This is a genomic window from Aeromicrobium sp. Leaf245, assembly GCF_942548115.1.
Classification (GTDB): Bacteria; Actinomycetota; Actinomycetes; order Propionibacteriales; family Nocardioidaceae; genus Aeromicrobium.
The window spans coordinates 3,326,186-3,383,856 of record NZ_OW824151.1 but is presented as its reverse complement, the minus strand read 5'-3'; the positions used below and the strand labels follow the sequence as shown (position 1 = coordinate 3,383,856).

The 57,671-nt window shown below is 72.4% G+C and carries 45 protein-coding genes and 1 tRNA gene (2 of these 46 running past the window's edge); 35 read left to right on the top strand and 11 right to left on the bottom strand.

Annotation, left to right across the window (positions count from 1 at the left end):
* The 3 genes in view from NBW76_RS16440 to NBW76_RS16430 are tightly spaced (each overlapping or abutting the next) and all read left to right on the top strand, a layout consistent with a single transcriptional unit that may run on beyond the window.
* Positions 1–652 carry the 3' end of a class I adenylate-forming enzyme family protein gene (locus NBW76_RS16440; protein WP_056552815.1) on the top strand. 728 nt of this gene lie to the left of the window's left edge, so the window shows 652 of its 1,380 coding nt (coding positions 729–1,380); its start codon lies beyond the left edge, outside the window; the stop codon is at positions 650–652.
* On the top strand, positions 649–1,419 hold the full coding sequence (locus NBW76_RS16435; RefSeq protein WP_055969671.1) for an SDR family NAD(P)-dependent oxidoreductase: 771 nt from the start codon (positions 649–651) through the stop codon (positions 1,417–1,419). The genes NBW76_RS16440 and NBW76_RS16435 overlap by 4 nt, the downstream gene beginning before the upstream one ends.
* Positions 1,416–2,249 carry an SGNH/GDSL hydrolase family protein gene (locus NBW76_RS16430; protein ID WP_056552813.1) on the top strand — a complete coding sequence of 278 codons (834 nt, stop codon included), beginning with the start codon at positions 1,416–1,418 and terminating at the stop codon, positions 2,247–2,249. The genes NBW76_RS16435 and NBW76_RS16430 overlap by 4 nt, the downstream gene beginning before the upstream one ends.
* Positions 2,250–2,264: 15 nt before the next feature.
* Here the strand turns inward: NBW76_RS16430 and NBW76_RS16425 are convergent, their stop codons facing one another.
* On the bottom strand, positions 2,265–3,722 hold the full coding sequence (locus NBW76_RS16425; protein WP_056552810.1) for a GuaB1 family IMP dehydrogenase-related protein: 1,458 nt from the start codon (positions 3,720–3,722) through the stop codon (positions 2,265–2,267).
* Positions 3,723–3,918: 196 nt separating this feature from the next.
* Here NBW76_RS16425 and NBW76_RS16420 point away from each other — a divergent pair, with 196 nt between their 5' ends.
* Complete coding sequence (locus NBW76_RS16420) at positions 3,919–4,929, top strand: class I SAM-dependent methyltransferase (protein ID WP_056552807.1); 1,011 nt, start codon at positions 3,919–3,921, stop codon at positions 4,927–4,929.
* Positions 4,930–4,941: 12 nt separating this feature from the next.
* Here NBW76_RS16420 and NBW76_RS16415 read toward each other — a convergent pair whose 3' ends face one another.
* The 3 genes from NBW76_RS16415 to NBW76_RS16405 all read right to left on the bottom strand — a co-directional run bounded on the left by NBW76_RS16415 (position 4,942) and on the right by NBW76_RS16405 (position 7,774).
* Positions 4,942–6,159 (bottom strand): DUF563 domain-containing protein, encoded by a 1,218-nt coding sequence (locus tag NBW76_RS16415; RefSeq protein WP_156364680.1) that lies wholly within the window; start codon positions 6,157–6,159, stop codon positions 4,942–4,944.
* Positions 6,156–6,947, bottom strand: a complete 792-nt coding sequence (locus tag NBW76_RS16410) for an FkbM family methyltransferase (RefSeq protein WP_055969660.1) — start codon at positions 6,945–6,947, stop codon at positions 6,156–6,158. The genes NBW76_RS16415 and NBW76_RS16410 overlap by 4 nt, the downstream gene beginning before the upstream one ends.
* A 101-nt stretch (positions 6,948–7,048) precedes the next feature.
* Complete coding sequence (locus tag NBW76_RS16405; protein WP_056552800.1) at positions 7,049–7,774, bottom strand: methyltransferase domain-containing protein; 726 nt, start codon at positions 7,772–7,774, stop codon at positions 7,049–7,051.
* Positions 7,775–7,821: 47 nt separating this feature from the next.
* On the opposite strand from NBW76_RS16405, the gene NBW76_RS16400 reads away from it, so the two are divergent.
* Positions 7,822–8,580 carry a hypothetical protein gene (locus NBW76_RS16400; protein WP_055969655.1) on the top strand — a complete coding sequence of 253 codons (759 nt, stop codon included), beginning with the start codon at positions 7,822–7,824 and terminating at the stop codon, positions 8,578–8,580.
* A gap of 107 nt (positions 8,581–8,687) precedes the next feature.
* Here the strand turns inward: NBW76_RS16400 and NBW76_RS16395 are convergent, their stop codons facing one another.
* Positions 8,688–9,653 carry an NAD-dependent epimerase/dehydratase family protein gene (locus NBW76_RS16395; RefSeq protein WP_056552797.1) on the bottom strand — a complete coding sequence of 322 codons (966 nt, stop codon included), beginning with the start codon at positions 9,651–9,653 and terminating at the stop codon, positions 8,688–8,690.
* A gap of 267 nt (positions 9,654–9,920) precedes the next feature.
* On the opposite strand from NBW76_RS16395, the gene NBW76_RS16390 reads away from it, so the two are divergent.
* From NBW76_RS16390 to NBW76_RS16380, 3 genes are read left to right on the top strand one after another with little or no spacing between them, the layout of a single operon-like run.
* Complete coding sequence (locus NBW76_RS16390; RefSeq protein WP_056552793.1) at positions 9,921–11,345, top strand: polysaccharide biosynthesis tyrosine autokinase; 1,425 nt, start codon at positions 9,921–9,923, stop codon at positions 11,343–11,345.
* A 10-nt stretch (positions 11,346–11,355) separates the two neighbouring features.
* Positions 11,356–12,705 (top strand): O-antigen ligase, encoded by a 1,350-nt coding sequence (locus NBW76_RS16385; protein ID WP_056552791.1) that lies wholly within the window; start codon positions 11,356–11,358, stop codon positions 12,703–12,705.
* On the top strand, positions 12,702–13,514 hold the full coding sequence (locus tag NBW76_RS16380; protein ID WP_156364679.1) for an FkbM family methyltransferase: 813 nt from the start codon (positions 12,702–12,704) through the stop codon (positions 13,512–13,514). Before NBW76_RS16385 ends, NBW76_RS16380 begins: the two co-directional genes overlap by 4 nt.
* Positions 13,515–13,853: 339 nt before the next feature.
* Here the strand turns inward: NBW76_RS16380 and NBW76_RS16375 are convergent, their stop codons facing one another.
* A complete protein-coding gene (locus NBW76_RS16375) occupies positions 13,854–14,681 on the bottom strand; it encodes an HAD family phosphatase (RefSeq protein WP_056552788.1) in 828 nt (275 codons plus the stop codon).
* Positions 14,682–14,840: 159 nt separating this feature from the next.
* Here NBW76_RS16375 and ssd point away from each other — a divergent pair, with 159 nt between their 5' ends.
* The 8 genes from ssd to NBW76_RS16335 all read left to right on the top strand — a co-directional run bounded on the left by ssd (position 14,841) and on the right by NBW76_RS16335 (position 20,124).
* Positions 14,841–15,902 carry a septum site-determining protein Ssd gene (ssd, locus tag NBW76_RS16370; RefSeq protein WP_056552785.1) on the top strand — a complete coding sequence of 354 codons (1,062 nt, stop codon included), beginning with the start codon at positions 14,841–14,843 and terminating at the stop codon, positions 15,900–15,902.
* Positions 15,899–17,197, top strand: coding sequence for a TadA family conjugal transfer-associated ATPase (locus NBW76_RS16365; RefSeq protein WP_369814962.1), 1,299 nt, complete (start codon positions 15,899–15,901; stop codon positions 17,195–17,197). Before ssd ends, NBW76_RS16365 begins: the two co-directional genes overlap by 4 nt.
* Positions 17,198–17,240: 43 nt before the next feature.
* On the top strand, positions 17,241–17,939 hold the full coding sequence (locus NBW76_RS16360; RefSeq protein WP_369814961.1) for a type II secretion system F family protein: 699 nt from the start codon (positions 17,241–17,243) through the stop codon (positions 17,937–17,939).
* Positions 17,936–18,649 carry a type II secretion system F family protein gene (locus NBW76_RS16355; protein ID WP_055969631.1) on the top strand — a complete coding sequence of 238 codons (714 nt, stop codon included), beginning with the start codon at positions 17,936–17,938 and terminating at the stop codon, positions 18,647–18,649. The genes NBW76_RS16360 and NBW76_RS16355 overlap by 4 nt, the downstream gene beginning before the upstream one ends.
* Positions 18,650–18,779: 130 nt before the next feature.
* Complete coding sequence (locus tag NBW76_RS16350) at positions 18,780–19,019, top strand: DUF4244 domain-containing protein (protein ID WP_056552781.1); 240 nt, start codon at positions 18,780–18,782, stop codon at positions 19,017–19,019.
* A gap of 108 nt (positions 19,020–19,127) precedes the next feature.
* On the top strand, positions 19,128–19,403 hold the full coding sequence (locus NBW76_RS16345; protein WP_056552778.1) for a DUF4244 domain-containing protein: 276 nt from the start codon (positions 19,128–19,130) through the stop codon (positions 19,401–19,403).
* On the top strand, positions 19,385–19,756 hold the full coding sequence (locus NBW76_RS16340) for a TadE family type IV pilus minor pilin (RefSeq protein WP_156364678.1): 372 nt from the start codon (positions 19,385–19,387) through the stop codon (positions 19,754–19,756). The genes NBW76_RS16345 and NBW76_RS16340 overlap by 19 nt, the downstream gene beginning before the upstream one ends.
* Positions 19,753–20,124, top strand: a complete 372-nt coding sequence (locus NBW76_RS16335) for an Rv3654c family TadE-like protein (RefSeq protein WP_056552772.1) — start codon at positions 19,753–19,755, stop codon at positions 20,122–20,124. The genes NBW76_RS16340 and NBW76_RS16335 overlap by 4 nt, the downstream gene beginning before the upstream one ends.
* 18 nt (positions 20,125–20,142) lie before the next feature.
* Here the strand turns inward: NBW76_RS16335 and NBW76_RS16330 are convergent, their stop codons facing one another.
* Positions 20,143–22,452 (bottom strand): DEAD/DEAH box helicase, encoded by a 2,310-nt coding sequence (locus NBW76_RS16330; protein ID WP_200932647.1) that lies wholly within the window; start codon positions 22,450–22,452, stop codon positions 20,143–20,145.
* A gap of 97 nt (positions 22,453–22,549) precedes the next feature.
* Here NBW76_RS16330 and NBW76_RS16325 point away from each other — a divergent pair, with 97 nt between their 5' ends.
* The 7 genes from NBW76_RS16325 to NBW76_RS16295 all read left to right on the top strand — a co-directional run bounded on the left by NBW76_RS16325 (position 22,550) and on the right by NBW76_RS16295 (position 33,766).
* Positions 22,550–22,906, top strand: a complete 357-nt coding sequence (locus NBW76_RS16325; protein ID WP_055969612.1) for an STAS domain-containing protein — start codon at positions 22,550–22,552, stop codon at positions 22,904–22,906.
* A gap of 110 nt (positions 22,907–23,016) precedes the next feature.
* A complete protein-coding gene (locus tag NBW76_RS16320) occupies positions 23,017–25,434 on the top strand; it encodes a sodium-translocating pyrophosphatase (RefSeq protein WP_055969609.1) in 2,418 nt (805 codons plus the stop codon).
* Positions 25,435–25,648: 214 nt separating this feature from the next.
* On the top strand, positions 25,649–27,094 hold the full coding sequence (locus NBW76_RS16315) for a methyltransferase (RefSeq protein ID WP_056552766.1): 1,446 nt from the start codon (positions 25,649–25,651) through the stop codon (positions 27,092–27,094).
* Positions 27,095–27,227: 133 nt separating this feature from the next.
* Positions 27,228–29,981: a type I DNA topoisomerase gene (gene topA, locus NBW76_RS16310; protein WP_056552763.1), complete on the top strand. Its 2,754-nt coding sequence runs from the start codon at positions 27,228–27,230 to the stop codon at positions 29,979–29,981.
* Positions 29,982–30,429: 448 nt separating this feature from the next.
* Entirely contained in the window at positions 30,430–31,086 is a 657-nt protein-coding gene (gene tmk, locus NBW76_RS16305; protein WP_056552760.1) for a dTMP kinase, read from the top strand.
* Positions 31,083–32,231 carry a DNA polymerase III subunit delta' gene (locus NBW76_RS16300; RefSeq protein ID WP_056552757.1) on the top strand — a complete coding sequence of 383 codons (1,149 nt, stop codon included), beginning with the start codon at positions 31,083–31,085 and terminating at the stop codon, positions 32,229–32,231. The genes tmk and NBW76_RS16300 overlap by 4 nt, the downstream gene beginning before the upstream one ends.
* Complete coding sequence (locus tag NBW76_RS16295; RefSeq protein WP_055969598.1) at positions 32,228–33,766, top strand: alpha/beta hydrolase; 1,539 nt, start codon at positions 32,228–32,230, stop codon at positions 33,764–33,766. The genes NBW76_RS16300 and NBW76_RS16295 overlap by 4 nt, the downstream gene beginning before the upstream one ends.
* Before the next feature lie 201 nt (positions 33,767–33,967).
* Here the strand turns inward: NBW76_RS16295 and NBW76_RS16290 are convergent, their stop codons facing one another.
* Positions 33,968–34,264, bottom strand: a complete 297-nt coding sequence (locus NBW76_RS16290) for a chorismate mutase (protein ID WP_055969595.1) — start codon at positions 34,262–34,264, stop codon at positions 33,968–33,970.
* Between the two features lie 87 nt (positions 34,265–34,351).
* Here NBW76_RS16290 and NBW76_RS16285 point away from each other — a divergent pair.
* Positions 34,352–34,427 (top strand) — tRNA-Thr (locus tag NBW76_RS16285).
* Between the two features lie 1,042 nt (positions 34,428–35,469).
* Here NBW76_RS16285 and NBW76_RS16280 read toward each other — a convergent pair.
* A complete protein-coding gene (locus NBW76_RS16280; RefSeq protein WP_055969582.1) occupies positions 35,470–35,934 on the bottom strand; it encodes a helix-turn-helix domain-containing protein in 465 nt (154 codons plus the stop codon).
* 57 nt (positions 35,935–35,991) lie between these two features.
* Between NBW76_RS16280 and NBW76_RS16275 the strand changes: the two genes are divergently transcribed.
* From NBW76_RS16275 to NBW76_RS16255, 5 genes are all read left to right on the top strand, one after another.
* On the top strand, positions 35,992–37,398 hold the full coding sequence (locus tag NBW76_RS16275) for an MFS transporter (protein ID WP_056552755.1): 1,407 nt from the start codon (positions 35,992–35,994) through the stop codon (positions 37,396–37,398).
* Complete coding sequence (locus NBW76_RS16270; RefSeq protein ID WP_369814958.1) at positions 37,302–38,186, top strand: thioesterase family protein; 885 nt, start codon at positions 37,302–37,304, stop codon at positions 38,184–38,186. The genes NBW76_RS16275 and NBW76_RS16270 overlap by 97 nt, the downstream gene beginning before the upstream one ends.
* Positions 38,187–38,286: 100 nt before the next feature.
* On the top strand, positions 38,287–39,051 hold the full coding sequence (locus NBW76_RS16265; RefSeq protein ID WP_056552749.1) for a sulfite exporter TauE/SafE family protein: 765 nt from the start codon (positions 38,287–38,289) through the stop codon (positions 39,049–39,051).
* Positions 39,052–39,272: 221 nt separating this feature from the next.
* Positions 39,273–47,591, top strand: coding sequence for an isopeptide-forming domain-containing fimbrial protein (locus NBW76_RS16260; protein ID WP_162239199.1), 8,319 nt, complete (start codon positions 39,273–39,275; stop codon positions 47,589–47,591).
* Positions 47,592–47,808: 217 nt separating this feature from the next.
* On the top strand, positions 47,809–48,525 hold the full coding sequence (locus NBW76_RS16255; RefSeq protein ID WP_055969567.1) for a GAF and ANTAR domain-containing protein: 717 nt from the start codon (positions 47,809–47,811) through the stop codon (positions 48,523–48,525).
* A 19-nt stretch (positions 48,526–48,544) separates the two neighbouring features.
* On the opposite strand, the gene NBW76_RS16250 is transcribed toward NBW76_RS16255, so the two are convergent.
* Positions 48,545–51,004, bottom strand: a complete 2,460-nt coding sequence (locus tag NBW76_RS16250; protein ID WP_082480158.1) for an excinuclease ABC subunit UvrA — start codon at positions 51,002–51,004, stop codon at positions 48,545–48,547.
* A 92-nt stretch (positions 51,005–51,096) separates the two neighbouring features.
* Here NBW76_RS16250 and NBW76_RS16245 point away from each other — a divergent pair, with 92 nt between their 5' ends.
* The 4 genes from NBW76_RS16245 (at position 51,097) to NBW76_RS16230 (ending at position 55,386) form a co-directional block, all read left to right on the top strand.
* Positions 51,097–51,798 (top strand): GAF and ANTAR domain-containing protein, encoded by a 702-nt coding sequence (locus NBW76_RS16245; RefSeq protein ID WP_055969564.1) that lies wholly within the window; start codon positions 51,097–51,099, stop codon positions 51,796–51,798.
* A gap of 129 nt (positions 51,799–51,927) precedes the next feature.
* Positions 51,928–52,986, top strand: coding sequence for a hypothetical protein (locus tag NBW76_RS16240; RefSeq protein WP_056552744.1), 1,059 nt, complete (start codon positions 51,928–51,930; stop codon positions 52,984–52,986).
* An 85-nt stretch (positions 52,987–53,071) separates the two neighbouring features.
* A complete protein-coding gene (locus NBW76_RS16235; protein ID WP_200932646.1) occupies positions 53,072–53,797 on the top strand; it encodes a hemolysin III family protein in 726 nt (241 codons plus the stop codon).
* Between the two features lie 101 nt (positions 53,798–53,898).
* Entirely contained in the window at positions 53,899–55,386 is a 1,488-nt protein-coding gene (locus NBW76_RS16230; RefSeq protein ID WP_162239198.1) for an Ig-like domain repeat protein, read from the top strand.
* On the opposite strand, the gene NBW76_RS16225 is transcribed toward NBW76_RS16230, so the two are convergent.
* Positions 55,387–56,193, bottom strand: a complete 807-nt coding sequence (locus NBW76_RS16225; RefSeq protein WP_056552738.1) for a DUF1295 domain-containing protein — start codon at positions 56,191–56,193, stop codon at positions 55,387–55,389.
* A 176-nt stretch (positions 56,194–56,369) separates the two neighbouring features.
* Between NBW76_RS16225 and NBW76_RS16220 the strand changes: the two genes are divergently transcribed.
* Complete coding sequence (locus NBW76_RS16220) at positions 56,370–56,972, top strand: flavodoxin family protein (protein ID WP_056552735.1); 603 nt, start codon at positions 56,370–56,372, stop codon at positions 56,970–56,972.
* Positions 56,973–57,059: 87 nt separating this feature from the next.
* Positions 57,060–57,671: the 5' end (the start) of an NAD-binding protein gene (locus NBW76_RS16215; RefSeq protein ID WP_056552732.1), read on the top strand. Its footprint extends 1,383 nt past the window's final position; the window shows 612 of its 1,995 coding nt (coding positions 1–612); the start codon lies at positions 57,060–57,062; the stop codon falls past the right edge of the window.

The following is a 57,671-nucleotide window of genomic DNA, read 5'->3' as shown; positions in this document are numbered from 1 at the left end:
CGGTCTCGGTCTCCCGCCGCTCGAGCAGGTCACGATGGGTGGGGAGGCGATCCCCGGTCCGCTGCTCGGCGACGTGCACGCGGCGTTCCCCTCCGCCTCGGTGTCGCAGGTCTACGCCGCCTCCGAGTTCGGTTCCACCGGGTCGCAGCGCGACGACCGCCCGGGCCTCTCGACCGACGTCCTCGACCGCGGCGACGACGCCGACGTCGACCTGCGGATCGTCGACGGCGAGCTGTGGATCCGGTCGCGCACCGGGATGCTCGGCTACCACGGCGACGAGCCGGTCGACCCCGACGCGTGGCGCCCCACCGGGGACCTCGTCGAGGTCGTCGACGACCGCATCCTCTTCCGCGGCCGGTCCTCGGAGGTGATCAACGTCGGCGGGGTCAAGGTCCACCCGCTGCCGATCGAGGAGCGTGTCGGGGCGGTGCCCGGCGTCGACGTCGCCCGGGTGTTCGCCCGCCCCAACCCCATGACGGGGTCGGTCGTGGCGCTCGAGGTCGTGGCCGCCCCCGGGCACGACCACGACGCCCTCAAGGCGAGCCTCAAGGCCGCCTGCGCCGACCTTCCCCCAGCCGCCCGCCCCCGCAGCATCCGCTTCGTCGACGACGTCGCGACCGCCGGCGGGAAGATCGTCAGGAGACAGCAGTGACTAGTACTGAGCAGACCGGGCAGACCGAGCAGACCGGGGGCCGCGTCGTCATCGTCACCGGTGGTAGTCGTGGCCTGGGTGCCGGCATCGTCCGCTCCTACCTCGCCGAGGGCGACCTGGTGGCCACGTGCTCGCGCAGCCGCACCGACGAGGTCGACGCGTGGGAGTCCGACCCGGCCACGGCCGACCGCTTCCTCTTCCAGCCGGCCGACCTGTCGCGCGTGGAGGACGCCGAGGCGTTCGTGAAGGCCGTCGTCGACCGGTGGGGACGGGTCGACGTCCTCATCAACAACGCCGGGGTGGCACGCGACGGGATCCTGGCACTGTTCTCCGACGACGACGTCGACACGGTGGTCGACCTCAACATCAAGGGCACCGTCTACATGACCCGCCTGGTCAGCCGCCGCATGCTCGCGCGGCGCAGCGGCCACATCGTCAACATCTCGTCCATCGTCGGCCTGTCGGGCTACCGGGGACTCGCCGTGTACAGCGCGTCGAAGGCCGCGCTCGACGGCATGACCCGTGCCCTCGCCCGTGAGCTCGGCTCGCGGGGGATCGTGGTCAACGGCATCGCCCCCGGCTACCTGCGCACCGAGATGAGCCACGGGCTCGACGAGGGCCAGCTGGTCCAGATCGAGCGGCGCACCCCGGCCGGTCGCCTCGGCGATCCCGAGGACATCGCCCGCGTGTGCCGGTTCCTCACCGACCCCGCGAACACCTATCTCACCGGGCAGGTCCTCGTCGTCGACGGTGGTCTGACGGCGTGACCGCCCCGGACGCCTCCGGGGCGGACGGCGCGCCGGCGCTGCCGCTGCCGGTCCGCGTGCTCGTCAAGGGTGCGTCGACCGTCAACTGGATCTCGTGGATGGGCGGCCCGCGGACCGACTTCATCCTGCCGCGGGTCATCGAGGAGCGGCTGCTCGCGAGCGGTCGGCCGTGCACCGTCCACACCCACAGCGTCGCGTCGGAGCCCACCCACGGCGTCCTGCAGACGTGGGAGCGCGAGGTCCTGGGTTTCTCGCCCGACGCCATCGTGCTCGTCTACGGCCACTACGAGACCATCCACCTGCTGCTGCCCCGGTGGCTCGAGCGTCATGCCAACAGCCTGCGCGGTCGTCCGCGACGGGTCCGGCTGCTCTACCGGCGCCGCGTGGTCCGGCCGGTCTGGATGTTCCTGGCCCGCGTGCAGGCCGCGGTCGACGTGAGGGTCGGGCACCGTGTCCGCACCCGTCGCCACGAGAAGGTGGTCGCCGACCTCGAGGCGTACGTCCGCCACGTGCGCAAGGTCGGCAGCCCGCTGGTGCACCTGGTGGAGCTGCTGCCCCCGCACGAGAAGTACGTGAGCTGGTTCCCGGGCATGCCGCGGCGCATCCACCGCATGAACGAGGCGCTCGACGACCTCGTGCGCCGGTTCGACGACCCCGAGGTCCGGTTCGTGCGTGTGGCCGACCTCGTCGACAGCGTGGCGGGCGGCGATCTCGCGGTCGCGATCCCCGACGGCTTCCACTACTCCCCGGCCATGCACCGGGCCGTGGGCGAGCGCATCGCGGCGAGCATCACGCAGTGGGCCGAGGGGCAGCCCCACCTCGCTCCGTAGATCGCCGCCGGCCGACTACCAGGACCGGTGCAGCGGGCGTCCCTCGTCGTAGCCCGCAGCACTCTGGAGGCCGACCACGGCATGCTCCGCGAACTCCGGCAGCGAGCGAGCGCCGGCGTAGGTGAAGCTCGAGCGGACCCCTGCGGTGATGGCGTCCACCAGGTCCTCGACGCCCGGCCGCTCCGGGTCGAGGTACATGCGCGAGGAGCTGATGCCCTCCTCGAAGAGGGCCATCCGCGCGCGCTCGAAGCCGGCGGCGTCGCGGGTGCGGTTCGCCACGGCGCGCGAGCTGGCCATGCCGAACGACTCCTTGTAGGCCCGTCCGTCGGCATCGACCTTGAGGTCGCCGGGGCTCTCCAGCGTTCCTGCGAACCACGACCCGATCATCACGTTGGCCGCACCGGCGGCGAGCGCGAGCGCGACGTCGCGCGGGTAGCGGACCCCTCCGTCGGCCCACACGTGAGTGCCGAGCTCGCGCGCGGCGGCCGCGCACTCGAGCACCGCCGAGAACTGGGGGCGCCCGACACCGGTCATCATCCGTGTGGTGCACATGGCGCCCGGTCCGACGCCCACCTTGACGATGTCGGCGCCGGCCGCGACCAGGTCGCGGACGCCGTCGGCCGAGACCACGTTGCCGGCCGCCACCGGGATGCGCCGGCCGGTCCGCGCGGCCACCTCGTCGCGGGCGTCGCGGACGAGCGGCAGGACGTCGAGCATCTTGTGCTGGTGACCGTGCGCGGTGTCGACGACCAGCACGTCGACGCCGGCATCGAGCAGTGCCAGGGCCTTGGCCCGCACGTCGCCGTTGATGCCGACCGCCGCGCCCACCACGAGGCGACCGTCGGGGTCGGTGGCGGGGGTGTAGATGGTGGAGCGCAACGCGCCCGTGCGGGTGACGACGCCGACCAGGCGACCGTCCTCGACGACCGGCGCCACCGCCAGGTGGCTGCCCGCCAGGGCGTCGAAGTAGTCCCGGGGGTCCAGGCCGGCCGCGACGGTCCGCACGTCGGTCGACATCACCTCGTGGACCTGGGTGAAGCGGTCGACCTCCAGACCGTCCCGCTCGGTCACCACGCCCAGCGGCCGGCCGTCCTCGACGACGAGGAGGGCGCCATGAGCGCGCTTGGGGAGGAGGCTGAGCGCCTCGCCGACCGTCGTCGCGGGCGGGACGGTCACCGGGGTGTCGTACACGGTGTGCGCGGACTTGACCTGCTGCACCGTCGCGGCGACCACGTCGAGGGGGATGTCCTGCGGGATGATCGCGATCCCGCCGCGACGAGCGATCGTCTCGGCCATCCGGCGACCCGAGATGGCCGTCATGTTGGCCACGACCAGCGGGATGGTGGTGCCCGTGCCGTCGCCGGTGGACAGGTCGACGTCGAAGCGGGACGTGACGTCGGAGCGCCGCGGCACCATGAAGACGTCGCTGTAGGTCAGGTCGTGCGCGGGCTGCAGGCCGTTGAGGAACTCCACCCGCGGAAGTCTAGGTCGGTGCCGGGTGACCGGTGCCGGGTGACCTGGGCCGCCCTGGCTCGTTGAGACCGGTGGACCGCCACCCGAGCGCGTCCCGGGAGGACCAGACGATGCACACCGGCACCACCGCCACGACGTTGCGCCACCGCGGCGATTCCACCTCCGGCAGCGCCCCGCGCTCCGTACGATCGCTCGCATGACGACGTCGCAGGTCCCCGCGCACCGACCGCCCTCGGCGAAGGAGCGCGCCGCCAAGGTGCTGCCCGGTCCGGTGGTCGCCGGCCTCGACCGCGCCGTGTTCGGGCTGCGCCGCAGCAGGGTCCGCGCAGCTCACGCCGTCCTCGGCAAGGCGGGTCTGAACATCGTCAAGAGGGCCGACTACTACTCCACGCTGCCGGTGCTGTCCGAGATCGAGGACACCCGCGAGCGGTGGGACCGTCCCAGCGCACTGGTAGGCCTCGATCTCGACGTCGACGCCCTCACCGCGACGCTGCGTGGCCTGGCGCAGCGGTGGGAGCCGGAGTTCGCCGCCACCACGGGCGAGTACCTCCAGAACACCGGTCGCGGCTTTGGCCCCGGCTACCCCGAGCTCGATGCCCGCACCCTCTACTACGTGCTGCGCGAGCACAAGCCGCGCCGCTACCTCGAGGTCGGCTCGGGCCTGTCCACCTACTACGCGTCGCTCGCCGCGCAGCAGAACGCCGCCGAGGGATCGCCGCTGAGCCTCACCTGCATCGAGCCCTACCCGTTCGACGCGCTGCGCACCCTGCCCGACTTCGAGCTCGTCGAGGGCTTCGTGCAGGACGTCCCGCTCACCACGTTCGAGAACCTCGAGGACGGCGACGTGCTGTTCATCGACTCCTCGCACGCGCTGAAGATCGACAGCGACGTCGCCTACCTGTTCCTGGAGGTGCTGCCGCGCCTGGCGCCCGGCGTGCACGTGCACATCCACGACGTGCACTTCCCGTACAACACGCCGTTCCCCGCCGACACCTGGTTGTTCGGCGAGCGGTGGCCCGTGTACTGGAACGAGGCGATGGTCGTCCAGACCTTCCTGGCCTTCAACAGCGCCTTCGAGGTCACGCTCTCCACGCCCCTCGTGCGCCACCACGACGAGTCGGCGCTCGTCGACCTCCTCGACGACTACGTCCCGCTGGCTGACGACCCGAACCCGCCGTCGTCGCTCTGGATCCGCCGGGTGCGCTGACCGGGCCGGTCCTCACGTCGGTGCGGCGAGCAGCTCCTCGAGGGCGTCGAGCACGACCGCGACCGGGATGTCGACGTCGGCCTGCACGCGGTTCATGGCGCGTTCGGGCCGGTCGCGCTCGACCGGTTCGGCCACGACGTAGCGGTACGTCGAGGCGGGCACGTTGGAGGTGATCGCCCAGTAGCCGGGGTTGAGGTAGCGGGGGGCGAACAGCTCCAGCACCTTGACACCCTCGGGAGCGAAGTTCAGGTTCACCAGCCCGGCGCCGTGCGGAGCCACCACCACCTCGGCGGCGGCGAAGTGGTCGATCTGCTCCTGCACGCTCACGGAGCCCGGGTCGAACCGGACGAACCCCTGCCGCTCCAGGTGGGGCAGCAGGGCTGCCTCCTGCACGTAGCGGCGGGTCTGCGGCCGGTCGCCGCGGGTGACGTAGAGCCGGCGCGGCTTGTCGGACACGTCGCGGGCGGGGAGGTTCTCGCGCAGCCAGCGGGTGACCCACGGCGGCGCGAGGGTGCTGTGGTTGTCGATCGTGGGCACGAGCAGGCGGTCCGCCCGCAGGTGCAGACGCGACGTCGGCCGCACGAGGGGGTACCGGTCGAGGCCCGTCATGGCCACGAGCTGACGGTCCCAGCGGCTGGTGTGGCCCACGACCACCTGGTCGGGCCGCTCGTCGGGGAAGAGGTCCTGGAACAGGCCCCAGCGCGGAAGGGCGTCCATGAGGGAGTGGTAGTAGTTGCGCCCGGACGCGTGCGAGGCCAGCGACAGGACCGTCCCCGGGACGTGCTCCGGCTCCGGCAGGCGCAGTCGCAGGTGCACCGGGTGCTCGGTGGGACGTCGGATGCCGAAGTACGGGCTCGTCTCGAGGTCGAGCGTGCCGCGCGGCGTGAGTGTGGCGGCGGCCTCGCCGACGAGCCGTCCGCCGCTGACCTCCAGCACCGAGCGGGGTGGACGCTGCAGGACGCGGACGTCGTCCCAGAAGCGCAGACCACCCGGTCGCCCCGCGGGCGCGTCGCGCACGACGCCCAGCGGATCGCCGGTCTCGTGCACGCGGACGTGCTCGGGCTCGGCGGCGGCGGTGGCCCGGGACTCGGTGCTGATGCGCGTGGGGACCGACCGTGGTCCACCGTCGCCGACCGCCCGAGCGGCCACCCCGACCGCCCGGGTCGCCGCGCGGTGGGCCCGCTTGGCCGCGGGCCACAGCGGCATGAGCGCCGGGGGGAGACGGGTCATGCCGCGCGGGCGAACCAGGCGTTGCCCAGGCCGGGCTTGTCCGGCGAGGGCTCGTCGCGGACGAGGTCGAGGCCGACGTCGCGCAGGAACCGGACGAGGTCCAGCAGCTGGTGGCCCTCGACGGGGTGGTACTCCATGACGACCCGCTGGACGTCGCGCCAGAGCGCCGGGTCGCTCGTGAGGATGTAGCCGTACTCGGCGCCCTCGGCGTCGCTCTTGAGCAGGTCGACCCGTCCGCCGGCCGCGGCGTGCACGTCGGCGAAGGTGACGCACGGGACCTCCACCTCGGCGCCGAGCCCCTCCGGCGCCGTGAGGCCGTTGTGGGCGCTCGCCTCGCCGTTGTCGACGAACGTGAGCGTGCCGCGGTGGTCGGCGACGGCCTGGGCGTGCACGTGCAGCCGGTCGACGAAGCCGTTGGCCTCGGCGTTGCGGCGGGTCCACTCGGCGGTGGAGGGCGACGCCTCGTAGGCGTGCACGGTGGCCCCGGGCGCCCGCGAGCAGAGCGTGGCCGAGAAGCTGCCGATGTGGGCGCCGACGTCGACGGCCACGAAGTCGGGGCGCAGGCCCGCCGTGAGCTCGTCGATGCGGTACACGTCGTCGGCCGTGATCTCGTACACCGGGAACCGTGCTCCGGGTGCGTTGGGCGTGTGGATCGTCAGCCCGGAGCGGGTCCGGAACGTCACCTCGCCACCCCGCGCCATGGCCGTCAGGAGCTGCGGTCCGTTCCGGAAGTGGGTGAACGACTGGCGTACCCGCCGGGCCGCGTACCCGAGTCCGCGCAGTGCCATGTCTCTCCTTCGTCGCCGAACCTCGACCATTCAACCGCGCACGTCGGCGAAGGTCACGGGGATGCGGATCTCGTACCCGGGCACGGGACCGAGGAGGTCGTTCACCGAAGGTCGAAGAGCAGCGTCTCGGGCTGCTGCGACCCCGGCGGCGGACTGCTCTTCTGCACACGGGACCGCACGCCGCGCAGCAGGTGGCGCAGCCGCAGGCTCCCGCTCTGGGCGGTGTTCTGGTCGAACAGGTCACGGACCCGCGAGAGCGTGGACTCCTCGACGGGCTGGCGGCCGGTCTCGCGGGCGTACTGCAGCAGCGCCGGGAGGTCCAGCTCCTCCCACGTCGCGGTCTCGGTGGTCTCGGGTGCGGCGAACAGGCCGGAGGCGGCGAGCGTGTCGGTGACGGGGGCTGCAGCGGTGGGTCGACGTCCGACCACCTCCCGCAGGCGCCTCACCCAGGGCAAGGTCTCGTCGTGCGTGCGCGACAGCGTCGACAGCACGCCGCCGGCCCGCAGGACCCGGGCGTACTCGGCCAGCACGGTCTGGTCGTCGTTCAGCTGGGGGGCGACCACGGCGTCGAAGGAGTCGGCCACGAACGGGAGCCGCGGTCCGGCCGAGCGGACGTAGAGGACGTCCTCGGAGCGCACGGTGCGCACGTCGTCTCCCGCGACGACGACCTCGTGGCCCTGGCCCGCGAGCCGGAACGCGAGCGAGGAGTCCTCGAGCAGCAGCACGCACGAGAGCCGGTCGCCCACGAGCCACTTGACGAGTCGATCGTGCGCCTCGTCGGTTCCGGGGGACGAGGCGCGGGCCGACTGGTCGAACAGCTCGCTCACCCCCGCAGGCTACCGGTCGCACCGCGCCCCCTCGGTACGCTTCGGGCGTGTCAACCTCCCCCGATCCGTTCCTGCCCGCGGCGTCCCTCGAGGGTGTGCCGTCGGCCTTCGCGGCAACGCGCGACGGCATCGACGCGCTCCTGCGTGACCGGGGCCTGCGGCGGAGCACCCCCGAGGACACCGCCCGCTCCCTGCTCCTGGGTGCCGTGGCGACCGCTCGGCTCGAGGGCAGCGACCTCCCCGCGGTCGACGACGACGATCCCGCGGTCGAGCTGCTCGCGGCCGGCGGTGGCGACGCCGTCGCGCGTGCCGCGGTCCGGCTCGGCACGGAGCTGCTGGGGCTCGTGCCGGTGTGGAGCCGCTCGCCGCTCCAGGCGTTCGCGCGCCTGCACGCCCTCGCGGCCGCGGGCAGCGTGCCCGACGACGCGCTGGGTCGGCCCGCCGACGCCGCCGGCGCCGCCCGGCTCGGCGAGCTGGCCCGGGTCGTCGCCCTGCCCACGGAGGCGCCCGGCCTGGTGGTGGCGGCCCTCGTGCACGCCGAGATCGCGACGTCAGGAGCGTTCGCGGCCCACGGGGGCATGGTGGCGCGTGCCGCCGAGCGGCTCGTGCTCGTCGTCAAGGGCGTCGACCCGGCGTCGGTCGTGGTGCCGGAGGCGGGCCACGCCGCCGAGCCCGCCGGCTACGGGGCGGCGCTCACGGCCTACGCCCGGGGCGACGCCACCGGCATCCAGCAGTGGCTCCAGTACGCCTCGCAGGCCCAGGCCCGCGCGGCCGAGGCCTCGCCCCTGGCCGTCGGCCGCCGCTGACCGGCCCCGACCGACCGGAGCCGGCCGACCGGAGCGGCCTGGCCGCAGCCGGCGCCCGCACACGACGACGCCCGGCCACCCCACGGGTAGCCGGGCGTCGGCAGGCGTCAGACGCGCGGGGCGAGCTGGTCGTAGATCCAGGCGTAGGTCTTCTCCAGACCGTCGCGCAGCGAGATCGAGGGCTCCCAGCCGTAGATCTCGTGGAACATCGTGTTGTCGCTGTTGCGGCCGCGCACGCCCTGCGGCGCGGTGAGGTCGTGCTCCTTGCTGACCGTGATCCCGGCGATGTCCTCGAGGATCCCGATCATCTGGTTGATCGTCACGAGCTCGGACGAGCCGAGGTTGACCGGCTCGACGTTCTCGCCGGCCAGGATCTCCTGGGTGCCGCGCACGCAGTCGTCGATGTACATGAAGCTGCGGCTCTGCTCGCCGTCGCCCCACACGTCGATGGTGTGCTCACCGGTCAGCTTGGCCCAGGCGATCTTGCGCGAGAGCGCGGCGGGCGCCTTCTCGCGGCCCCCCTCGTACGTGCCGTCGGGGCCGTAGACGTTGTGGTAGCGAGCCACCCGGGTCTGCAGGCCGTAGTCCTCGCGGAAGTGGCGGGCCATGCGCTCGCTGAACAGCTTCTCCCAGCCGTAGCCGTCCTCGGGCTCCGCCGGGTACGCGTCGGACTCCTTGAGCGCGGTCACGTTCGGGTCGGTCTGCTTGGTCCCGTTGTAGACGCAGGCCGAGCTGCTGTAGAAGAACTGCTCGGTGCCGGCGTCGCGCGCGGCGACGAGCATGTTCGTGCTGGTGAGCACCGAGAGCATGCACTCGGCCTTGTTGTTCTCGATGAAGCCCATGCCACCCATGTCGGCGGCCAGGTTGTAGATCGCCTGGGTGCCGACCGACATCTTGTGGGCGTCGCCCATGTCGGAGCAGTCCGCCACGAGGCTCTCGGCGTCGTCGTGCACCTGGTACCACTCGGACGTCGGCTTCTTGTCGACCGCGCGCACCTCGCGTCCCTGCGCCAGCAGGTCCGCCACAAGGTGGCCGCCGATGAAGCCGCCCGCTCCCGTCACCAGTACCGTCATCGCTCTCGTCCTCCGTGGGAAGTTGTGGGGTCCGCGGCGTCTTGCGTCCGCGGTCCGTCGTACCCCTAACAACGACCGAGGTCCGAGAGGTTACGAGTGGATCGTGATGCACCCCACGTCACGGACGGTCTCGATCCGTCGCCTCCAGAGCGTGACAGCGGGCGCCCCGACTCGTTCAGGGTTGTGGTGCGAGGGAGCCTCCCGGCTCCCCCAGGTCACCTACACTCGGGAGACCCGCCGTGCTCGGCGGGAGGAGGAGGCACAGCCGTGGAGCTGCGGCAGTTCTTGGGCGCTCTGCGCGCGCGCTGGGTGTTCAGCACCGTGACGTTCCTCGCCGGGGCGGTCCTGACCGTCGCGGCGGTGTTCCTCATGACCCCGCAGTACGGCTCGAGCGTCAAGCTGTTCGTCTCCACACCGTCCGGCGGGTCCGCCGAGTACGCGGCCTCCTTCATCGTCACCCAGCGCGTCGCGTCCTACGCCGAGCTGGCCACGGACCCCTCGGTGCTCCAACGCGTGGTGGACTCCCTCGATCTGGACATGACGCGCGAGGACCTCGAGGGCCGTGTGTCGGCCTCCGTGATCACGGGGACGCAGACCATCGAGCTCGACGTGACCGCCGAGACGCCCGAGCTGGCCCAGCAGATCGCGAAGGCCGAGGCCGAGGAGGTCGTGGCCCTCGTCGAGCAGCTCGAGCGGCCCGCCGTCGAGGACGAGGAGCCCGCCATCGCGGCCCGGATCGCCGCCGAACCCAGCATCAGCGACACCCCGGTCTCGCCCAACATCCCGCTCAACCTCGGCATCGGGCTGCTCGTCAGCCTCTTCGTCGCGATCGTCGGCGCCCTGCTGCGCGACCTGCTCGACCGTACGGTCAAGTCGCGCCAGGACGTCGAGAAGATCAGCGGCCACTCCGTGCTCGTGACGCTGCCCTACGACCCACAGGTCAAGAAGACCCCGTTGGCCACGGAGGTGGGCGGCAGCCTCGCGGAGGCCTTCCGCGTGCTGCGGACGAACCTGCAGTTCGCCGACCTCGACGCCGAGCGTCAGGCCATCCTGGTCTCGAGCGCCCTGCCCGACGAGGGCAAGACGCTGGTGGCCACCAACCTCGCGCTGACCATGGCCCAGTCCGGCCGCTCGGTGCTCCTCATCGATGCCGACATGCGCAACCCCAACGTCGCGGAGCTGCTCGGCCTCGAGAACTCCGTCGGCATCGTGACGGTGCTGGTGGGGCGCACGTCCATCGAGGACGCCACGCAGCCGCACGTGAGCGGCATCAGCTTCATGGGCACCGGACCCGCCCCGCCGAACCCGGCCGAGGTCCTCGACACCCAGGCCATGCGCGACCTCATCTCGCGGGTGCGCAAGGAGTACGACGCGGTCATCATCGACGCGCCCCCCATGCTCCCGGTGGCCGACGCTTCGATCCTCATGACCGAGGTCGACGGGGCGCTCCTGCTGGTGCGCCACGGCTCCACCACGCGCGAGCAGCTGCGTCTGGCCGTGGCACGCATCCACGCCGTGGGCGGCCGGCTGTTCGGCACGATCCTCAATCGCACGCCGCGACGCTCGGGCGACGCCGACGGCTACGGGTACGGCTACGGGCACGGGTACGGGTACGGCTACGCGCCCACCCCGGCGGCCGAGCCGGCGTCCTCGACCCGCGGTCGGCGCATCGGCCGCCGCGTGAAGCGCTGACGGAGGCCTCATGGCCGTGCTGGAGTCGGTGAAGGAGCGCGTGGGCCCACGGGAGCGTCGGGCGATCAGGGCTGCGGTTCTGCCCGTCCTGGTCGTGGGTGTGCTGCTGGTCGTGCTGGTTCCGTTGTCGTCGCTCGGCGGGGTGGGGGCCGGGCTCGCGCTGACCTTCGCGGTCGGTCTCGTCGTCCTCGCCGCGGTCGGGGTCGAGAGCACGGCGGTCGCGGTCCTCGCGATCGGGATCGCCCTGTCGCCGCTCGACAACTTCCGTCCGATCGGGGCGCTGGCGTTCGCGTCGCTGTCCGACCTGGTGCTGCTGGCGGGTCTGCTTGTCCTCCTGCCCGTGCTGCTGCGCAAGCCCCTGCCGAGCGAGTGGCTGTTCCTCGCCGCCGCCGTAGGGCTCGTCGTCGTCGGGCTGGTGTCGTCCGCCGGTGCCGAGGAGAGCGGTGCGAGCCTCAACAGCCTGCTCCGGCTGCTCGTGGGCGCGCTGCTCCTGCCCGTCGCCTTCATGGTCTGGCGGCCATCGCGAGGCGTGGTCGTCGGCTTCGCGCTCATGTACGTGGTCGGCAACGTGGGCAACCTCGTGGCGGCGTACACGGTCGGCGAGTCCTCCTGGGACGGACGGCGCATCGGCTACTCGACGCACCCCAACGTGATGGGCCTGTGCGCGATGCTCGGCCTCGCACTCGTGCCGTTCCTCCTGCGGGTGCTTCCCCGCCGGTGGTCCTGGCTGGTCCTCCTGCTGGGCGCCGCGTGCGCGTGGAACGTCTGGGTCAGCGGCAGCCGGGCCGCGCTCGTGGTCGCCGTCGCGGTCGCCGTGCTCTTCGTGGCGCTGGAGCGTCGGGTCGAGGTCGCCCTCGCGCTCTTCGGGCTCGCCATCCCCGCCCTGTGGATCGTCGGCAACGCCCTGACCGGCGGCGGCTCGATGCAGAACAACGTGCTGGGCCGGCTCCTCGGCGGTGGCACGGCCGCCGGGTCCGACGCCGAGCGGGAGTACCTCGCCAAGGTGGCGCTCGACGCCTTCACGTCCCACCCCGTGCTCGGCATCGGGCTGGGCGACGTGATGGAGGCCCACAACATCTACCTGCAGGTCGCGGCGGCCGTCGGCATCGTCGGCACCGCGGTCTACCTGGTGCTGCTCGCGTCAGTGGCGCTGAGGGCGATCACCCTCCCCGGCCCGTCCGCGCTCCTGGCCCTGCCCGTCCTCGGCTACGCCATGATCGGCCTGATGACCACGATCCTCTGGGACCGCTACGTCTGGGCCGTGCTCGCGCTGCCCTTCCTCGTCCGTCTCGGTGACGGCGCCCCCGAGGCGGACCCCGCCGACACCGTTCCCTCGACCGACCAGTGGGAGACCGCATGACCGTCCTCGACCGCGCCACCTGGGTGGCGCGCCGCACCCGCCAGACCGTGTCGGTCTTCGACAACGGCTGGAGCGTCCTGCGCCAGCTGGCCGCCCGTGCCGACGAGCTGGCCTTCGAGGTGGACGGCTTGACGATCCACTGCCCGAACGTGCCGGGTGCGCGGGTCCCCGTGTACGAGGTGTTCGCCGAGGACGAGTACTCGCTGGACTGGTTCGGGCACGGACTGCCCGACGACGTGCACGTGGTCGACATCGGGGCGCACATCGGCTGCTTCTCGACCGACCTCCTGCGGCGGTTCCCCGGGGCCACCGTCCACTCCTACGAGCCGACACCGTCCACCGGTGCCTACACCGTGCGCAACGTCGAGTCCAACGGTCTCGCCGACCGGATCACCGTGCACCGCACCGCCGTCGGCTCGCGGGCCGGCACGTTGGTGATGGCCGACAACGGACCGGGCAGCGGCCACAACGGCGTCCTGCACCTCGGCGAGGCCGGGTCCGTCGAGATCGAGGTCGCCTGCGACAGCATCGCCGACGCGTTCGCCGCGGCCGGCGGTCGGGTGGACCTGCTGAAGATGGACGCCGAGGGAGCGGAGTACGGGATCCTGCTCGACTCCGACCCGACCCTCTGGTCGGGCGTGCGGCGGCTCGTCATGGAGTACCACCACTCTGAACAGCACGGCTTCGACGACCTGCGGACGTTCCTCGAGGGCACGGGCATGACGCTGGTGCGGCACGAGACCGGAGGCCCCGGCTTCGGTCTGGCCTGGTTCTCGCGCGACGCGCTGCCGCCCCACGTCGCGGTCTGACGTCGGCCCCCTGGGGACGCCGGCACCGACGGTCGCGCACGAAGAAGGACGGCGCCACCGCTCGGGTGACGCCGTCCATGGGTCCGGCCGCGCTGCAGCTACCAGGCGTGCACTTCGTCATCGTCGCCTCGGGGCCGCTCGTCGCGGATGTCCCGGGAGCGACTGCCCAGTGGGACGGGAGATCGCCGCGTGGGTACTGAGGTGCCGGGCCGTCTGTGGAGTTGTCCTGCCCTCAGTTGTACGCCGCAGCCAGGACGCGCGGTAGCCCTACGGGGCCGTAACCTTGCGTGCCGCGGTTCACAAGCGCACGTGGCTCGTGCGGGGTCGAGGCGGATCGGTTCAGGTGTGGGGGAGGACCCGCTGCAGCAGCGACGGTGACGCGCGACGCGACCGCCGACGGGCGAGCAGGGCGACGCCACCTGCCGCTGCGACCGCCCCGAGGGTCCAGGCGGCGCGACCCGTGGTGCTGTGCAGGCCGAGCCTGCTGCGCAGCGCGACCGGCCGGGCGAAGGCCAGCACCGGCCAGTCCCGCTCGGCGGCGATCTTGCGCAGGGTCTTGTCGGGGTTGACGCAGAACGGGTGACCCACCGTCTCGAGCATGGGCACGTCGGTCTCGGAGTCGGAGTAGGCGAAGCACGCGTCGAGGTCGTAGCCACGTTCCTCGGCCAGTCGCTTCATCGCGGTGGCCTTGTGCGGGCCGTAGGCGTAGAACGCGACCTCGCCGGTGTAGCGGCCGGCGTGCTCGACGAGGCGCGTGGCGATGACGTCGGACACGCCGAGGAGCTCGCCGACGGGCTCCACGACCTCCGACCCGGAGGCCGAGACGATCACGACGTCGCGACCGGCACGCCTGTGGTGCTCGATCAGGTCGACGGCCTCGGCGTAGACGATGGGGTCGATGACGTCGCGCAGCGTGCGGCGAACGGACTCGCGCACGATCTCCACGTCCCACCCGGCGACCATGGCCGTGAGGTAGGTGCGCATCCGCTCGAGCTGGTCGTGGTCGGCGCCGTTGAGCCCGAACAGGAAGTTCGCGTACGCGCTGCGCAGGACCGCACGGCGCGTGAGCAGCCCGCCCTCGAAGAAGGGCTTGCTGAAGGCCAGGGTGCTGGACCGGGCGATGATCGTCTTGTCCAGGTCGAAGAACGCGGCCGAACGGGGGCTCACCCGCCCAGGATAGGCCGACCCGGCCGTCGCGTGGTCCCCCGCGTGGACACCGGGTCGGCGACGGGTCGTCCACAGGCCGTCCGATGGCGTGCGCGGCGTCGTCCACAGGCCGCTCGCGAGGTCTCGTCCGCGGCTCCCGTCCCTGGTTGCGTGAGAGCCATGGACGCCGCACACCTGCTGGTCGCCACGGGCGACGCCGACCTGCTCGACGACGCCCTCCGGTGGTGCGCCGCGGTGGGCGTCACGCCGGAGGTCGCGTCCGACGCGGTCGCCGCTCGGCGCGCCTGGTCCACGGCGTCGGCCGTGCTGCTCTCGGCCGACCTGGCGGGACCGCTCGCCCGCACGGCTCCGCCACGTCGTGACGGCGTGCTCGTGCTGGGTGGGGAGCCCGGCGGCACCGCCGGCGACACGCTCTGGCGCGACGCGGTGCTGCTCGGCGCCACGGCCGTGCTCGACCCCACCGACGAGACCGCCGTGCTCGCGCGACTCGGGGAGCTGCTCGACGGACGCGACGAGGCGGCGTTCCTCGCCGTCGTCGGTGCCGTCGGCGGGGCGGGCGCCTCCACCTTCGCCACCGCGGTGGCCCTGCACGCCGGTCGGCGCGGCCACCGCCCCGTCCTCGTCGACGCCGACACCAGGGGGGCCGGCGTCGACCTCGTCCTCGGCGCGGAGCGCGCCGAGGGGGTGCGGTGGCCCGAGCTCGGTGGCGCCGGCGGGCACGTCGGCGCCACCCGGCTCGCGCGTCTGCTGCCCGTGCACCACGGCGTGGCCGTGCTGGCCTGCCCCCGCGACGGCTCCGCCGTGCCGGTCGACGTCGCCCCCGACGTGCTGACCGCCGCCTCGCGTGCCTTCGACGTGGTCGTCGCCGACGTGCCCCGGCACCTCGACCCGCTCGGGTCGGCGGTGCTCGCGCGGTGCGAGGGAGCGGTGCTGCTGGTGCCCGAGGACGTGCGGTGCGTGGCGGCCGCGCGCATCGTGCTGGCCCAGGTGCGCGAGCACGTCCCACGGGTGGCGCTCGTGACGACTCGGCGCGCCGGAGGCGTCGGCTCGGGCCCGGTGGCCGAGGCGCTGAGGCTCCCGGTGGTCGCGCGGGTCGCCCACGACCGTCGGCTGAGGGCCGACCTCGACCACGGCCGCGGCCCCGGACGGTCGCGCACGCTGCGGCGGGCGTCGGGGCAGGTGCTCGACGTCCTCGGCCTCGCGGCGGCAGGTCCGTCGTGACCACGATCGACGCCGCGCTCGTCGGACGGGTGCGCTCGCGGCTCGCCGCCGAGGTGCGCGAGCCCAGCGCGCAGGCCGTGGCCGAGGCCCTGGGGCTCGAGGCCGGGCTGCACGGCAGCGCCACGGTGCTCGCCGTGGTCGACGCCCTGCAGCGGGAGCGGCGCGGCGCGGGTGTCCTGCAGCCGCTGCTCGACGACGCCGACGTCACCGACGTGGTGGTCAACGGGGCCGGCGCCGTGCACGTGGACCGTGGGCACGGGCTCGAGCGGACCGACCTGCGGTTCCCCGACGACGCGGCGGTGCGACGACTGGCCCAGCGACTGGCCGCCCAGGCCGGCCGACGGCTCGACGACGCGAGCCCCTGGGTCGATGCGCGGCTGCCCGACGGCACCCGTCTGCACGCCGTGCTGGCACCGCTGGTGCGCCCCGGCACGGCCATCAGCCTGCGCGTCCCGGCCCGGCGCTCGTTCACGCTCGAGCAGCTGGTGGCCGCCGGCGGGATCCACGTCGAGGCCGCTCGGCTGCTGCAGCGCGTCGTCGCGACCCGGGTCGCCTTCGTCGTGAGCGGCGGCACCGGCAGCGGCAAGACCACGCTGCTCGGCACGCTGCTGGGGCTCGTGCCGTCCGCCGAACGACTCGTCGTGGTCGAGGACGCGGCCGAGCTGGCTCCAGACCACTCCCACGTCGTGTCGTTGGAGGCCCGACCGGCCAACGCGGAGGGCGCTGGCCTCGTGACCGTGCGCGACCTCGTGCGGCAGGCGCTGCGCATGCGGCCGGACCGGCTCGTCGTCGGCGAGGTTCGCGGGGGAGAGGTCGTCGACCTGCTCGCCGCGCTCAACACCGGGCACGAGGGCGGCTGCGGCACCATCCACGCCACTCCGCGGCCGACGTCCCGGCCCGGTTCGAGGCGCTGGGGGTGGCCGGAGGCCTGGCACGCGACGCCGTGCACAGCCAGCTGGCGGCCGGGGTCGACGTCGTGGTGCACCTGCGTCGCGGTCGCGACGGTCTTCGTCGGGTCGAGGAGGTCGGTGTGCTGCACGCGGCGGGGCCCGACGGGCACGGGACGGTCCGCTCCGTGCGCGCAGCCGGGCTCGTCGACGGTCGCTGGACCGACGGCCCCGGTCGTGACCGGCTCGAGGACCTGCTGGACAGCCACGCATGACGGGGTCCACGGTCCTGGTCGCCGTGGTGGCGGCGGGACTGTCCGGGTGCGCGGTCCTGCTCTGGCTGCCGCCTCCGACGTGGCTGGTCGCCCTGCGCCTCGGGCCCGCGACGTCGCCGCCGCACCAGGGTGAGGGGCCGCCGTCCGCAGCGGCACGCCCGCTCCTGCTGCGGGTGGTGGCGTGGCGCCGCTGGCGGTCGTGGGTGCCCGTCGCGCTCGCAGCCGCTGCGGCCCCGTGGTTCGTCACGTCGCCCGTGTCCGCCCTGCTCCTGGCCACGGTCGCGGCCGTCGCCGTGGTGGCGTCGTCGTTCGTCGAGCGGCACCGCGCCGCGCGCGCCGCGAGCGAGCTGGCGGTGCGGGTCGCGGCCACGGTCGAGCTGCTCGCGGCCGAGCTGCGCACCGGGGTGCTCCCTCCCGTGGCCCTGCGCGGAGCGTGCGACGACCTGCCCGACCTGCGGCCCGTCGCCGAGGTGGCGGCCCGCGGCGGCGACGTGCCGGCCGCGCTCGACGGCGTGTCCCGTCTCCCGGGCGCCGGCGACCTCGCCGACGTCGCTGCCGCCTGGCGTGTGGCCGAACGTGCCGGTGCGCCGGTCGCGGACGTGCTCGACCACGTGGTCGAGGCGTTGCGCGCGGACCACGACCTTGCTCGAGAGGTCCGGGCGGAGTGCTCCTCGGCTCGTGCCACCGCTCGGCTGCTGGCGGTCCTGCCGCTGCTCGGGCTCGGCCTCGGCTCCGGTCTCGGCGGGGACCCGGTGCACGTGCTCACCGGCACCCTGCCGGGCGTCGTGTGCCTCGCGGCCGGGTGCGCGCTGGCGGCCACGGGGCTGGCCTGGGTCGAGCGCATCACCACCCGCGCCGAGGTGGGCGCGCGATGAGCCTGGCAGCGGCGCTGGTCGCGGCCGCCGCGGCCTGGCTGGCCGTGCCCGTCCCGGCCACCGACCGGCTCCGGGCGCTCACCACCGTTCCGACCTCGCGTCGGCGTCCGTCGCCGACCAGCGTGGTGACCGTCCTCACCCCGATCGCCTGCCTCGTGGTGCTCGGACCGGTGATCGGTCTCCTCGTCGCCCTCGCAGCCACCCCGGCGGCGCGGGCGGCGGTCGCGACCATGGCCACGGCGTCCTCGCGGCGGCGTGACGAGCAGCTGCAGCGCCAGCTGCCCGTGGCGCTCGACCTCGTCGTCGCCGTGCTGGCGTCCGGGCGACCGGCCGTCGTCGCGTTCGAGGTGGTCGGCGAGGTGGTCCCTGAGCCGCTCGCGACGGAGCTGCAGAAGGTCGGGCGTCGGCTGCGCTCGGGCACGGACCTGCCCGCGGTGTGGGAGGTGCTCGCCCGGCACCGGGTGCTGGGCGCCGTGGGTCGTGCGTTCCGGCGGGCCGAGCAGTCCGGCTCGCCCGTGGCCGCGGTGCTGGCCGCCGCGGCAGCGGACCTGCGCCGCGACCGGGCGTCCCAGGCGCGTGAACGCGCGCGGGCGGTCGGCGTGCGCACTGCCGCCCCGCTCGGGCTCTGCTTCCTCCCGGCCTTCTTCCTCGTGGGGATCGTCCCGACCCTCATCGGCGTCGCGTCGGGGCTCGACCTGCTGGGCGGATGAAGGTGCCCGCCCGTCCACAGGCCGGACCGCCCTCGGGCCCGCTCGTCCACAGGTCGCCGACGGGGTGGTCGTCCGGGCTCGGGAGCGACCCATCTCCTGGGTGTCAGCACGTTCCACGAAAGGACACCCCATGAAGAACCTCCAGCACTCCACCCTCCAGGACCGGGCGACCCTCGGCCTCTCGCGTCTGCTCGCCCGCGGCGCCCAGCGCCGCGACCAGGGCATGACCACCGCCGAGTACGCCGTCGGCACCCTCGGCGCCTGCACCGTCGGTGGCGTGCTCGTGAAGGTCGGCCAGTCGGAGTGGTTCGGCGAGCTCGTCCGCGACGTCATCGACAACATCCCGAGCCTCCTGCCCAACCTCTTCTGACCGACCTCCGGTGGGGCCGTCGCGGCGTTCACCAGTCCCCGACGGCCCCACCGGATCGAGCCACCGCACCTCGACCACAGCACCGACCCGACTCCCCAGGAGCCCACCGTGCACCAGCGCACCTCCTCCACCTTCGACGTCTCGTCCCTCTGCCGGACCGCCGCCCGCCGCTCCCGCCGCGGCGCTCGACGCGAGCACGGCATGACCACCGCCGAGTACGCCGTCGGCACCCTCGGGGCCGCCACCTGCGCCGCCGTCCTGGTCCACATCGGGGCCGACGGCTGGTTCTTCGACCAGCTGCGCGAGATCTTCGCTCGCGCGCTCGACCCGACCACGCTCGTCGAGCACCTGCGCCGGGGCAGGCCGTGGACCTCGATCCGATGACCGGGCGCGGCGAGAAGGGCACGGCCACCGCCGAGCTGGCCGTCCTCGCCCCGTTCGCGCTCGTGCTCGTGCTGCTGCTCGTGTGGGTGGCGTCGCTCGGGGTGACCCAGGTCCGGCTCGTCGACGCCGCTCGCGAGGGTGCGCGGCTCGTCGCACGGGGCGAGGACGACGGTGGGGCCACGGCGCTCGTCCGCCGACTCGCGCCGGCCGGTGCCCGGGTGCGGGTGCAGGAGCAGGACGGCACGGTCGTGGTCACGGTCAGGGTCCGGTCCCGCGCACCGCTGGGCTTCGGCACCACCGTCGGGTCGCGCGAGCTCAGCGCGACGGCCGTCGCGGCCGCGGAGGCACCGTGAGCCCGACCGCGTCCGGCCGACACCCCGAGGACGGTGCGGTCACGGTGCACGCGCTCTGGGTCGTCGCCGTCCTGGTCGGCGTGGTGGCGCTGGGGCTGCAGGTCATGGCCCTCGTGACGCTGCGCCACCAGGTGGCGTCCGCTGCCGACCTGGCCGCACTCGCGGGCAGCCGCGCCAGCACCGAGGGCGCCGACGGCTGCGCGGCCGCGCACCGGCTGGCCCGGCGCAACGACGTGCGGCTCGTACGCTGCCGGATGGACCTCGACGTCGCCACCGTGACCGCGGTCGGCTCGACCCGTCCGTGGTGGGGCGGGACGTGGACCACGCGCATCGAGGCCCGCGCCGCCCCTTCCTGGTACGAGCGTTGACCCGGCGCAGGTGGTCGCTCAGGCCCCGTCCTCCGGCGCGCCGTCCAGCAGGGCGTCGAGCAGCCGCACCGCGCCGGCCTTGTCGAGCGGCTCGTTGAAGTTGCCGCACTTGGGGGAGACGACGCACGACGGGCACCCGGTCGGGCACTCGCAGCCCGCGATGGTGGCCCGGGTGACGCGGAGCCAGCGCTCCACCACCTCGTAGCCTCGCTCGGCGAAGCCCGCCCCGCCCGGGTGCCCGTCGTGCACGAAGATCGTCAGCGTTCCCGTGTCGGCGTGCACCGCGGTCGACAGTCCTCCGAGGTCCCAGCGGTCGCACGTGGCGAGCAGGGGGAGCAGGCCGATGGCGGCGTGCTCGGCCGCGTGCGCTGCTCCCGGCACGTCCGTGTGCTCCAGGACCTGCGGCACCACGTCGGGGTGCAGCGTCCACCAGGTGGCCACGGTGCGCAGCGTGCGGGCGGGCAGGTCGAGCGGTTCCTCGCCCACCAGGCTGCCGTCGTGCCGCCGGCGCGAGAACGAGACCACCTGGCTGGTCACGTCGACCTCTCCGACGTGGACCGTGGTGGCGCCCCACGTGCGGGTGCGCTGCGTCGACACCACCGAGACCTCCGTCGTGGTCCGGGCCGAGGTGGACCAGCCCGGGTCCTCGGTGTGCACGACCGCCACGCCGTCCTCCACGTCGTACTCGTCGACCACGTGGGCCACGCCCTGGTGCACGTACACGGCGCCCTCGTGCACCTCGCCATCGGCGGACCCCGCGTCGACGGTGCCGATCAGCCGTCCGGTGGGACCGTCGACGATCTGCACCGGTGCACCGCCGCTGCCGCGCAGGTCGGCCAGGGCGGCGGCCCGGTCGCGCCGGGTCCAGAACCAGCCGCCGGGTCGCCGGCGCAGCCACCCCGCCGCCTCCAGCGCGTCGACCCCCTCGCGCGCCCGAGGACCGAACAGCGGCAGGTCGTCCTCCGTGAGCGGTAGCTCCTGTGCCGCGGCCGCCAGGTGAGGCCCGAGCACGTAGGGGTTGTCGGGGTCGAACACGGTGGCCTCGACCGGCGCGCCCAGCCAGGCCTCGGGGTGGTGCACCAGGAACGTGTCGATGGGCTCGTCGCGGGCCACGAGCACCCCGAGCGACGGCTGCCCGTCGCGGCCGGCTCGTCCCACCTGCTGCCAGAAGGCCGCTCGGGTGCCGGGGAACCCCACGCTCACCACGGCGTCGAGACCGCTCACGTCGACCCCGAGCTCGAGCGCGTTCGTGGCGGCCAGGCCCAGCAGGTCACCCGAGCGGAGCCGGTCCTCCAGCTCGCGCCGCTCCTCCGGCAGGTAGCCGCCACGGTAGGTCGCGACCCGGCCGGGCAGCTCGGGCGCGACCTCGCCCAGTCGCTGCTGGGCGCCGCGGGCGATGGACTCGGCCCCGCGGCGCGACCGGGAGAAGACGAGGGTGCGGGTGCGGTCGAGGACGAGGTCGGTGAGCAGCTCGGCCGCCTCGCGCCCGGCCGAGCGACGGGTCGGCGGCTGCGACGGGTGCGCCGCACCCACCAGGGGCGGCTCCCACAGTGCGATCGTCCGCGGTCCGTGGGGCGACGCGTCGTCGGTCACGGCCACCACGTCGAGCCCGGTGAGACGTCGCGCCGACGCCTCGGGCTCGCTGACCGTGGCCGACGACAGGACCACCACGGGGTGCGACCCGTGGTGGGCGCACACCCGCAGCAGGCGACGCAGCACGTGCGCGACGTGGGCGCCGAAGACCCCCCGGTAGTGGTGGCACTCGTCCACGACGACGATGCGCAGGCCGGCGAACAGGCGCGACCAGCGCTCGTGCCCGGGCAGCAGGGTGTGGTGGATCGTGTCGGGGTTCGTGAGCACCAGCTGGGCGTGGTCGCGGGCCCACGCCCGGTCGTCGAGCGAGCTGTCGCCGTCGACCGTGGTCGCGCGCACGAGGGCTGCCCCGTCGGGCCCGAGGGGGAGCCGACGCAGCTGGTCGGCCGCCAGCGCCTTGGTGGGGGCGAGGTAGAGCGCCGTGGGAGCGCGGTGGCCCTGGAGCGCGTCGCCCGACCTGCCGCGGACCAGCGCGTCGAGTGCCGGCACCTGGTAGGTCAGCGACTTGCCCGACGCGGTCCCGGTCGAGACCACCACGTGCCGCCCGGCGTGCACGTGCGCGAGCGCCTCGGCCTGGTGCCCCCACAGGTGGGTCACGCCCTGGGCCGCGAACGCCGTCCGCACGCGAGGCTCGACCCACTCCGGCCACGGCTCCACCACGGCCTCCCGGGCGGGCACGTCGTGCAGGTGGAGGATGCGGTCGCCGTGGCGCGAGAGCAGGCGTCCGATGTCCACCCCCACAGTCTCCCAGGCGGCACGCGACGGCTCCGCCGAGACGGGGGCGGGCTCGGTCCCTTCGTGGTTGACTGGTCACACCTTCGGAAGGACGTTGATGGACCTGCTCCTCACCACGCGCACCGACGACCCGTTCGAGATCATCGAGGTCGGCGGCGAGATCGACGTGTACACCGCGCCACGCCTGCGTGAGGCCATCGTCGAGGCCGTCGAGGCCGGGCACCTGCGCCTCATCGTCGACGTCGAGCGGGTCGAGTTCCTCGACTCCACGGGGCTCGGCGTCCTCGTGGGCGCCCTCAAGAAGGTGCGCGCCGGGGGCGGGTCCCTCGACATCGTGTGCACCCACCCACGGCTGCTCAAGATCTTCGAGATCACCGGCCTCGACAAGGTGTTCGGCCTGCACGACTCCGTGGAGGCGGCGCGCGCCGCCCACGGACCCGCGTCGCTGGCCTGACCGCGCCCACCGTGGACGACACGCGCAGGATTGTTACCCGGGTGTAGCCCGCGTCACATTTTCCTGGTTGGCTGGGGCCGACACCCCTGTCCCACACCACGGAGGAATACATGGTCGACGCGACGTTCGTTGCGGCGGCGAGTGATCTCGAGCTCTCGGGAGGCAACACGACGTTCGTCGCTGTGGTCGCCGGGATCGGAGTCGTCTCGCTCCTCTTCGCTGCACTGTTCCGCTCCCAGGTCCTCGCTGCCGACGACGGCACCGAGAAGATGCAGGAGATCGGACTGGCGGTGCAGGAGGGCGCCTCGGCCTACCTGACCCGCCAGTTCAAGACGCTCGCCGTGTTCGCGGTGGCCGCGTTCGCCTTGCTGTTCGCGCTGCCCGGTGCCACCGACGTCCGCATCGGTCGCTCGGTCGCGTTCCTGGCCGGCGCGCTGTTCTCGGCCCTCATCGGGTACTTCGGCATGTGGCTCGCGGTGCGGGCGAACGTCCGCGTGGCGGCGGCTGCCGAGAACGAGGGGCGCGAGGTGGCCATGCGCATCGCCTTCCGCACCGGTGGCACCGTCGGCATGTCCACGGTGGGCCTCGGCCTCATCGGTGCCTCGGTCGTCGTGCTGATCTACCAGGGTGACGCGCCCACGGTGCTCGAGGGCTTCGGCTTCGGTGCCGCGCTGCTGGCCATGTTCATGCGAGTCGGCGGCGGCATCTTCACGAAGGCCGCCGACGTCGGCGCCGACCTCGTCGGCAAGGTCGAGAACAACATCCCCGAGGACGACCCGCGCAACGCGGCGACCATCGCCGACAACGTGGGCGACAACGTCGGTGACTGCGCCGGCATGGCGGCCGACCTCTTCGAGTCCTACGCCGTCACGCTCGTCGCCGCGCTCATCCTCGGCTCGGTGGCGTTCGGCGAGCAGGGCCTGGTCCTGCCGCTCGTCATCCCGGCCATCGGCGCGCTGACCGCCATCCTCGGCGTCTTCATCACCCGCGCCCAGCCGGGCGTGAGCGGCCTGAGCACGATCAACCGCTCCTTCTACATCTCGGCGTTCCTGGGTGCGGTGGGGTCGTCGGCCTTCTCCTGGTTCTACCTGCCGTCGTCCTTCGCGGACCTGTCGCTCCCGACGGCCGACGAGTCGTCGATCCTGTCGCAGGTGCTGCCCGTGGAGAGCGTGGCCGGCCTGGACGGCGACCCCCGCGTCATCGCCATGGTCGCCGTGATCATCGGCATCGTCCTGGCCGCCGTGATCCTCGCGCTCACCGGCTACTTCACCGGCACGGAGACGCGCCCGGTCAAGGACGTCGGCAAGACGTCGCTCACGGGGCCGGCCACGGTCATCCTGTCCGGCCTCTCGGTCGGCTTCGAGTCGGCGGTCTACACCGCTCTCGTGATCGGCGCGGCGGTGTTCGGCGCCTTCCTGCTCGGCTCGGGCTCGCTCGTCGTGGCTCTGTTCGCCGTGGCCCTGGCGGGCTGTGGCCTGCTCACCACGGTGGGCGTCATCGTGGCCATGGACACCTTCGGTCCGGTGAGCGACAACGCCCAGGGCATCGCGGAGATGTCCGGCGACGTCGGCGAGGAGGGCGCGCAGATCCTCACCGAGCTCGACGCGGTGGGCAACACCACCAAGGCGATCACCAAGGGCATCGCGATCGCCACGGCCGTCCTGGCCGCGACCGCGCTGTTCGGGTCGTTCACCGACGCGATCCGCGACGGCTTCGGCGAGGTGCTCTCCGGCTTCGACGTCCAGGACCCCGAGCCGCTGCAGGCCTTCCTCGGTGGGCTCAGCTCCTCCGACGGGCAGGTCATCTCCGGCATCCTCAACGTGGCCGACCCGAGCAACCTCGTCGGCCTCATCATCGGCGTCTCGGTCGTGTTCCTCTTCTCCGGGCTCGCGATCAGCGCCGTCGGGCGTGCCGCGGGCGCGGTCGTGTACGAGGTGCGCCGCCAGTTCCGCGAGATCCCCGGGATCATGGAGGGCACCGGTCGTCCCGAGTACGGCAAGGTCGTCGACATCTGCACGCGCGACTCGCTGCGCGAGCTGGCGACGCCGGGCATCCTGGCGATCTTCGCGCCGATCGCCGTCGGCTTCGGCCTCGGCGTCGGCCCGCTGGGCGCCTACCTGGCCGGCTCCATCGGTGCCGGCACGCTCATGGCGGTGTTCCTCGCGAACTCCGGCGGCGCGTGGGACAACGCCAAGAAGCTGGTCGAGGACGGCAACCACGGTGGCAAGGGATCGCCCGCCCACGAGGCGACGATCATCGGCGACACGGTCGGTGACCCGTTCAAGGACACCGCCGGCCCGGCGATCAACCCGCTGCTCAAGGTGATGAACCTCGTCGCCCTGCTCATCGTCCCGGTCGTCGTTCAGGTGACCTACGGCGAGGACGCCAAGGACTGGGTCCGGTACACCATCGCCGGTGTCTCGGTGCTCATCATCGTGGTGGCCGTGTACATCTCCAAGCGTCGTCCGATCGCCATCGGCGACGTCCAGGAGGACGGCGCCATGGACGAGGCGACCAGCCCCGCCTGACCGCACCACCCCACGTGACCCCCGCGGCCCCGCTGCGGGGGTCACGTGCGTCTGGCGCATCGCGTCCCTCCGTCCCCACGATTCCCATCAGGTGATGGGAATCGCGAGCCCACCACGGAACTCCGTGACTCACCTGGGGATGTCCGCCCAGGTGAGTGGGGGAGAACCAGGGTGAGTGGGTGGCATCGACGTGGCGGCGTGACACGCTGGCCGCATGGAACAGGTGCGCGCACGGCTGGCCGACGTCGGGTTCACGGTGGACCGGGTCCAGGAGCTCCTCGGCCCCGCCGCCCACGCCGCCCTGCTGCGCAACGAGACGACGCCGGCCGAGCGCGCCACGCGCGACGGCTCCGCGCTCTCCACGCTCGTGCGGCTCTTCTCCCTCCAGCGCGCCGAGCCGGCCCGTGCCGTCGAGGCCGCCCTCCCGGGGCTCGTCGACGACCTGCTCGAGCGGGGGCTGCTCGGACGCGACGGGTCCGACGTGCGTGCGCTCGTCGACGTCCGGCCCTACGGCGACGAGGAGCACGACTGGTGGGTGGTCTGCGACCTCACGCCCGGTCTCGACACCAGCCCGATCGAGGTCGGACCGGAGCACGTGCTCGGCATCAGCGAGGCGTCGTCGTCGCTCGCGCAGCTCACGGTGCCCACGTCGGGTGGACGCGTGCTCGACCTCGGCACGGGCTGCGGGGTGCAGGCGCTGCACCTGGCGCAGCGCCACGACCAGGTGGTCGCCACCGACGTGAACCCGCGCGCGCTGTGGGCGGCACGGCTCACGGCCGAGCTGAACGGTGCCGACGTCGACGTGCGCGACGGCTCGTTCTGGGAGCCGGTGGCCGGCGAGCGGTTCGACGTGATCGCCACGAACCCGCCGTTCGTCGTCTCGCCGCCCACGGGGGAGCGGCTCGTGTACCGCGAGGGGTCGCTCGAGACCGACGGCGTGGTGCGCACCGTCGTCTCGGGCGCCGCGGACCACCTGCGTCCCGGCGGCTGGTGCCAGGTGCTGGGCAGCTGGGTGCACACCGACGAGCCGTGGGAGGAACGTCTGCACAGCTGGATCGCCCCCACCGGGCTCGACGCCTGGGTGGTGCAGCGCGAGGTCGTCGACCTGCCGGCGTACGTGGAGATGTGGCTGGCCGACGCGGGCGCACGCCACCGACCCGACTACGCCGAGCGCTACGACGCGTGGCTGGGCTGGTTCGACGAGCAGGGCGTGGAAGCGATGGCCTTCGGGTGGATCAACCTGCGGGCGGTCCACCGCGACGTCCCGGTGCTGCGGATGGAGCAGTGGCGGCACGAGGTCGTGCCACCGGTCGGCGCCGCCGTGCTCGACTGGGCCGAGCGGGTCGACGCCCTGGCCGACGCCGACGACGTTCTCGACGTCCGCTGGACCCAGGCCACCGGCCTGGCGCAGGAGACGTACGGTCCGGCGGGCGCGGCCGACCCGGAGGCGATCGTGGTGCGGCTGGGGGAGGGGCTGCGTCGCGCGAGGCAGGTCGACACCGTGGAGGCGGGGCTGCTCGGCGCCCTCGACGGCGACCTCACGGCCGGTCAGGTGATCGACGCGCTCGCCCAGCTGCTCGACCGCGACCCGACCGAGCTGCGTGAGTCGTACCGACCCGTCGTGCACGACCTCGTGGCCGACGGGTTCCTGGTGCCCTGAGAGCGTCGGCGCAGGGCGTGGCGCGCGCCACGTCGGCCCCCGGGGCACGATGTTTGTTGACAGGACGCGTTAGCGTTTGCCCCGTCCGGCCCCCGACCAGTGGGGCCGACGCCGTCCAGCAGGGAGTATCACCGTGACCACGCTCGTCATCGTCGAGTCGCCGAACAAGGTGCGCAGCATCCAGTCGTACCTGGGTGACGGGTACGTCGTCGACTCCAGCGTGGGCCACATCCGGGACCTTCCGAAGGGCGCCGACCAGGTGCCGGCCAAGTACAAGGGGCTGCCCTGGGCGCGACTCGGCGTCGACATCGACAACGGCTTCGAGCCGGTCTACGTGGTCGCCGCCGACAAGAAGTCGCAGATCACCAAGCTCAAGAAGCTGCTCAAGGAGTCCGACGAGCTCGTGCTCGCGACCGATGAGGACCGCGAGGGCGAGGCCATCGCGTGGCACCTGTACGACGAGCTGAAGCCGAAGGTGCCGGTCAAGCGGATCGTCTTCAACGAGATCACCAAGGAAGCGATCACCCGCGCGGTCGAGAACCCGCGCGACATCGACATGGACCTCGTCGACGCGCAGGAGACCCGGCGCATCCTCGACCGTCTCTACGGCTACGAGGTCAGCCCCGTCCTGTGGAAGAAGGTCATGTCGGGCCTGTCCGCCGGTCGCGTGCAGTCGGTGGCCACCCGTCTGGTCGTCGAGCGCGAGCGGGAGCGGATGGCGTTCCGGTCCGCGTCGTACTGGGACCTCGACGCCACCTTCGACGCGGGCGAGAAGCACGAGGACGCCCGCCTGTTCCCGGCACGGCTGGTGAGCGTGAGCGGCAAGAGGGTGGCCAACGGCTCGGCCTTCGCCGACGACGGCACCCTCAAGAACGCCGAGGTCGCGCACCTCGACGAGGCCCGGGTGACGGCGCTGGCCGCTGGCCTGCGCGACGAGTCCTTCGCGGTCGCCGCGGTCGACGCCAAGCCCTACACCCGCAAGCCCTACGCCCCGTTCCGCACCACGACGATGCAGCAGGAGGCGTCGCGCAAGTTCGGGTTCGGCGCGGCCCGCACCATGCAGGTGGCGCAGCGTCTGTACGAGGGCGGGCACATCACCTACATGCGCACCGACTCGATCACGCTGTCCCAGACGGCGCTGAACGCGGCCCGGTCGCAGGTCCGCGAGCTCTACGGTGCCGAGTACCTGCCCGAGAAGCCGCGCACCTACACGGGCAAGGTCAAGAACGCGCAGGAGGCGCACGAGGCCATCCGGCCGGCGGGCGAGAAGTTCCGCACGCCACAGGCCACGGGTCTGCGCGGCGACGAGTACAAGCTGTACGAGCTCATCTGGAAGCGCACGCTCGCCTCGCAGATGAAGGACGCCCGGGGCGAGCAGGTCTCGATCAGGCTGGCGGCCACGGCCTCCGACGCCGCGGGTGCCGACGCGGGCGCCCCGGTCGAGTTCACGGCGTCCGGTCGCACCATCACCTTCCACGGCTTCCTCAAGGCCTACGTCGAGTCCCGCGAGGACAACGGCCAGGGCGACGACCAGCAGACCAAGCTGCCGGCCCTGGCGCAGGGCGACACGGTCGCGGCGCACGAGCTGACCCCGGCCGGCCACGAGACCAAGCCGCCGGCCCGCTACACCGAGGCCTCGCTCATCAAGGAGCTGGAGGAGCGCGAGATCGGCCGGCCGTCCACGTATGCGTCGATCATCGGCACCATCCAGAACCGCGGCTACGTGTTCAAGAAGGGCACGGCGCTGGTGCCGGCCTGGATCGCGTTCAGCGTCGTGCGGTTGATGGAGCAGCACTTCCCGCGTCTGGTCGACTACTCGTTCACGGCCGAGCTGGAGGACGTGCTCGACGAGGTCTCGCACGGTCGCGACGCCCGCCAGCGCGTGCTCGAGAGCTTCTGGGCCGGCAGCGGCGAGAAGGACACCGGCCTCAAGTGGCTGATCGAGAACCTGCCCGACATCGACGCGCGCGGACTGGCCACGTTCGAGCTGGGCGACGACATCGCGGTCCGCGTCGGTCGGTACGGCCCGTACGTCGAGGGCCCGCCGATGGTGCCCGGCAAGGACGGTGCCGACGTCCCCACTCGGGCCAACGTGCCCGAGGACCTGCCGCCGGACGAGCTGACCCTCGCGAAGGCCAAGGAGCTGCTGGCCAACCCGGCCGGCGCCGAGAAGATGCTCGGCACGCACCCCGAGACCGGCCTCGACCTGGTGGTCAAGAACGGTCGGTTCGGCCCCTACGTCACCGAGCTGCTGCCCGAGGGCGCCAAGAAGAGCGAGAAGCCGCGCACGGCCAGCCTGTTCCAGTCCATGAGCATGGACTCGATCGGGATCGACGACGCCGTCAAGCTGCTCACGCTGCCGCGCGTGGTCGGCAAGGACGCCGAGGGTGTCGAGATCACCGCGCAGAACGGCCGCTACGGGCCCTACCTGAAGAAGGGCACCGACTCGCGCTCGCTGGAGTCCGAGGAGCAGCTGTTCACCCTCACCGAGGAGCAGGCGCTGGCGATCTACGCCCAGCCGAAGACGTACGGCCGCCGTGGTGCGGCCAAGCCGCCGCTCAAGGAGCTGGGCGACGACCCGGTCAGCGGCAGCCCGATCGTCGTGAAGGAGGGTCGCTTCGGCGTCTACGTCACCGACGGTGAGTACAACGCCACGCTGCGCAAGGACGACTCCCTGGAGACCCTCACCGCCGAGCGTGCGCAGGAGCTGCTCGCCGAGCGCCGGGCCCGCGGCCCGGCCAAGAAGACGGCCAAGAAGGGCGCGAAGAAGGCGACCAAGAAGGCCCCGGCGAAGAAGACGGCGGCCAAGAAGACGGCGGCGAAGAAGACCACCGCGAAGAAGTCCGCGGCCAAGAAGACCACCGCGAAGAAGACGACGGCCACGTAGAGCTGAGTCCTCGGGCGGTCAGGGCTTCTCCCTTCTCGTGGACCGTTCCACGCGAAGGGAGAATCCCTGACGACCGCAGGCGCCGAGCGGTGTGGATTCCACCGTCCGGGCGCTCGTGCGGTGGAGGATCCACCGCGGGCACGCGCGAAGGGAGAATGCTGCGCCGGTCACGCGCAAAGGAAGAATCGTGGGTCCACCCCCGGCACCAGATGAGTCCCGCGCCCCCGGACCAGCGCCCGCCCAGGTCCCCGGTCGAGGCCTTTCGGGGGCCGCCTCCAGCGAAGACCGAGGCAGCGCATCGGTGAGTCGTGACCGCGGGCAGTGCGTCAGTGAGTCGTGACGACCGCAGGCAGCGCAGCAGCACGACGGCACTGCCGCAACCAGCGCAGCAGCAGACGCGACGACACACCACCCCACCCCGTCGCACCCGCCCCCTAGGATCGGCGACATGCAGCCTCGCTACACCGACTCGGGCGTCTTCGTCGCCCTCGAGGGTGGCGAGGGGGGCGGCAAGTCCACCCAGTCCCGCCTGCTGCGCGACTGGCTCACGGCCCAGGGAACGCCCGTGCTGCTCACGCGCGAGCCCGGTGGCACCGAGGTCGGCGCCCGGCTGCGCAGCATCGTGCTCGACCCGGCCACCGGCGACCTGTCGCCGCGCACCGAGGCCCTCGTCTACGCCGCCGACAAGGCCGAGCACGTCGACGCCGTGGTGCTCCCGGCGCTCGAGCGCGGCGAGGTCGTGGTCACCGACCGCTACGTCGACTCCACGCTCGCCTACCAGGGGGCGGGCCGCGCCATCGACGCCGCCGAGCTGGAGCACGTCGCCCGGTGGGCCACGGCCGACCTGCGGCCCCACCTGACCGTGGTGCTCGACCTCGATCCCACGGTCGGACTGTCGCGCGCCGGTGAGCCCGACCGCATAGAGGCCGAGCCGCTCGACTTCCACCAGCGCGTCCGTGAGCACTTCCTGACCCTCGCGGCCGCCGACCCGGCCCACTACCTCGTCCTCGACGCCGACCAGCCGCCCGAGGTCGTGCACGCCGCCATCCGGGCTGCGGTCGAGCCGTGGCTCGGGCAGGCCCGCCACGACGGCGGTGACCTGTGACGAGCGTGTGGGACGAGCTCGTCGGCCAGGGACCGGTCGTCGACACGTTGTCCGCGGCGGTCCGGTCCGCCGGCGGCGACGGTCGCTCCATGACGCACGCGTGGCTGCTCACCGGTCCGCCCGGGTCGGGGCGCTCCAACGCGGCCAAGGCGTTCGCGGCGGCGCTGCAGTGCGAGCTGGGTGGCTGCGGCCAGTGCCACTCGTGCACCACGGCGGCGGCCGGCAGCCATCCCGACATCACCGTCATCCGCACCGACGGGCTGTCCATCGGCACCGACGTCGCGCGCGAGTACGTGCGCAAGTCGGCCCTGCGGCCGGCGCTCGGGCGCTGGCAGGTGCTCATCGTCGAGGACGCCGACCGACTCACCGAGCAGGCGGCCAACGCCCTGCTCAAGGCGGTGGAGGAGCCGTCGCAGTACACGGTGTGGATGCTGTGCGCGCCCGCCACCGAGGACGTCATCGTCACCATCCGGTCGCGCTGCCGGGCCGTGCTGCTGCGCACCCCGCCCGCCGACGCGATCGCCCGCCTGCTGGTGGAGCGCGACGGGGTGGAGCCCCAGCTCGCGCAGGCGGTCGCGGCGGCGTCGCAGGGACACATCGGTCGCGCGCGCGGTCTGGCCCGCGACCCGCAGGCACGGGAGCGTCGTCGCGACATCCTGTCGCTGCCCACGTCGTTGCGCTCCCTCGGCGACTGCCTGGTGGCCGCCCAGCGCATCAACGACGAGGCCACCGCGCGAGCCGCCGCGGTCGCCGACGTGGCCGACGAGCGCGAGACCTCCGACCTCAAGCAGTCGTGGGGCGTGGAGGACCGTGGCCGCAGGCCCGCCGGCTACGCCGGTGCGGTCTCCTCGCTCGAGAAGGACCAGAAGAGGCGTCGCACCCGGCTCGCGCGTGACTCGATCGACGGCGTCCTGCTCGACCTCCTCTCGTTCTGCCGCGACGTCGTGGTCGCGCAGACGGCACCCGGCGCGCCGCTCGTGAACGCCGACGTCGCCGACGCGGTCCGTTCGGCCGCCGACGTGTGGACCCCCGACTCGACGCTCCGCAGGATCGATGCGATCGTCGAGGCACGCGAGGCGCTCACCGCCAACGCTGCACCGCTGCTCACCCTCGAACGCATGATGATGGGATTCCGGACCCGATGAAGCGCCCTCTCCTCGTCCTGATCGTCCTTGCCGCCGTGGCCGCCGTCGTGGTCGGCGTGCTGGTCGCCACGCGCGGTGACGACTCCGCTCCCACGGCCCAGCTCGAGCCCACGGGTGAGAAGGCCCCCGACGGGCTGCAGCGCTTCTACGACCAGGAGCTGACCTGGGAGGACTGCGGCGGCGAGCGCGAGTGCGCCACGATCGAGGTGCCCGTCGACTACGACGAGCCCGACGGCGAGACCACGAAGCTGAAGGCGGCGCGCTACCTGGCGGAGGGCGACGGCACCCGCGTGCTGTTCGTCAACCCGGGCGGCCCGGGCGGCTCGGCCATCGACTACGCGGGATCGCTCGCCGGGAGCATGGGCGACGAGGTCCGCGATGCGTTCACCATCGTCGGGGTCGACCCGCGCGGCGTCGGCGAGAGCTCGCCGCTGGAGTGCCTGCCCGACGAGCAGTTCGACGAGTACGCCGCGAGCGACCCGGACCCCTCGAGCGACGCCGAGGTCCAGGAGTTCCGCGACGCGGTCAAGGAGCTCGGCGAGGCGTGCCGGAAGAACTCCGGTGACCTCGCCGGCCACGTCTCCACCGAGGAGGCGGCCCGCGACATGGACGTCGCGCGAGCCCTGCTCGGTCAGAAGAAGCTGGACTGGTTCGGCGCCTCCTACGGCACGCAGCTGGGTGCCACCTACGCCACGTTGTTCCCCGCCAAGGTCGGCGCGATGGTCCTCGACGGCGCGGTCGACCCGTCCAAGGACGTGTTCGGGTCCTCGCTGGGCCAGGCCACCGGGTTCCAGCGTGCGCTCGACGCCTACATCGCGTCGTGCGTGAAGCTCGAGTCGTGCCCGCTGGGGCAGGACGCCGACGCCGCGCAGCGCGCGATCGAGACCCTGATGAGCCAGCTGGAGGACGAGCCGCTGCCCACCGGCACCGATCGCGAGCTCACCAAGGGGCGTGCGTTCTACGGCATCGCCGTCACGCTGTACGACAAGGCCAGCTGGATCGCCCTCTCGCAGGGCCTCACGGCGGCGCTGCGCGGTGACGGCTCGGTCCTGCTGCAGCTGAACGACGCCTACTTCTCGCGCAAGGGCAACGGCGAGTACGACGGCAACATCGGCTGGGCCAACATCGCGGTCAACTGCCTCGACAACCGTGAGCGCCCGAGCGTCGACGAGGTCGAGGCCGAGCTGCCGACGTTCGAGAAGGCCTCGCCGGTCTTCGGCGAGGCGCTGGGCTGGGGCGTGCTGGGCTGCAGCGACTGGCCGGAGCCGGCCGAGCGCCCGCAGGTCGAGATCGACGCCGAGGGCTCCGCGCCGATCGTCGTCATCGGCACCACCCGCGACCCGGCCACCCCGTACGAGAACGCGAAGGCGCTCGCCGACCAGCTCGGCGACTCCGAGGGCGTCCTGCTCACGCGCGACGGCGACGGCCACACCGCCTACGGGTCGGGCAACCAGTGCATCAAGAAGGCCGTCGACGCCTACCTCGTCGACGGCACGGTCCCGAAGGACGGCCTCACCTGCGAGGACGAGGGCTGACGCACGCTCTCGGCTCTCGGCTCGTCACGCCGCTTCGGCGCGTGCGAGGTAGGTGTGCCGCGCTACGGGGGCACCCGGCGGTAGGACCGCCGCAGATACGCACCTGCTAATCGCGGAGGACCGACTTCCTACCGCCCAGGTTTCGCGCGCCACCTACCTCCGACGGCCGCGGAGCGTCGCCGTGGGTCGGTCGGGGAGTGGTCAGGCCGAGCGGATGGCCTCGTGGTGGCGGATGACCTCGTCGATGATGAAGGTCAGGAACTTCTCGGCGAAGGCGGGGTCGAGGTCCGACTCCACGGCGAGCGTGCGGAGCCGCTCGATCTGGCGCGACTCGCGCTCGGGGTCCGAGGGCGGCAGCTCGTGCGCGGCCTTGAGACGCCCCACCCGCTGCGTGCACTTGAACCGCTCGGCGAGCAGGTGCACCAGGGCCGCGTCGATGTTGTCGATGCTGGATCGCATGTCGTCCAGCTCGGCCCGCACGTCCTCTGTTCCGTCCACGCGTCGAGTGTAGGGGCCCGGTTTGTGGCCCCCGCAGGGCCCGGATAGACTCGTCGAGGTTCGGCGGGCGATCCTCGCTGGGCCTTCGCCGCCTTAGCTCAGTCGGTAGAGCGTTTCACTCGTAATGAAAAGGTCGTCGGTTCGATTCCGACAGGCGGCTCCACAGTCACACTGCTAGCGCAGCGTCCTCGCCGCATCCGGGTCTCGGGTGCGGCGAGTTTTTCGTTTCCGGGTCGGGGTGCGCGGGGGTTCGTGAGATCGCTCGATTGCGGCGTCTTCGCAGGTCAGGGGCAGGGGCCGTTTCACCAGCAGTGAAATGGTGGACGCTCCTCGGAAGCCTGCTGAGGAATGGTCCTGGGTCCACCGGTCGACGGGGGATCCGGCCTGCGGCAACGTGAGGCTCGAAGTTTGCGTAATTTGTGAACAAGATCAGATTCTCGGTGTTACGTTCCTCGAAATCGGCCCCTTTGGCTGCGGACGTGAGTCCGTTCGCAGGCGCCGCGGTGACGGCGACTGGGGGAGCTTCATGATGGGCAGTTCGAGGTTTTCGGGGGCGATCGGGGCGCTTTCGAGCGTGCTCGTTGTCGGTGTACTGACTGTCTGCACTGGGCTTGGAGCGGGTGCGGGCAACGTGGCTGAAGCGGGAGCACGGAAAGTCCTGGGTGCTTGAAATGGACTACTTCAGTTCATACTGGCGCTTCATGAACTGGGTCGCGCTATTTCTCATGCTGGGTCTAGGCTGTCTCGCAGTCGCCATCGGGGAATTCGCAGGGGCTCTGCTGTGCTTTGGCATCGCACCTCTCAACTACTGGATGACTCGGGTCTTGGACAAGAAATAGATGGGACTGCTACACCGTCAGGTGACAGGCGCAGCGCGACCCTTCGCCTCGACCGGAACAGTCCGCGCAGCTGGGACGGAAGCCGAGTCGCTGTGTGTCGCAGGCGGCCTGGGAGAGCGCCGGTAGCAACTCAACACGGCTTGAGGACTAGTGGGCGCGCACCCCCCGCGCACCCCCAGACCGCTACTGCATGGAACGGTTGCAACGAGAAGCGCTGAAAGGCGGCTGCGGACAGCATCGCTGGGGGTTTCCGGGCTCTCGTAATGAAAAGGTCGTCGGTTCGATTCCGACAGGCGGCTCCGAAAGGTCTCGGAGCAGGCGCGTGCTGGACGACGGTCGTCGTTCGCATCCGCGTCGCTGCGCCCCTCAGCTGCTGACGACCAGCTCGTCGAGCGCGACGACATGCCCCTCCGTGCAGCGCACCTCGGCCTCGACGTCGGCCCCGCAGTCGGCGTGGACGAAGCGGGGGGAGGTCCGGGCCCCGGTGTGCCGGCGCCCCCACGCGGCCAGGGCGAGGAGGACCGGCAGCAGCTCCTCGCCGCTCTCGGTGAGCACGTACTCGTGCCGCGTGCGCTGGCCCGGCTCGCGGTAGGGGCGACGTTCGAGCAGACCGGCCTCCAGCAGCTCGCGGAGGCGGGCCGAGGCCACGGCGTCGCTGATGCCCACGCGAGTGGCGAGGTCGTCGAAGCGGCTGGTTCCGTACGACACCTCGCGCATGAGGAGAAGTGCCGAACGGGTGCCGACCACGTGCAGCGCACGGTCGATGGGGCAGTGGTCGCCGGGGGACCTGCGGTCGGGGGACGCGAGGCGTCCTTCGAGTCGGGCGGGCATGGACCGATCCTACGCCCTGGCTTGGCAGGACCATAGCCAGGCACTAGGTTGCTGGCTATGCCTCATCCTAGCCAGGGTGCGCGAGCGGTCGTGCTCGTCACCATCGGTGCCGCCTTCATGTCCAGCCTCGACCTGTTCGTGGTGAATGTCGCGTTCGACGACATCGGGCGCGACCTGGGCGTGGGCACGCCTGGCGGCCCCACTGCCGCGGACCTGAGCTGGGTGCTCAACGCCTACGCGGTCACCTTCGCGGCCCTGCTCGTCCCGTTCGGACGGCTCGCGGACCGCTACGGGCGCAAGCAGATGTTCGTCGGTGGGCTCGCGCTGTTCGTCGCGGCGAGCGTGGCCTGCGCCCTCAGCACGGGCGTCTGGATGCTGGTGGCCTGCCGGGTCCTGCAGGCCGCGGGCGCCGCCGCCATGACGCCGACCAGCCTCGGCATCCTCATGGGTGCCCTGCCGCCCGAGCGGCGCGTGGGCGCGGTGCGGCTGTGGGCGGCGACCGGCGCGCTGGCGGCAGCGTTCGGGCCGACCGTCGGAGGCGTGCTCACCCAGCTGTCGTGGCACTGGGTGTTCCTCATCAACCTGCCCATCGGGCTCGGCCTGCTGTGGCTCGCGGTCACGGTCGTGCGCGACGCGCGCACCGACGACGACGCGGTCCGCCCGGACCTGGCCGGCGCGGTCGTCTTCGCGGCAGAGGTCGGCCTGCTCGCTCTCGGCCTGACCAAGAGCAACGACTGGGGATGGGCGGACCCGCGAACCGCCGGGTCGCTCGCCGGCGCGGTCGTGCTCGGCACGGTGTTCTGGGCACAGTCGCGTCGTCACCCTTCGCCGGTCATCCATCCAGCGCTGCTGCGTGTTCGCTCGTTCCGCTACGCCAACCTGGCCATGCTGGTCTTCAACGTCGCCTTCGCCGCACAGCTGCTGGTCGGGATCCTCTGGCTGCAGCAGATCTGGGGCTACTCCTCGCTCCGGACCGGCTTCGCGGTGGCCGTCGGCCCGATCATGGTCCCCGTGACGGCCGCCCTCTCGCACCGCTTCCTGCCCCACGTCGCGCCCGCCCGACTCGTCGCCGCGGGCTCCATCGTGTGCGCGGTGGGCAACGTGTGGATGGTGTCGGTCATGGGCGTCGAGCCGGCGTTCGTGTCGGCCTACCTGCCGGGGTGGCTGCTGGGCGGCATCGGCGTCGGGCTGGCCCTGCCGAACCTCATCGCCGGCGGCACCCGTGACCTTGCGCCAGACCAGTCCGCTACCGGCAGCGCCGTGGTCACCATGTCGCGCCAGATCGGCTTCGTCGTCGGGGTGAGCGTGCTGTTCGCCATCGTCGGCAGCGCCCAGGGTGTCGCCGCTCGCGACGGCTTCGTTGCCACGTGGTGGGTCTGTGCCGGGGCTCTGGTGGTGGCGGCGGTGCTTGCCCTCGGCATGACGAACCGCGTTGCTCAGCCGGTCACGGCGGCCCGGTCGTGACGGTCCGGCCGTCGGTGCACCCCGTCGAAGGGTCGGGGCACCCTGGCTACGGTGCGTCGTTCACCCGCGACTGGTGGTCCTTCGCGGGCGTCATGGGGGGTGTGACCGCCGGTGCCGTCCTCGATGCGGTCGCCGCCGAGGTGCCACCGGACTGGCGCGTCCGGACGGCCACGTTCCAGTACCTGGCCGGTGTGCGCGACGACCCGCTCGAGATCGCGGTCCGGACCGTCCACCAGGGACGGAGCTCGGTGGTGAGCTCCGTCGAGGCGGCGAGCGCGGGCCGTCCGGCGTTGCTGGCGACCGTCCTCTCGGCTCCCGTCGACGAGGAGCAGGGCTCGTTCACCGACGTCGCGATGCCCGACGTCCCCGCGCCCGGCCGGTGCGAGGAGGTGAAGCTCCCGCGCGACCTGGTCCCGGTGAGTGCACAGCTGGAGTTCCGCTTCGCCACCGAGGCGCGGCCGACCGTCGGCGGTGACACCGCCGAGCTGGTCGCGTGGGTTCGGCTGCGGACGGAGGGTCGCTACGGTCCTGGTGAGCTGGCGGTCATCAGCGACGCGATGCCGCCCGCGCTGTTCGGGATCGCCTCCACCCCGGTGCTGATGCCCACCGCCGACCTTTCGCTGGTGCTCGGCCAGCACCCGCCGACGTCCGGGTTCGTGCTGGTCAGGATGAGGGCGCGCCACCTCGACCGTGCCTGGGCCGTCGACGACTGCGACGTGTGGTCCGACGACGGTGCGCTCCTCGTGCAGTCCCGCCAGTCGCGCCGGCTGCTGGGCCCGCTCTCGTGACATCGGTCGCGCGGAGGGGCCGGCGGCATCAGTCCCGCTCGACGCGCTGACGTAGCCTCGACGGTCGGGACGGCGCACCTGCGCCCCGGGGGAGGTCGAGATGGGTCCGGTCGAGATCACGGTGATCCTGCTCGCGGGACTGGCGGCGGGGACGATCAACACCGTCGTCGGGTCCGGCACCCTCATCTCCTTCCCGACGCTGCTGGCGCTCGGCGTCCCACCGGTCACCGCGAACGTGTCGAACGGCATCGGGCTCGTCCCCGGCTCGGTCTCGGGGGCCATCGGGTACCGGCGCGAGCTGCGTGGCCAGCGTCGGCGAGCCATGCGGCTCGTGCCCGCGTCCGCCGTCGGCGCTGTCGCCGGTGCGGTCCTGCTGCTCGTGCTCCCGGCGTCGGCGTTCTCGGCGATCGTGCCGGTGCTCATCCTGCTGGGCTGCGTGCTCGTGGTGCTCGGGCCGCGGATCTCGGCCGCCGTCGCCCGACGGCACGCCGAGCGCGGCGGGCTGTCCGAGGACGGTGCCTGGTGGACGCGACCGCTGGTCGCGTTGACCGGCGTCTACGGCGGCTACTTCGGTGCCGCGCAGGGCATCATCCTGCTCGCCGTCATGGGCATCGGGATCGATGACGAGCTGCAGCGGCTGAACGCGCTGAAGAACGTGCTGGCGGCCGTGGCCAACGGGGTCTCGGGCCTCGTCTTCATCGCCGTGGCCGACGTCGACTGGCTCGTGGTGCTGCTCATCGCGATCGGCTCGGCCGTCGGCGGGCAGGTCGGGTCGACCGTCGGGCGACGTCTCCCGGCGTCGGCGCTGCGCGTGCTCGTGGTCGGGGTCGGCGTGGTCGCCCTCGTCACGTTCCTGCGCGGGTGAACCACCTCCGGTGGCGCCGCCGGACCGTATGACGCACCTCACTCCCGACGGCCGCTCGGTTGGCGCAAAGTGGCACGGAGAACCTGTGACTTCTGCCAGGATGTGGACCTGAGGAAGTCGTTCATGTTTGTGTACCGTCGGGGAGTCGGCGGGTGCTTGAGGGAGCTCTGCCAGTGCGTCGTCGCACCATGCCGCGTACGCGGCTCGTCCACCCTGCCGTCGTGGTCGCGCTGGTCGCGGCCTTCGTCGCCGTCGTCCCGGTCGCGCCGGCCGTGGCCGCCCAGTCGATGACGCTCAGCGCGTCGAGCGACCCCGTGCTGGTGGGTGAGGACGTGTCGTACTCGCTGCGCGCCACCAACACCGGCGACGAGGACCTGTACAACGTCACGTTCCGGGCCGTGCTGCCCGCCGGCATCACCTACGTGCCCGGGTCGACCCGTCCGGACAGCGTCGGTGACCCCGTGGTGTGGACCTCTGCCGAGGGCGAGCAGACCCTCGTGTGGCGCAACGTCGACGACGCCGCGCGGTCCGGCAGCGTCTCCCTCGCCTTCGACGCCGAGCCGGACACCGACGTGTACCCCGTCGGGTCCACCGTGCCGGTCGACCTGGACGTGTACGCCAACAGCGACCCGCGGCTCGTGCCCCGGTTCACCCCGGCCGGCACGTTGCTGGATCGCTCGACCGCGTCGGCGACGACCACGAGCACCACCGCGGTGAGCGCGATCGCGCTCTCGAAGTCCGAGCCGAGCCCGGAGCACGAGCTCCTGCGCGGTGTGCACGACCACCCCACGACGTTCACGCTGCGCGTCCGCAACAACGGCTCGACGCCCACCGACGACGTCGAGGTCGTCGACTACCTGCCCGCCGGCCTGGAGTTCCTCGGCTGCGGTGGTGTCGACAACGCCCCGGCCGGCTTCGAGGAGTACCCCGGCTCCGGGCGACTCACCGGCACGCCCGCCGCGGGCGCGGACTGTGCGACGCCGGTCTCCGTCGAGACGGTCGACTCCGACCTGCCCGCCGGGTACCCGGCCGGGGTCTACACGAAGGTCACCTGGGACGTCGGCACGCTGGCCGGAGGCGGCAGCCGCACCCTGACCTACGCCGCGGGCATCCCGATGCGCGAGAACGTCATGCCGCAGGGTGAGTTCACCGGGACCGCGAACCTGACGAACAACACCGGTGCCCCGACGCGCGAGGGCGCCACCGAGAAGGCCTACACGAACCGCGCGATCGCCAGCGGCACGTACACCGGGACGATCGAGGGCGACCCCGCCGACAAGACGGTGAGCGCGAGCGCGCGCGTGACCGTGACGTCCGAGGACGTCGCCGTCCAGAAGTCCGTCGCGCCGCGCACCTTCGTCCAGGGTCAGGTCGCCACGTACACGCTGTCCGTCCAGGGCAGCGAGTACACGACCGCGTCCGACGTGGTCCTCACCGACGACATGCCCAACGGCCTGTGCCCGCTCGACGACGAGACGAACCACGAGAACACCTCGGCCGCCGAGTGCGCGCGAGGCGGCTCCTTCGCGCCCACGGGTGGCGCCTCCTACGCCGACGTCGAGGACCTGGACGCCGACGGCTTCCGCATCACGTTCACGCCGTTCGAGCTCGAGCGGAGCCAGGTCCGCACGATCACCTACAAGGCGCGGATGCGCAGCGCCTACGAGGGCAGCACCGAGCCCACCAGCTCCGGCGACAGCTTCGTCAACACGGTGGCGCTGCAGGGCCGCACCACCAAGGTGCCCGCGTCCGAGAGCGGGACCGACCCGGTGACCGTCAACGACGAGTCCCAGGCCTCGATCGGCACCGAGGGCCCCCGTCTCGACAAGACGGTGGGCACGCAGGCCACCCCGATGAGCTGCGCCGCCACCAGCTACATCGACAACCGTGCCGGCGACGAGTCCGTGCTGTCGTACCGCAAGGGCGATCGGGTCTGCTTCAAGATCCGGGTCGACTTCTCCGACGCGACGGCCACCCGCGCCCCCCGCGTCTCGGACTTCCTGCCCGACGGCGTCGTGTACGAGGCAGGCTCGGCCACGCCCACCGCGGCGAACGACGTCACGATCTCCACCGACGAGGCCACCGGCAACCCGGTCTTCACGATCGGGGACGTGATCGCCGGCCAGCGCTTCGTCGAGCCCGGTGCCGTGTTCGAGGTGGTCCTGAGCGGCATCGTCTCGACCCCCGGCGACGCCGACGTGGACGTGAAGGGCAACCTGGCGAAGTTCCGCTACCTGGACCAGCAGGGCCGTTCGCAGTCGCTGCGCGACCAGGTGACCTTCTACGTCGCGCCGCCGCCGACCGTCGCCATCGAGAAGTCCGTGGACGACGCCGAGGTCCGCCACGGCGACGTGTCGACCTTCTCGGTGAAGGTCACCAACGCCAGCGACACCGATGACGTGGAGGGCAACGAGCGCGCCGTCGACGACGTGCAGGTGCGCGACCTCCTGCCCCCGCAGTACACGTGCGGCGACGTGAGCGCCATCTCCGACGGCGGCGCGTGCGCGACCGTCGACGGTGTCGCGGTCGTCTCGTGGACCGTCACGACGGCGCTCGCGCCCGGCGACTCCACCACCCTCACGTACCGCGCGACCACGCCCACCACCACCGCCGCCGGCCGCAGCTACGTGAACACGGCGGGCGTCCGCTCGTTCGCCGCCGCCACCAACGTCGGGACCGACGGCCGCACCACCCACTACCCGCGCGAGAACATCGACCCCGCCGTCACCGCAGCGCAGATGGACGCCCCGCCCGCGAAGGACACCGCCAGCGTGCGGCTCCCGGCGGTCGAGGTGGAGAAGACCAACGTCACCGACGTCGACTCCGAGACCGGCAACGGCGACCACGACGCCGTGAGCGGCGAGGGGATCGACTACACGATCACGGCGACCATCCCCGCGCGCACCACGGTGTACCGGGCGACCTTGAAGGACGTGCTGCCCGCGAACCTGCAGGTCACCGGCTCGACGATCGTGTTCCGTCCCGACGCGGGCAGCGCCACCACGGCACCCCTGCCCGCCTCGATCGAGTCAGACGGCAACCACGGCGTGCGGTTCCCGGCCACCTACACGAACGCCACGGAGACCGACCAAGTGGTGGTGCTCCAGATCGCCGCCCGGGTGGCTCCCGGCACGACGGCGACCGGGACGCGGACCAACACGGCCACGTTCACCTCGACCGCCGGACCGGCCGACGCCACCGGCACCGAGTCCGTGCAGGACACCTCGGACGTCCAGGTCAAGCTGCCCGTCCCCAAGCTGACGAAGACCTCGAACCCGACCTCCGTGGTGGGTGCGGGCCAGGACGTGACGTACACGCTCAAGGCCGAGAACACCGGTCCGGTGCCGCTGCACGACGCGGTGCTGACCGACTGCCTGCCGCTGGCGCTGACGCTCGACGCAGGGACGCTGCCGTCAGGCGCGACCTCGGCCCAGGCGACCGGCAGCCAGTGCACCTCGACGTCGTTCACCTACATCACCGTGCCGGTCGGCTCGCTCGAGCCGGCCGAGTCCCGGTCGTTCACCTACACCGCGAAGGTCGCGGTCGACGCCGCCGGTGGCGCGTCGTACCGCAACGACGCACGCCTCGTCGGTAGCACGCTCGACGACGGACGCAACGACAACAGCACCGAGACCACGGTCTCGACCACCGCGAACAAGACCGTCACCACGACGTCCGCCTCGCTCACCAAGTCTGTGCTGCCCCTGACGCCGACCATCGGGGACACGGTCACCTACACCGTCCGGGCGACGTTCGCGCCGAACCTGAACTACTTCGACGCCGCCGTCACCGACACCGTCCCCACGGGGCTGGACCTCTCGTCGCTCAGCGACGTCACGGTCACCTGCGCCCACAGCACCGCACCCACCACCTGCCCTGCGGACGCCACGCCCCTGACCGCGTCGGGCCGCACCGTGGGCTGGGGCCTCGGTGACCTGGCGCCGGACACCGCCTCGCGCGTCTACACGATCACCTACCGGCTGAAGGTCGCCGACGTCGCCGGCAACACCACCGGCGCCACGCCGACCAACGCCGCCAACGTGCGCTGGAGCTCGGTCAACGGCACCGACCCGACGAGCGCCGGCCACACCTGGACCCGCTCGGGCACCCAGCGGACCGCCGCGGTGACCATCCGGCAGCCGACCGTCGCCGTGGCCAAGACGGTCGACGAGGCGACGCCCGAGCCCGGCCAGGTCTTCACGTACGCCGTCACCGCCACCAACCCCGGTGGGACCAATGTCAGCGACGCGTTCGAGGTCGTCGTCACCGACCGCGTGCCCCAGGGTGTCGTGGTCGACACCGACACCATCTCCGACGACGGCAGCTACGACGACGCCACCCGCACCATCACGTGGCGGCTCCCGCAGCTGACCGTCGGCGCGCCCGGCAACAGCCGGCGCCTGACGTACGACGCGCGACTCGCGGCGAGCGGGACCCTCGACGGGAGCGCCCTCGTCAACACGGCCACCATCGCCGGCTACGAGAGCCGCGCGACGGGTGGTCGCACCTACACCGGACCGTCCACGACCCGAAGCGTCACGCCGCAGCTGCCCAAGGGCACCGTGCAGAAGAGCGTCGTCGGCGGCCCCACCGCCGAGGTCGGCAAGGACAAGACCTTCCGGGTGGTCGTCCGCAACACCGGCGCCGCGACCGCCACCGTCGACGTGACCGACACGCTCCCGACGAACTGGGTCCTCGGCAGCTCGGCCACCGTGGGCATCGGCTCGGCGACGGCGCAGCCGACGCCACCGCAGGTCGGCGACGACGACCCTCGGGTGCTCACGTGGCCGGCCCTCGGCCCCGTGGCGCCCGGCCAGGACGTCGTGATCACCTACACCGCGCGGCCGACCGCCGACGCCACGACCTCGCCGGGGTCGGGGAGCAGCGTCCCGCACGTCAACACGGCCGCCATCGTGGTCAAGGACGCCACCGGGGCCACGGGCAGCAAGACCGGTTCGTACGCCGGTCCCGATGCCACGGCCGAGGCCCAGATCAACCGGGCCGACCTCACCCTCGAGAAGAAGGGTGACGGGACGCTCGTCGCGGGTCGTCCCTACTCCTGGAAGCTCACGGTCGGCAACGCCGGTCCGGACGCCGCCACGGGTGAGATCGTGCTGACCGACGAGCTGCCCGACGAGCTGACCGGCTACACGGCCTCCGGCACCGGCTGGAGCTGCTCCGTGGGCACCACGGACGTCACGTGCCGCCACGCCGGTCCGGTCCCCGTCGGGGGCACGCTGCCCGTCGTGACCGTCACCGGCCAGGTCCCGAGCGACCTCGGGACGACGGCGTCGATCACCAACAGCGCCGAGGTCGAGGGCTCGGTCTTCGAGTCCGTCACGACGAACAACACCGCGACGTCGACGGTTCCGGTCACCGCCCTCGCCGACGTGGCCGTCGCCAAGAAGCTGAGCGGGTCCCTGGTGGCCGGCCAGACCGCCACGTGGACGCTCGACGTGACCAACCTCGGTCCGTCGACGGCTCGCGGCCCCCTGACGGTGAAGGACACGCTGCCGTCCGGCACCACCTTCGTCTCCGCCGAGGGTGACGGCTGGACGTGCGACGAGGCCGAGGGCGTCGTGACCTGCACGTCCGAGGAGGACCTCGCGCGGGACGCCGCCGCGCCGCAGCTGGTCGTGGCCGTCGACATCCCCGCCGACCGCACGGCCGCCGTCGAGAACGTCGCCTCGGTCAAGAGCGCCACGCCGGAGCCCGTCACCCCCACGGCCTCGGCCAACGACCGCGACTCCGCCGAGGACACGCCCACGCGGACCGCGCTGCTCACCACGTCGAAGGTGGTCGAGGGCGACACCCAGCTGGTCGCGGGTGCCACCGGCACCTACGTCATCGGTGTCGCCAACGCCGGGCCGTCCACGGCCACCGACGTCACGGTGACGGACACGCTGCCGGAGGGCCTGACCTACCGCGGTGCCCGGGGCACGGGGTGGTCCTGCGACGAGGACGCCGGCACCGTCACGTGCACGCTGAGCGGCTCGATCGCCCCGAAGGGCAGTGCCGGCGTGGAGATCGACGTCGAGGTCGGATCCGACCAGACCGGTGAGATCGTCAACACGGCCAAGGCCGTCGCCGAGGAGGACCCCGACGGCTCCGAGGCCGTCGACGGCAACGTGCCGGACCAGGACTCCGACTACACCGTCGAGAAGAGCCACACGGGCGACGCGACGGCCGGGACGTCGCTGGACTACACCATCGAGGTCACGAACCGCGGCCCGTCGGACTCACCCGGCCCGCTCGCGGTGGAGGACCGGCTCCCCGCCGGCATGACCTTCGCCGACGTCTCCGGCGGAGGCTGGACGTGCGAGGCCGGGCAGGCCGACGAGACGGGCCAGGACGTCGCGTGCTCACGCACCGGTGGCCTCGCCGACGACGCCTCCACGTCGTTCACGCTCACGGTCGACGTCGCCGCCGACGCCGGTCCCGCCACGCTCGTCAACAGCGTCGCCGTGAGCGGACCGCAGGAGACGGACGTCTCGAACAACACCGACAGCGACCCGACGGTCGTCGTCGACGAGGCCGACGTGTCCCTCACCAAGACCGCCGCCGTCGACACGGTCGACGCCGGAGCCGAGCTGTCCTGGACCCTCGGGGTCGAGAACGCCGGCCCGTCCGACGCGGACGCGGTGACGGTCTCCGACACGATGCCGGCAGGCCTCACGGTCACGTCCGTCGCCGGAGACGGTTGGACGTGCGAGACGTCCGACGCCGCGTTCAGCTGCTCGCGGCCGACCCTGGCCCCGGGCGCCGCCCCGTCGCTGACCCTCGTCACGAAGGTCGGCAGCGGTGTGGACGCGAGCACGGTGATCACGAACACCGCGACCGTCACCACCACGACGCCGGGTGACGACGACGAGGACAACACCGATGCCGACGACGTCTCGGTGACCACGCACGCCGACCTCGCGGTGTCCAAGACCCACACGGGCACCCCCGTGGCGGGCCGCCCGTTCGCGTTCACGATCGGCGTCGAGAACGAGGGACCCTCGGACGCGCGGTCGCCGATCACGCTCACCGACGAGCTGCCGCCCGGCATGACGTACGTCGGCACGCCCGGCCCCTGGACCTGTGTGGCGGGGCCGGTCGCCACCGCGGGCCAGACGGTGGAGTGCGAGCTCGCTCCCACCGCCGGGCTCGCCGCGGGAGCGTCGACGCCGGACCTGGTCATGACGGTCGACGTGGCGTCCGACGCCTCGGGCGACGAGCTGGTCAACGTCGTCACGGTCGCGAGCGACACGGACGACCCGGAGTCCGGCAACGACGAGGCGCGCGACACGGTGACGCCGACGGGATCGGCCGACCTGTCGATCACGAAGTCGCACCGGGGCGAGGCCACGGTCGGCTCACCGTTGGAGTTCACCCTCCAGGTCCGCAACGACGGTCCGTCGGAGGCGCGTGACGTCGAGGTGGCGGACCTGCTCCCCGACGGACTCACCCTCGAGTCGATCTCGGGGGAGGGGTGGACCTGTGACGACGACGCCGCGTCCTGCACGCTCGACGAGCCGCTCGCGGTCGACACCGACGCCGACCCGATCACGGTGGTCGCCACCGTCGAGCCCGGGTCGTACCCGGCGGTCGGGAACGTGGCCACGGTCTCGTCCGCCACGCCCGACCCGGAGAGTGGCAACGACCGGGACGTCGACGAGGTGACGGTGCCTGCACTGGTGGACCTCTCGATCGACAAGCAGGTCGAGGGCGAGCTGACCGTGGGCCGTCAGGGGACCTACACGCTGACCGTCCGCAACGACGGTCCGACCGCCGACCCGGGCCCGGTCACGGTGACCGACACGCTGCCGGCCGGCCTGACCTACGTGTCCGCCGAGGGTGAGGGCTGGCGCTGCGCGGAGGATGCGGGGACGGTCACCTGCGTCGACGAGGACGGTCTCGTGCTCGACGAGTCCAGCTCGGTGCTGCTCACGGTCGACGTCGGCGCCGCGGCCTACCCGACCGTGGTCAACACGGCGCGGGTCGCGACGCCGAGCGAGCAGACCGACACCGACGACGACACGTCGACGGTCGAGGCGCCCGTCGCAGGGTCCGCGCTCGTGTCGATCGACAAGTCCCTCGCCGAGCAGGACGACCGGACAGCCGTCTGGACGCTGGAGGTGCACAACGCCGGACCGACCGAGACCACGGCCGACGTCGTGGTCACGGACGCCCTGCCGAAGGGCCTGACCCTCGTGTCGGCTGCGGGCCGGGACTGGACGTGCGAGACGACCAGCCGCCGGGCCACCTGCACCTACGACGGGCGGCTGGGCGTCGACCAGACGAGCGAGATCGAGCTGCGCACGACGCTCACGGCGGCCGCGGGCGAGACGGTCACGAACGTCGCGTCGGTGTCCGCCGGCGGGCTCGGCGGCGACGCCAGCGTGGACGACGCGACCGTGACGGTGCCGGCGGAGGACGGCGGTCTGCTGCCCGGCGGACTGCTGCCCAGCACGGGTGGGCCGGCCTGGTGGCTCCTGCTGCTCGGCATGCTCGGTCTGGCCGTGGGCACGGGCGTCCTGCGCCGACGCGAGGGCTGACCGGGCGGGGCCGCGCCCTGGCGGGCGCGGCCTCGGCGGGGGCGGGGTGGCTCCGGATCCGACCGCTTGCCTGGACGGCCCCGACTCCGTCCGGGCGAGCGGACCGGTGCCCTCGTCCGGACACGCGGCACGGGCCGAGACGCTTCTCGCTAGATTGTGTCCCGAGCGCGCTTCGGCACAGAGGCGGGCGCGGACCGCAAGATCGCTGGAGCAGCACGTGAACGAGAACGAGAACGACCACTACGACCTCAACCGGACCCTCGCGGCGATCGCCGCCGACGCCTCCGGCAGCGGGAGCTCCCACGAGGTCATCGCGAAGCTCTCCGAGCACGTCGCATCGGCGGTGGACGGTGCCGACGGCTGCGCGGTGTCGCTGAACCTCGGCGACGGGCACATCGTCACGGTCGGCGCGACCGACCCCGACCTCGACGCTGCCGACCGGTTTCAGAACGAGCTGGGCGAAGGGCCGTGCCTGGAGAGCTTCCGCGAGACGGAGGTCGTGCACGTGCAGGACCTCCGGGTCGACCAGCGCTGGCCCCGCTGGGCCAAGCCCGTGTCCGAGCAGCTGGGGTTCCGCTCGATCCTGTCGGCTCACATGACCACCCAGCAGCGGCGGGTGGGAGCGCTCAACGTCTACGCCCGGCGGGCGGACGCCTTCACCGAGCGCGACGTCGCGCAGATCCCGTTCTTCGCGGCCCACGCCGCCGCGGCGATCGCCGCGGCCCGGCAGGTCGAGCAGCTGAGGGAGGCTCTCGTCTCGCGGACCCGGATCGGTCAGGCCGAGGGGATCGTGATGGAGCGGCACGGCATCCAGGAGGAGGAGGCGTTCGCGTTGCTGACCCGTCTGTCCCAGCACCGCAACGAGAAGCTCCGCGACGTCGCCGAGACGATCGTCGCCCGTCGGTTGATCCCCGAGGACCCCCTCGACACGTGAGCCCGCTCGGCGCAGCCGCTCAGCCTCGTTCCACCGCTGCGCGCAGGTACGGCGCCGTCACGCTGTCGGCCACGTCGAGCAGCTCGGCGGGCGTGGTCGCGGCCACCACCGTGCCGCCTCGGTCGCCACCGCCGGGGCCGAGCTCGACGACCCAGTCGGCAGCGGCGACGACCTGCATGTCGTGCTCCACCGCCACGACGGTGTCACCGCCTTCGACCAGGCGGTTCAGCACGCGCACCAGGTCGCGCACGTTCACGGGGTGCAGGCCGCCGGTGGGTTCGTCGAGCACGAAGACCGTGCCCTCGCGACGCGGTCGCTGGAGCTCGGTGGCCAGCTTGATGCGCTGTGCCTCGCCCCCGGACAGCTCCGTGGCGGGCTGGCCGAGCGTCAGGTAGCCCAGGCCCACGTCGAGCAGCGTCGTGAGCGCGCGGTGCACGGCGGGCACGTCGTCGAAGAAGTCCGCCGCCTCCTGCACGGTCATGGCCAGCACCTGCCCGATGTCGCGCTCGCGGTAGAGCACCTCGAGCGTCTCGGGGTCGTACCGGGACCCGCCGCACGTCGGGCAGGTGGAGTAGCTGGTCGGCAGGAACACGAGCTCGATCGCCACGAAGCCCTCGCCCTCGCACGTCGGGCACCGGCCTGCGTCGACGTTGAAGGAGAACCGCCCCGCCGTCCATCCGTGTTCCCTGGCCTCGGGGGTGGCCGCGAAGAGGCGTCGGACCGGGTCGAACAGACCGGTGTAGGTGGCCAGGTTGGAGCGCGGCGACCGACCGATGGGCTTCTGGTCGATGACGACGATGCGTCGCGGGCCCTCTGCCGAAGGATCGGCCGCAGCGGCCTCCAGCTGCTCGACCATGGCCGTGAGCAGCGACGACTTGCCCGACCCCGACACCCCGGTGACTGCCGTGAGCACACCCGTCGGCAGTCGGACCTCGACGTCGCGCAGGTTGTGCAGCGAGATGGGATCGAAGTCGATCCAGTCGGCTGGCGTCCGCGCGCTCAGGGCCGGCGGCTCCGTGCGGTCGAACATGAAGTCCGCCGTGCTCGAGTCCGCCACGTCGGCCAGCGCCGCGGGCGGTCCGCTGTGCACGACGTGGCCGCCCAGCACCCCGGCGCTCGGGCCGACGTCGACCACCCAGTCGGCGTGGCGTGCGATCGACAGGTCGTGCTCCACCACGAAGAGCGAGTTGCCCGCGGCGACGAGGTCGCGCAGCGCGTCGTAGAGCGCGGCGGAGTCCGCGGGGTGCAACCCGGCCGACGGCTCGTCGAGCACGTAGAGCACGCCGAACAGGCCGGCCCGCAGCTGTCCGGCGAGCCGCACGCGCTGCAGCTCGCCCGGGGACAGCGCGGTGCTCGAGCGGTCCATGGACAGGTAGCCGAGGCCGAGGGAGATGATCGACTCCACGCGCGCACCGAAGTCCTTGACCAGCGATCTCGCGGCGGACGCCGCTGCCGCGCCGTGCCGGTCGGTGCCGCGGGCCTGGTCGGCCAGCCCGCCGTCGAGCAGGGCGCACACCTGCGACAGCGGGAGCGCGGCCATGTCCGCGATGTCGATCCCGGCGAAGGTGACGGCGAGGGCAGCAGGGCGCAGACGCTTGCCGTCGCACGTGGGGCACGGACCGTCGGCGACGAACGCCTCCAGCTTCTCGCGCTGCGCGGGGGACTGGGTCTTGGCGAGGTTGCGCATGAGGTACTTCTCCGCCGACGACCAGTGCCCGTGGTACGCGCTGGCCTCGCCCTGCTTGTTGCCCTGCAGGAGCATGCGCGGCTCCTCGTCGGTGAACAGGATCCAGTCACGATCGCTCTGCGACAGCGTGTGCCAGGGGGCGTGCACGTCGATGCCGAGCTTGGTGACCATCCGCCGCACGTTCTGGCCGACCCACGCGCGGCTGGCCCAGACGCCGATCGCGCCCTCGTCGATGGAGAGCGATGGGTCGGGGACGAGCAGCTGCTCGGTGGTGCGTCTCGAGACGCCGCTGCCCTGGCACGTGGGGCACGCGCCGACCGCCGTGTTGGGTGAGAACGCCGACGCCGGGAGGTGCTCGGCGCCCTCGGGGTAGGTGCCCGCCCGGCTGTAGAGCAGACGCAGCACGTCCGACAGGGAGCTCAGCGTGCCCAGCGTCGACCGGGAGCTGGTGCCACCGCGTGCCTGCTGCAGGGCGACGGCCGGCGGCAGTCCCTCGATGGTGTCGATCTCCGGGGCGCCCACCTGCGACATCAGCCGTCGCGCGTAGGGGGCGACGGACTCGAAGTAGCGACGCTGCGACTCCGCGAAGACGGTCCCGAACGCCAGCGAGGACTTCCCCGACCCGGAGACGCCGGTGAACGCCACGAAGCAGTCGCGCGGCAGGTCCACGTCGACGTCGCGCAGGTTGTGCTCGCGTGCCCCGCGGACGCGGATCCAGCCCGACGACCCGGAGGGGAGATCGGTGCCGTGGAGATCCGGGCCGTGCAGGTCGGTGTCGCTGCGAGAGGCCATCGGTCCAACGTAGGGGGCCGAGACGGGGCGCGCGCGTCGTGGTGCCGACGTCGGCGAGTAGGTGATCCGCTCCGTCGGTGCGATGGTGGAGGATGCCCGACGACCTGTGGGACCGCTTCTCGTACCTGGCGCGCGACATGAGCCAGTCGCCCGACCTCGCGAGCACCCTGGGCGTCGCGGTGGAGGGGGCGACGGCGCTCGTCGCGGGGGCCGAGGCGGCGGGGATCTCGATGGTCCACCACGGGCGGAGCATCGACACGCCGGCTGCCACCGACGAACGCTGCCGCCGCGGCGACGCACTGCAGTACGCGCTCGGCCAGGGTCCCTGCCTGCAGGCGATCCACCAGCAGGAGACGGTGCGCAGCAGGGACCTGCGCACCGAGGAGCGCTGGCCGGGGTGGTCGCGTCGCGCGAGCGAGGAGCTCGGGTTCCGCAGCATGCTGTGCGTCCAGCTGTTCGTCACGCAGGACACCCTCGGGGCGATGAACCTCTACGCATCGCAGCCCGATGCGTTCGACGTCGACGACGAGGCGACGGCCCTGGCGGTGGCCGCGCAGGTCGCGGTGGCGCTCACCGCCGCCGAGGAGCTCGAGTCCGTGCAGAGCGTGGTGGCCTCGCGCATCGCGCTGGGCCAGGCCCAGGGGATGCTCATGCAGCGCTACCGACTGGCGCCCGAGCGGGCCTTCGCCGTGCTGGCACGCGAGGCGCACGCGAGCGGTCGACGCCTGAGGGACGTGGCGGACGACATCGTCCGCAACGGCGTCATCGAGGGCCACTGGGCCGACGACGACTGATCTTCTGCTTCGGTCCTCGGGCCGCGCCGCGTGGACGATCGGCGGGGCGCGCTGCGCGGAGGACGGTGCCGTGGGAGCGTGATCCCGGCACCGCGCGGAGTGCTCTGGAAGCAGCGGAAGAGGACGAGGATGAGCCGCACGACCCTCCCCGACGGGAGCATCCGGTACGCGCCGGACCGGGGGCACCGCGCCCCGACGACGAAGGCACGTCGGCGCAGCTCCCTCGCGGCCGTCGCCGTGGTCCTCCCGGTGGGCCTCGTCGGCCTGAGGGGCATCGGCCTGGAGGCGGGTCTGTGGGTGGTCGGCGTCACCGCCGCCGTCACGCTCCTCGGGGTGGTGGTCTGGCGGCTGACGCTCCCGTCGCAGCACACGGTCACCGTCTCGCGGACGCACGTCACGTTCCGCAGCTACGGGCGGACGCGGGTCCTGGCGGTGGACGAGCACCTGCGCGGCAGCCTGCTCGTGCTGACCTACCAGCACGGGTTCGAGGTCCCGTACCTCGTCGTCGACGGGACGGGGCGGCCCTTCCGCCTCAACGTCGAGATGTGGTCGGAGGACGACCTCGAGGCGATCATCAGGCACCTCCCGAACCACGCCTCGGCGCCCGAGCCGCTCGACGCCGCGACGGTCGAGCGCGAGTTCCCCGGCCTGCTGCCCTTCAGCACGCGACACCCCAACCGGTTCGCGATCGCGTTCGTCGTCGTGACCGTCGCCGTCGTCATCGCCGTGGGCGTGGTCGTCACCGCCGTCACCGCCGAGCGCGACGACGACGAGGAGTACGAGCCGGTCGCCACCGTCACGCCGTCGGTCCGGCCCGATCTGTCGCGCGAGGCGGGTGGTCGGCAGAACCGGCTGCAGGCCGACGTGCAGCGGCTCCTGGGCGAGGACGACGACTGGAGCTCGCAGGACCCGACCATCCGGGACTGCGCCGACGGCGGGTACCAACGGATCCTCACCTGGACCAACGACGCGCCCCGCGAGCGCTACACCCAGGACGACCGGCAGGACGTCGCCGCGGCGGCCCGTCGTGCCGGGCTGGTCGAGCGCGACGTCGAGCAGGACGGCGAGGCCGTGACCGGACTGAGCTACCTCGACCCGGAGACGCTGGCCTCGCTGCAGGTCGACGTCGGCGACGGGGTCCTGACGGTGACGACGGACAGCGCCTGCTCCAGCGCAGACCGGCCCTGACGCGCTGGTGGCCTACGGTGGTCCCACCGTCGCTGTCCACGGTGCGTGACGACGTGTCGCGCTGTCTCGACCAGGAGGAGCTTCCGTGAGCAGCACCGACGACGACGCCCTACCCGTGGACCGGCGCACGCGAGGCATGGCCGACAAGCTGGCCGAGCTCAAGCCCTCCTTGCGCGGGTGGATGCACGCCGGGTTCGTGCCGATCCTCCTGGCGGCCGGCATCGTGCTCATCGTGCTGTCGCCCACGACGGAGACCCGCTGGGGCTCCGCGATCTACGTCGCGAGCGCCCTGCTGCTGTTCACGGTCTCCTCGATCTACCACCGGGGCACCTGGGAGGTCGGCATCTGGGCGTTCTGGCGTCGCTTCGACCACGCCAACATCTACGTGCTGATCGCCGGGACCTACACGCCCTTCGCGATCCTCTACCTGGAAGGCGGGGCGCGGGCGTGGCTGCTCGGCGTCGTCTGGTCCGTCGCGGTCGTGAGCTCGGTGCTGCGGATCCTGTTCACCGAGGCGCCGCGCTGGGTCTTCACGACCCTCTACATCGCGCTCGGGTGGATCATCGTCCCGTTCCTGCCCACGTTCGTGGACGGAGCCTCGCGCTTCAGCACCGGCGTCAACGTGACGGCCATCAGCCTGATCGCCTTCGGCGGGCTCGTCTACACGGTGGGTGGCGTGGTCTACGCGACCAAGCGACCGAACCCGGTGCCGGAGACGTTCGGCTTCCACGAGGTCTTCCACCTGTGCACGGTCCTGGCCTTCGTCGCGCAGTACACGGCCGTCTCGGTGGTCACCTACTCCCTGCGCTGAGACGCTGACGGCGACGCCTGGAACTTGTAGGATCGCCCCAGACGTGGGCGCCGTGCCTGCGCCCGAGGGGGAGCATGATGCAGGTCCGATCACTTGTGGCCGTGACGGTCGCGACGTTCACGGGGCTGGCGCTGCTGGCCGGTCCGTCCACCGCAGCGCCGGTGCGCGCGGAGGGCGACGTCGCCACCGGCACCATCACGGGTCGTGTCACCGAGGGCGGCGGTGTGCCGACGCCGCAGGCGAGGGTGACGGCGAAGTCGTTCGCGGGCGGTGCGGAGGTCGTCGACACGGCGACGACCGACGAGTTCGGGCGATACACGTTGGACGTCCCGGCGGGCGACTACCTCGTCACGCTGCACGGGAGCGACCCGGCCTTCAAGGTCCTGGACTCCTACTGGAAGGACGCCGACCGCGTCGACCAGGCGACGGCGGTCACCGTCGCGGCCGATGGCACGGCGAGCGACGTCGACCTGCCGCTCTGGGGTGGTGGCTTCGTCCAGGGGACCGTCACGAGCGAGAGTCCCTCGCGGATCAACGGTCTGGTGGCCACGCTCTACGACGCGCAGGGCAACGCCATCGACCAGCAGACCCTCACCGCGTCGTCACCGCGGTTCACGCTGGGCGCGACGTCGAACGTGCCCTCGGGAAGCTACCGGGTGGGACTGCGCAACGGGACCCTCGTGGACCAGCCCGACGCAGCCCGCTTCGAGGTGAAGGTCTCCTCCGACTCGTCCTACGACGTCGGCACCATCGATCTCGACGGACCGCCCACCACCGTTCCTCGTCCGACCATCAGCAGCGCGAACCCGCAGGTGGGCCGACCGCTGGAGGCGTCGCTGGACGGTTGGGAGTCCGACGAGGGCGTCTCGCTGAGGTACCAGTGGTACATGAACGGCGTCGCGATCGATGCCGGCAAGCAGGCCACCTACACGCCCAGCCCCGGCACGCTCGGCAAGAAGCTCACCGTTAAGGTCACGGCTGTCCGTGGGGGAGAGGCGATCGCGACCGCCACGTCTGTGGCCACCAAGGCGGTGCTGATCGGGACCATCGAGGTCGTGCGGCGGCCGACGCTGGCTGCAGCTCGGTACCCGGTGGTGGGCGATCGGATCGGTCGTGACCTCGGCTACTGGAAGCCGTCCGGTCTGACGTGGAGCCATCAGTGGTACCGGAACGGGTCCGCCATCTCCGGTCAGCGTGGGTCCACCTACCTCCTCCGTTCGGCGGACTGGGGCAAGAAGGTCTTCCTCGTCGTCAAGGCCTCGCGGACGGGCTACCGGACCCAGGCGGAGCGGACCGAGTCCGTGGTGGTCAAGCGCGCTCCGTCGATGTCGAACACCACGACGGTGCTGGGGGGCGGGAAGGTGAAGCTGACCGCGAAGGTCGTGGTGGTCGGGACGTCGCGTCCGTCCGGCAGTGTCGCCGTGCTCGAGGACGACGTGAAGATCGGCACGATCGCGTCGTTGACGAACGGGGTCGGCTCGCTGACGGTCAGTGGTCGTGAGCCCGGCACGCACCGGTACACGCTGGAGTACTCGGGCAACAGCCTGGTCGTGCCGGCGAGCCGGACGCGCGAGGTCGTCGTCCGGTAGTCACCCGCGCAGGCGGGCGAGCAGCCGTCGCGGGTCGGGGAAGAAGAACGGCACCCGGTCCTGGTAGTCGCGGTAGCCGGGGCGGTCCTCCATGCGCTGCTCGGTGCGCTTGGCGCCCGTCGCGTACATGAGGAAGTAGGACATGGCGACCGGTGCGGGCCAGGTCCACCCTGCGGGCGCCGACGCGGCCGCGGCGAGCCACGCGCCGTCCCACGTCACGGAGTCGCCCAGGTAGTTGGGGTGGCGCGAGACGCCCCACAGCCCGGTGTCGAGCACGTCGGGCTTCTCGTCGTCGTCGCGCTGCTTGAACGCGTCCTTCTGCCGGTCCGCGAGCGCCTCGACGACCGTCCCGATCGCCATGACGGCGAGGCCGACCGGCAGGAGGTAACGGCGCGAGGTCCGGGGGAGGGTGCTCGCTGCGGCCACCTGCAGCGGTGCCGAGACGACCAGCTGCGCCAGCCCCTGCGTCACGAACACCTTGAGCCCGGCCGTCGCGGTGGAGTCGCCCTCGAGGAACTCGGTGTAGCGGGGGTCCTCCTCGTCGCTGCCGACCAGCCGCGGCAGCATGAGCGACTCGAGCCGCACCGCCCACGCGGTGGTGGCGGCAGCCAGGGCCCAGCGCCGACGTCGGTCGCCGTTCCCGACCACGGCACTCGTGAGCGCGATGGCCGCGAGGCCCGGCCCCCATGCGCCGTCGGCGTAGTCGCGACGTCCCCGGGGCAGGGCGACGGCCGCGGTGCCCGCCTGCACCAGTGTCGTGACGGCGGCGGACGTGCCTGCCACGCGTGCGAGGTTCTGTCGGTCCACGGTTCCTCCTCGGTGAGAGGCACACGGCCGGTCGAGGCCCCCTGCCTCCATGCTGCGGTGCCGCCTGCCCGACCGCACCTCCGGCGACGCGCATGGCGTCCGACCAGCGGGGTACGCCTCCGGCGACGTCGTCGACACGACGGCGTCGCGATCGACTTCCGACGGGAGCACCACCGATGACCCTCACGGCCCTGGCCCTCAACTGCACGCTCAAGCCCGGCGACGCCCCCTCGAGCAGCGCGCTGATGGCGCAGCAGTTCCTCGACGCCCTCGCCGAGCACGACGTGACCGGGAGCATGGTCCGCGTCGTGGACCACGACGTCCGACCCGGTGTCGAGACCGACATGGGTGACGGTGACCAGTGGCCCACCATCCGGCGGCAGGTGCTCGACGCCGACATCCTCGTGGTCGTCACGCCGACGTGGGTGGGCCAGATGTCGAGCGTCGCGAACCGGGTCCTCGAGCGGCTGGACGCCGAGCTGTCCGAGACGCGGGAGGACGGCAACCCAATCCTCTACGGCACGGTCGCGCTCGTCGGCGTCGTCGGCAACGAGGACGGCGCGCACAAGATCACGGCCGACCTCTACCAGGCCCTCGACGACGTGGGCTGCACGATCCCGGCCCAGGGCGGCACCTACTGGAACGGCGAGGCGATGCACACCGTGGACTACAACGACCTCGACGAGACGCCCGAGGCACCGCTGCAGACGCTGAGGACGGCGGCGGCCAACGGCGCCCACCTGGCGAGGCTGCTCACGGCCGAGCCGTACCCCGCCTGACCAAGGGCCCGATCTGCCCGAAAACGCCCACGCGGTCGGTCCTGATCCGCCACCATGCCCAGGGGGTCGTGACGAGCAGGAGGACCCATGGGCCGCACCGGGCAGCAGATGCGTCAGCGCACCGCCAAGGCGATGAGCACCAGGACGACCGGTGACGGGGCGCACGGCGTGGTGCCGCGAGATCGGCACCGCGGCCGGGGACGCTCCACCTCGGTCTCGCGCCGCGCGCGTCTGCGCTACTGGTTCGACGGGACGATGGCCCGCGGCACCTCGGCGCTGGTGGGCTGGCTCGCCGTCGTGACGGTGCTGCTGATCGTCGTCTTCTCGATCGTCGTGACCGTCACCGGCATGCAGCCGGGCACCGAGAACGCCAAGGGCGGGTTCGTGGGGCAGCTGCTCGCCTCGTTCTTCCACGCGCTCGACCCCGGGACGGTCGCCGGTGACTCCGGCAGCTGGCCGTTCATCGTCACGATGCTGCTGCTCACCGTCGCCGGGCTGTTCGTGGTGAGCGCGCTCATCGGTGTGATCGCCACGGGCATCGACGACCGACTCGCCCAGCTGCGCCGCGGCCGGTCGCTGGTCGTCGAGACCGACCACACCGTGGTCCTCGGCTGGTCCGACGCGGTCTTCGCCATCGTGCGGGAGCTGTCGGTGGCCAACGAGAGCCGCCGGAGGCCCGCTGTCGTCGTGCTGGCCGAG

What these genes read in the sequence shown, in the direction of transcription:
- NBW76_RS16415 (WP_156364680.1), bottom strand. Translation starts at nt 6,159, where the DNA reads ATGACCCGTCTCCCCCCGGCGCTCATGCCGCTGTGGCCCGCGGCCAAG.
- NBW76_RS16275 (WP_056552755.1), top strand. Translation starts at nt 35,992, where the DNA reads ATGCCTCATCCTAGCCAGGGTGCGCGAGCGGTCGTGCTCGTCACCATC.
- NBW76_RS16315 (WP_056552766.1), top strand. Translation starts at nt 25,649, where the DNA reads ATGGAACAGGTGCGCGCACGGCTGGCCGACGTCGGGTTCACGGTGGAC.
- tmk (WP_056552760.1), top strand. Translation starts at nt 30,430, where the DNA reads ATGCAGCCTCGCTACACCGACTCGGGCGTCTTCGTCGCCCTCGAGGGT.
- NBW76_RS16265 (WP_056552749.1), top strand. Translation starts at nt 38,287, where the DNA reads ATGGGTCCGGTCGAGATCACGGTGATCCTGCTCGCGGGACTGGCGGCG.
- NBW76_RS16245 (WP_055969564.1), top strand. Translation starts at nt 51,097, where the DNA reads ATGCCCGACGACCTGTGGGACCGCTTCTCGTACCTGGCGCGCGACATG.
- NBW76_RS16325 (WP_055969612.1), top strand. Translation starts at nt 22,550, where the DNA reads ATGGACCTGCTCCTCACCACGCGCACCGACGACCCGTTCGAGATCATC.
- ssd (WP_056552785.1), top strand. Translation starts at nt 14,841, where the DNA reads ATGGACGCCGCACACCTGCTGGTCGCCACGGGCGACGCCGACCTGCTC.
- NBW76_RS16240 (WP_056552744.1), top strand. Translation starts at nt 51,928, where the DNA reads ATGAGCCGCACGACCCTCCCCGACGGGAGCATCCGGTACGCGCCGGAC.
- NBW76_RS16385 (WP_056552791.1), top strand. Translation starts at nt 11,356, where the DNA reads ATGGCCGTGCTGGAGTCGGTGAAGGAGCGCGTGGGCCCACGGGAGCGT.
- NBW76_RS16280 (WP_055969582.1), bottom strand. Translation starts at nt 35,934, where the DNA reads ATGCCCGCCCGACTCGAAGGACGCCTCGCGTCCCCCGACCGCAGGTCC.
- NBW76_RS16395 (WP_056552797.1), bottom strand. Translation starts at nt 9,653, where the DNA reads ATGACGGTACTGGTGACGGGAGCGGGCGGCTTCATCGGCGGCCACCTT.
- NBW76_RS16250 (WP_082480158.1), bottom strand. Translation starts at nt 51,004, where the DNA reads ATGGCCTCTCGCAGCGACACCGACCTGCACGGCCCGGATCTCCACGGC.
- NBW76_RS16410 (WP_055969660.1), bottom strand. Translation starts at nt 6,947, where the DNA reads ATGGCACTGCGCGGACTCGGGTACGCGGCCCGGCGGGTACGCCAGTCG.
- NBW76_RS16295 (WP_055969598.1), top strand. Translation starts at nt 32,228, where the DNA reads ATGAAGCGCCCTCTCCTCGTCCTGATCGTCCTTGCCGCCGTGGCCGCC.
- NBW76_RS16350 (WP_056552781.1), top strand. Translation starts at nt 18,780, where the DNA reads ATGAAGAACCTCCAGCACTCCACCCTCCAGGACCGGGCGACCCTCGGC.
- NBW76_RS16355 (WP_055969631.1), top strand. Translation starts at nt 17,936, where the DNA reads ATGAGCCTGGCAGCGGCGCTGGTCGCGGCCGCCGCGGCCTGGCTGGCC.
- NBW76_RS16420 (WP_056552807.1), top strand. Translation starts at nt 3,919, where the DNA reads ATGACGACGTCGCAGGTCCCCGCGCACCGACCGCCCTCGGCGAAGGAG.
- NBW76_RS16320 (WP_055969609.1), top strand. Translation starts at nt 23,017, where the DNA reads ATGGTCGACGCGACGTTCGTTGCGGCGGCGAGTGATCTCGAGCTCTCG.
- NBW76_RS16380 (WP_156364679.1), top strand. Translation starts at nt 12,702, where the DNA reads ATGACCGTCCTCGACCGCGCCACCTGGGTGGCGCGCCGCACCCGCCAG.
- NBW76_RS16220 (WP_056552735.1), top strand. Translation starts at nt 56,370, where the DNA reads ATGACCCTCACGGCCCTGGCCCTCAACTGCACGCTCAAGCCCGGCGAC.